Origin of the sequence: Mixta sp. (assembly GCF_024610815.1) — a bacterium.
Taxonomy (GTDB): domain Bacteria; phylum Pseudomonadota; class Gammaproteobacteria; order Enterobacterales; family Enterobacteriaceae; genus Mixta; species Mixta calida.
The window spans coordinates 1-56293 of record NZ_JANION010000203.1; the positions used below are offsets into that span (position 1 = coordinate 1).

54 protein-coding genes, 4 tRNA genes and 1 pseudogene (1 of these 59 cut by a window edge) are annotated in these 56293 nt (G+C 55.5%); 44 read left to right on the forward strand and 15 right to left on the reverse strand.

The annotated features are described in order from the left end of the window. Positions 1 to 400 precede the first annotated feature (400 nt). Together pyrG and eno are read left to right on the forward strand one after the other, a co-directional pair. Positions 401 to 2038 (forward strand): glutamine hydrolyzing CTP synthase, encoded by a 1638-nt coding sequence (gene pyrG, locus MYY08_RS15175; RefSeq protein ID WP_038624465.1) that lies wholly within the window; start codon positions 401 to 403, stop codon positions 2036 to 2038. Between the two features lie 78 nt (positions 2039 to 2116). Next, on the forward strand, positions 2117 to 3412 hold the full coding sequence (eno, locus tag MYY08_RS15180; RefSeq protein ID WP_038624466.1) for a phosphopyruvate hydratase: 1296 nt from the start codon (positions 2117 to 2119) through the stop codon (positions 3410 to 3412). 76 nt (positions 3413 to 3488) lie between these two features. Here the strand turns inward: eno and MYY08_RS15185 are convergent, their stop codons facing one another. Next, positions 3489 to 3665, reverse strand: a complete 177-nt coding sequence (locus tag MYY08_RS15185) for a hypothetical protein (protein ID WP_156462400.1) — start codon at positions 3663 to 3665, stop codon at positions 3489 to 3491. A gap of 36 nt (positions 3666 to 3701) precedes the next feature. On the opposite strand from MYY08_RS15185, the gene queE reads away from it, so the two are divergent. Then, a complete protein-coding gene (gene queE, locus MYY08_RS15190) occupies positions 3702 to 4373 on the forward strand; it encodes a 7-carboxy-7-deazaguanine synthase QueE (protein ID WP_038624467.1) in 672 nt (223 codons plus the stop codon). Between the two features lie 64 nt (positions 4374 to 4437). Then, positions 4438 to 5745 (forward strand): NAD(P)/FAD-dependent oxidoreductase, encoded by a 1308-nt coding sequence (locus MYY08_RS15195; RefSeq protein WP_288014792.1) that lies wholly within the window; start codon positions 4438 to 4440, stop codon positions 5743 to 5745. Positions 5746 to 5752: 7 nt separating this feature from the next. Here MYY08_RS15195 and queD read toward each other — a convergent pair whose 3' ends face one another. After that, positions 5753 to 6115, reverse strand: a complete 363-nt coding sequence (gene queD / locus MYY08_RS15200) for a 6-carboxytetrahydropterin synthase QueD (RefSeq protein ID WP_038624469.1) — start codon at positions 6113 to 6115, stop codon at positions 5753 to 5755. Positions 6116 to 6417: 302 nt separating this feature from the next. Between queD and cysJ the strand changes: the two genes are divergently transcribed. Genes cysJ through cysH form a run of 3 tightly spaced genes read left to right on the forward strand, consistent with a single transcriptional unit; the run spans position 6418 to position 10685 of the window. Next, on the forward strand, positions 6418 to 8229 hold the full coding sequence (gene cysJ / locus MYY08_RS15205) for an NADPH-dependent assimilatory sulfite reductase flavoprotein subunit (RefSeq protein WP_288014794.1): 1812 nt from the start codon (positions 6418 to 6420) through the stop codon (positions 8227 to 8229). Beyond that, a complete protein-coding gene (gene cysI / locus MYY08_RS15210; protein ID WP_038624472.1) occupies positions 8229 to 9941 on the forward strand; it encodes an assimilatory sulfite reductase (NADPH) hemoprotein subunit in 1713 nt (570 codons plus the stop codon). Before cysJ ends, cysI begins: the two co-directional genes overlap by 1 nt. A gap of 12 nt (positions 9942 to 9953) precedes the next feature. After that, the gene (cysH, locus tag MYY08_RS15215; RefSeq protein WP_038624474.1) at positions 9954 to 10685 is read left to right on the forward strand and encodes a phosphoadenosine phosphosulfate reductase; all 732 of its coding nucleotides are present in this window, start codon (positions 9954 to 9956) and stop codon (positions 10683 to 10685) included. Between the two features lie 111 nt (positions 10686 to 10796). On the opposite strand, the gene MYY08_RS15220 is transcribed toward cysH, so the two are convergent. Together MYY08_RS15220 and MYY08_RS15225 are read right to left on the reverse strand one after the other, a co-directional pair. Beyond that, positions 10797 to 11081, reverse strand: coding sequence for a YciI family protein (locus tag MYY08_RS15220; protein WP_038624476.1), 285 nt, complete (start codon positions 11079 to 11081; stop codon positions 10797 to 10799). After that, complete coding sequence (locus MYY08_RS15225; RefSeq protein ID WP_038624478.1) at positions 11081 to 12115, reverse strand: aminopeptidase; 1035 nt, start codon at positions 12113 to 12115, stop codon at positions 11081 to 11083. The genes MYY08_RS15220 and MYY08_RS15225 overlap by 1 nt, the downstream gene beginning before the upstream one ends. 255 nt (positions 12116 to 12370) lie before the next feature. Here MYY08_RS15225 and cysG point away from each other — a divergent pair, with 255 nt between their 5' ends. The 14 genes and pseudogenes from cysG (at position 12371) to MYY08_RS15295 (ending at position 25066) form a co-directional block, all read left to right on the forward strand. Beyond that, a complete protein-coding gene (gene cysG, locus MYY08_RS15230; RefSeq protein ID WP_288014798.1) occupies positions 12371 to 13786 on the forward strand; it encodes a siroheme synthase CysG in 1416 nt (471 codons plus the stop codon). 9 nt (positions 13787 to 13795) lie between these two features. Continuing rightward, a complete protein-coding gene (gene cysD, locus MYY08_RS15235; protein WP_038624482.1) occupies positions 13796 to 14704 on the forward strand; it encodes a sulfate adenylyltransferase subunit CysD in 909 nt (302 codons plus the stop codon). Between the two features lie 11 nt (positions 14705 to 14715). Further along, entirely contained in the window at positions 14716 to 16152 is a 1437-nt protein-coding gene (gene cysN / locus MYY08_RS15240; protein ID WP_084970337.1) for a sulfate adenylyltransferase subunit CysN, read from the forward strand. Position 16153: 1 nt separating this feature from the next. Further along, positions 16154 to 16759 (forward strand): adenylyl-sulfate kinase, encoded by a 606-nt coding sequence (gene cysC, locus MYY08_RS15245; RefSeq protein WP_038624486.1) that lies wholly within the window; start codon positions 16154 to 16156, stop codon positions 16757 to 16759. Positions 16760 to 16815: 56 nt separating this feature from the next. After that, positions 16816 to 17136: a DUF3561 family protein gene (locus MYY08_RS15250; protein ID WP_038624488.1), complete on the forward strand. Its 321-nt coding sequence runs from the start codon at positions 16816 to 16818 to the stop codon at positions 17134 to 17136. 223 nt (positions 17137 to 17359) lie between these two features. Beyond that, positions 17360 to 17677 (forward strand): cell division protein FtsB, encoded by a 318-nt coding sequence (gene ftsB / locus MYY08_RS15255; protein WP_038624490.1) that lies wholly within the window; start codon positions 17360 to 17362, stop codon positions 17675 to 17677. Between the two features lie 2 nt (positions 17678 to 17679). Continuing rightward, positions 17680 to 18399, forward strand: a complete 720-nt coding sequence (gene ispD, locus MYY08_RS15260) for a 2-C-methyl-D-erythritol 4-phosphate cytidylyltransferase (RefSeq protein WP_038624492.1) — start codon at positions 17680 to 17682, stop codon at positions 18397 to 18399. Next, positions 18399 to 18878, forward strand: coding sequence for a 2-C-methyl-D-erythritol 2,4-cyclodiphosphate synthase (ispF, locus tag MYY08_RS15265; protein ID WP_038629893.1), 480 nt, complete (start codon positions 18399 to 18401; stop codon positions 18876 to 18878). The genes ispD and ispF overlap by 1 nt, the downstream gene beginning before the upstream one ends. Beyond that, positions 18878 to 19927, forward strand: a complete 1050-nt coding sequence (gene truD / locus MYY08_RS15270) for a tRNA pseudouridine(13) synthase TruD (RefSeq protein WP_084970335.1) — start codon at positions 18878 to 18880, stop codon at positions 19925 to 19927. The genes ispF and truD overlap by 1 nt, the downstream gene beginning before the upstream one ends. Then, positions 19908 to 20669 carry a 5'/3'-nucleotidase SurE gene (gene surE / locus MYY08_RS15275; RefSeq protein WP_084970334.1) on the forward strand — a complete coding sequence of 254 codons (762 nt, stop codon included), beginning with the start codon at positions 19908 to 19910 and terminating at the stop codon, positions 20667 to 20669. The genes truD and surE overlap by 20 nt, the downstream gene beginning before the upstream one ends. Further along, a complete protein-coding gene (locus MYY08_RS15280) occupies positions 20663 to 21289 on the forward strand; it encodes a protein-L-isoaspartate(D-aspartate) O-methyltransferase (protein WP_038624497.1) in 627 nt (208 codons plus the stop codon). Before surE ends, MYY08_RS15280 begins: the two co-directional genes overlap by 7 nt. A gap of 165 nt (positions 21290 to 21454) precedes the next feature. Further along, on the forward strand, positions 21455 to 22534 hold the full coding sequence (nlpD, locus tag MYY08_RS15285; protein WP_174705320.1) for a murein hydrolase activator NlpD: 1080 nt from the start codon (positions 21455 to 21457) through the stop codon (positions 22532 to 22534). Positions 22535 to 22584: 50 nt separating this feature from the next. Next, positions 22585 to 23577: an RNA polymerase sigma factor RpoS gene (rpoS, locus tag MYY08_RS15290; RefSeq protein WP_288014804.1), complete on the forward strand. Its 993-nt coding sequence runs from the start codon at positions 22585 to 22587 to the stop codon at positions 23575 to 23577. A gap of 167 nt (positions 23578 to 23744) precedes the next feature. Beyond that, positions 23745 to 25066, forward strand: a pseudogene (locus MYY08_RS15295) (IS3 family transposase). A 313-nt stretch (positions 25067 to 25379) separates the two neighbouring features. On the opposite strand, the gene MYY08_RS15300 reads toward MYY08_RS15295, so the two are convergent. Then, positions 25380 to 25811 carry a carboxymuconolactone decarboxylase family protein gene (locus tag MYY08_RS15300; protein WP_288014806.1) on the reverse strand — a complete coding sequence of 144 codons (432 nt, stop codon included), beginning with the start codon at positions 25809 to 25811 and terminating at the stop codon, positions 25380 to 25382. A 359-nt stretch (positions 25812 to 26170) separates the two neighbouring features. On the opposite strand from MYY08_RS15300, the gene MYY08_RS15305 reads away from it, so the two are divergent. Then, complete coding sequence (locus MYY08_RS15305; RefSeq protein ID WP_288014808.1) at positions 26171 to 26632, forward strand: NUDIX hydrolase; 462 nt, start codon at positions 26171 to 26173, stop codon at positions 26630 to 26632. Positions 26633 to 26861: 229 nt separating this feature from the next. Here MYY08_RS15305 and MYY08_RS15310 read toward each other — a convergent pair whose 3' ends face one another. Then, positions 26862 to 28253 carry an MFS transporter gene (locus MYY08_RS15310; RefSeq protein WP_288014810.1) on the reverse strand — a complete coding sequence of 464 codons (1392 nt, stop codon included), beginning with the start codon at positions 28251 to 28253 and terminating at the stop codon, positions 26862 to 26864. Between the two features lie 123 nt (positions 28254 to 28376). On the opposite strand from MYY08_RS15310, the gene MYY08_RS15315 reads away from it, so the two are divergent. Then, a complete protein-coding gene (locus MYY08_RS15315) occupies positions 28377 to 29279 on the forward strand; it encodes a LysR family transcriptional regulator (protein WP_288014832.1) in 903 nt (300 codons plus the stop codon). 188 nt (positions 29280 to 29467) lie between these two features. On the opposite strand, the gene MYY08_RS15320 is transcribed toward MYY08_RS15315, so the two are convergent. The 3 genes from MYY08_RS15320 to mutS all read right to left on the reverse strand — a co-directional run bounded on the left by MYY08_RS15320 (position 29468) and on the right by mutS (position 33190). Then, positions 29468 to 29884 (reverse strand): type II toxin-antitoxin system VapC family toxin, encoded by a 417-nt coding sequence (locus MYY08_RS15320; RefSeq protein WP_288014812.1) that lies wholly within the window; start codon positions 29882 to 29884, stop codon positions 29468 to 29470. Next, positions 29881 to 30111, reverse strand: a complete 231-nt coding sequence (gene vapB, locus MYY08_RS15325) for a type II toxin-antitoxin system VapB family antitoxin (protein ID WP_288014814.1) — start codon at positions 30109 to 30111, stop codon at positions 29881 to 29883. Before vapB ends, MYY08_RS15320 begins: the two co-directional genes overlap by 4 nt. A gap of 535 nt (positions 30112 to 30646) precedes the next feature. Further along, positions 30647 to 33190 (reverse strand): DNA mismatch repair protein MutS, encoded by a 2544-nt coding sequence (gene mutS, locus MYY08_RS15330; protein WP_038624515.1) that lies wholly within the window; start codon positions 33188 to 33190, stop codon positions 30647 to 30649. Positions 33191 to 33502: 312 nt separating this feature from the next. Here mutS and MYY08_RS15335 point away from each other — a divergent pair, with 312 nt between their 5' ends. Further along, a complete protein-coding gene (locus MYY08_RS15335; RefSeq protein WP_038624517.1) occupies positions 33503 to 33844 on the forward strand; it encodes a zinc ribbon domain-containing protein YjdM in 342 nt (113 codons plus the stop codon). Positions 33845 to 33914: 70 nt separating this feature from the next. Here the strand turns inward: MYY08_RS15335 and MYY08_RS15340 are convergent, their stop codons facing one another. Beyond that, complete coding sequence (locus MYY08_RS15340; RefSeq protein ID WP_038624519.1) at positions 33915 to 34802, reverse strand: dihydrodipicolinate synthase family protein; 888 nt, start codon at positions 34800 to 34802, stop codon at positions 33915 to 33917. A gap of 352 nt (positions 34803 to 35154) precedes the next feature. Between MYY08_RS15340 and pncC the strand changes: the two genes are divergently transcribed. From pncC to luxS, 13 genes are all read left to right on the forward strand, one after another. Then, on the forward strand, positions 35155 to 35655 hold the full coding sequence (gene pncC / locus MYY08_RS15345) for a nicotinamide-nucleotide amidase (RefSeq protein ID WP_038624521.1): 501 nt from the start codon (positions 35155 to 35157) through the stop codon (positions 35653 to 35655). A 94-nt stretch (positions 35656 to 35749) separates the two neighbouring features. Next, entirely contained in the window at positions 35750 to 36820 is a 1071-nt protein-coding gene (gene recA / locus MYY08_RS15350) for a recombinase RecA (protein ID WP_038624523.1), read from the forward strand. A gap of 131 nt (positions 36821 to 36951) precedes the next feature. Continuing rightward, on the forward strand, positions 36952 to 37461 hold the full coding sequence (locus tag MYY08_RS15355; RefSeq protein ID WP_038624525.1) for a regulatory protein RecX: 510 nt from the start codon (positions 36952 to 36954) through the stop codon (positions 37459 to 37461). Positions 37462 to 37598: 137 nt separating this feature from the next. Next, positions 37599 to 40226, forward strand: coding sequence for an alanine--tRNA ligase (gene alaS / locus MYY08_RS15360; RefSeq protein ID WP_038624527.1), 2628 nt, complete (start codon positions 37599 to 37601; stop codon positions 40224 to 40226). A gap of 246 nt (positions 40227 to 40472) precedes the next feature. Continuing rightward, complete coding sequence (csrA, locus tag MYY08_RS15365) at positions 40473 to 40652, forward strand: carbon storage regulator CsrA (protein WP_038624529.1); 180 nt, start codon at positions 40473 to 40475, stop codon at positions 40650 to 40652. 289 nt (positions 40653 to 40941) lie between these two features. Further along, positions 40942 to 41034, forward strand: a tRNA-Ser gene (locus MYY08_RS15370). An 11-nt stretch (positions 41035 to 41045) separates the two neighbouring features. Beyond that, positions 41046 to 41122, forward strand: a tRNA-Arg gene (locus MYY08_RS15375). Positions 41123 to 41212: 90 nt separating this feature from the next. After that, a tRNA-Arg gene (locus MYY08_RS15380) sits at positions 41213 to 41289 on the forward strand. Positions 41290 to 41361: 72 nt separating this feature from the next. After that, positions 41362 to 41438, forward strand: a tRNA-Arg gene (locus MYY08_RS15385). A gap of 280 nt (positions 41439 to 41718) precedes the next feature. Further along, entirely contained in the window at positions 41719 to 42285 is a 567-nt protein-coding gene (yqaB, locus tag MYY08_RS15390; protein WP_288014819.1) for a fructose-1-phosphate/6-phosphogluconate phosphatase, read from the forward strand. Continuing rightward, positions 42282 to 42707 (forward strand): YqaA family protein, encoded by a 426-nt coding sequence (locus MYY08_RS15395; protein ID WP_038624534.1) that lies wholly within the window; start codon positions 42282 to 42284, stop codon positions 42705 to 42707. Before yqaB ends, MYY08_RS15395 begins: the two co-directional genes overlap by 4 nt. 31 nt (positions 42708 to 42738) lie before the next feature. Further along, the gene (gshA, locus tag MYY08_RS15400) at positions 42739 to 44343 is read left to right on the forward strand and encodes a glutamate--cysteine ligase (protein ID WP_038624535.1); all 1605 of its coding nucleotides are present in this window, start codon (positions 42739 to 42741) and stop codon (positions 44341 to 44343) included. Between the two features lie 148 nt (positions 44344 to 44491). Further along, entirely contained in the window at positions 44492 to 45010 is a 519-nt protein-coding gene (gene luxS, locus MYY08_RS15405) for an S-ribosylhomocysteine lyase (protein ID WP_038624536.1), read from the forward strand. Positions 45011 to 45060: 50 nt separating this feature from the next. Here the strand turns inward: luxS and MYY08_RS15410 are convergent, their stop codons facing one another. Both MYY08_RS15410 and MYY08_RS15415 read right to left on the reverse strand, forming a co-directional pair. Then, positions 45061 to 46347 (reverse strand): HlyC/CorC family transporter, encoded by a 1287-nt coding sequence (locus MYY08_RS15410; RefSeq protein WP_190296156.1) that lies wholly within the window; start codon positions 46345 to 46347, stop codon positions 45061 to 45063. Positions 46348 to 46370: 23 nt separating this feature from the next. After that, complete coding sequence (locus tag MYY08_RS15415) at positions 46371 to 47159, reverse strand: cytochrome C assembly family protein (protein ID WP_038624538.1); 789 nt, start codon at positions 47157 to 47159, stop codon at positions 46371 to 46373. A gap of 166 nt (positions 47160 to 47325) precedes the next feature. Between MYY08_RS15415 and ffh the strand changes: the two genes are divergently transcribed. From ffh to rplS, 5 genes are all read left to right on the forward strand, one after another. Next, positions 47326 to 48687, forward strand: coding sequence for a signal recognition particle protein (gene ffh, locus MYY08_RS15420; RefSeq protein WP_038624539.1), 1362 nt, complete (start codon positions 47326 to 47328; stop codon positions 48685 to 48687). A 144-nt stretch (positions 48688 to 48831) separates the two neighbouring features. Next, entirely contained in the window at positions 48832 to 49080 is a 249-nt protein-coding gene (rpsP, locus tag MYY08_RS15425) for a 30S ribosomal protein S16 (RefSeq protein WP_038624540.1), read from the forward strand. An 18-nt stretch (positions 49081 to 49098) separates the two neighbouring features. Beyond that, the gene (gene rimM / locus MYY08_RS15430) at positions 49099 to 49647 is read left to right on the forward strand and encodes a ribosome maturation factor RimM (protein WP_038624541.1); all 549 of its coding nucleotides are present in this window, start codon (positions 49099 to 49101) and stop codon (positions 49645 to 49647) included. A 35-nt stretch (positions 49648 to 49682) separates the two neighbouring features. Further along, a complete protein-coding gene (gene trmD, locus MYY08_RS15435) occupies positions 49683 to 50447 on the forward strand; it encodes a tRNA (guanosine(37)-N1)-methyltransferase TrmD (protein ID WP_174705319.1) in 765 nt (254 codons plus the stop codon). A gap of 42 nt (positions 50448 to 50489) precedes the next feature. Beyond that, entirely contained in the window at positions 50490 to 50837 is a 348-nt protein-coding gene (rplS, locus tag MYY08_RS15440; protein WP_104958349.1) for a 50S ribosomal protein L19, read from the forward strand. Positions 50838 to 51000: 163 nt separating this feature from the next. Here rplS and MYY08_RS15445 read toward each other — a convergent pair whose 3' ends face one another. After that, the gene (locus tag MYY08_RS15445; protein WP_084970900.1) at positions 51001 to 51543 is read right to left on the reverse strand and encodes a GNAT family N-acetyltransferase; all 543 of its coding nucleotides are present in this window, start codon (positions 51541 to 51543) and stop codon (positions 51001 to 51003) included. A 356-nt stretch (positions 51544 to 51899) separates the two neighbouring features. Here MYY08_RS15445 and MYY08_RS15450 point away from each other — a divergent pair, with 356 nt between their 5' ends. Both MYY08_RS15450 and tyrA read left to right on the forward strand, forming a co-directional pair. Then, positions 51900 to 52979 (forward strand): 3-deoxy-7-phosphoheptulonate synthase, encoded by a 1080-nt coding sequence (locus MYY08_RS15450; protein WP_288014827.1) that lies wholly within the window; start codon positions 51900 to 51902, stop codon positions 52977 to 52979. Between the two features lie 6 nt (positions 52980 to 52985). Beyond that, complete coding sequence (gene tyrA, locus MYY08_RS15455) at positions 52986 to 54107, forward strand: bifunctional chorismate mutase/prephenate dehydrogenase (protein ID WP_038624548.1); 1122 nt, start codon at positions 52986 to 52988, stop codon at positions 54105 to 54107. 46 nt (positions 54108 to 54153) lie between these two features. Here the strand turns inward: tyrA and budC are convergent, their stop codons facing one another. Both budC and pheA read right to left on the reverse strand, forming a co-directional pair. Next, a complete protein-coding gene (budC, locus tag MYY08_RS15460) occupies positions 54154 to 54918 on the reverse strand; it encodes a meso-2,3-butanediol dehydrogenase (protein WP_038624549.1) in 765 nt (254 codons plus the stop codon). 225 nt (positions 54919 to 55143) lie between these two features. Continuing rightward, on the reverse strand, positions 55144 to 56293 hold the 3' portion of the coding sequence (gene pheA / locus MYY08_RS15465; protein WP_038624551.1) for a bifunctional chorismate mutase/prephenate dehydratase. Its footprint extends 11 nt past the window's final position; the window shows 1150 of its 1161 coding nt (coding positions 12-1161); its start codon lies off the right edge, out of view; the stop codon is at positions 55144 to 55146.

Sequence of the window (56293 nt, forward strand, 5' to 3'; positions counted from 1 at the left end):
ATGCCGTTCCGCCGTTGGCCCGCCCCTCGGATGACCGGCGCCGTCAGGCTGTTAACAGCAGCAGGGGCTTAAAAGCCGCCCCGCTGCCGTCAGCAGGGCGAAGGCCGCTGCGTAAAGGCGTCGTCAATCCATCTCTGAACGAGTAAACGCCGAACAATGGGCTCTTAGCGCTCATATACTAAAAAGTGGATCGCCGCTTACTCGTTTCAGCTTTTAGTGAAAAAGTTCCGCTCCCTATGACGCAAATCAACCCTTCTTGCGTAAGGCTTCGCTAAGGTAGGCCGTCACGAGCAGTCGCGGCGGCGGAGAATGATCAATTGTGGCTAAGAGGTGAATCCGGTATACTGTTTTCCCGTCCTGGTTATTCCACCGTCTTTAAACCTCAACTCTCAGGTTCAGCATGACAACGAACTATATTTTTGTGACCGGCGGGGTCGTATCCTCTCTGGGTAAAGGCATTGCCGCAGCCTCCCTCGCAGCCATTCTTGAGGCGCGTGGCCTGAACGTGACCATCATGAAACTGGACCCGTATATCAACGTGGATCCCGGCACGATGAGCCCGACTCAGCACGGTGAAGTGTTCGTTACCGACGACGGCGCTGAAACCGACCTGGATTTAGGTCACTACGAGCGCTTTATCCGCACCCGGATGACGCGCCGCAATAACTTTACCACTGGCCGCATCTATTCTGAGGTGCTGCGCAAAGAGCGTCGCGGCGATTATCTCGGCGCCACCATTCAGGTTATTCCACATATCACCAACGCCATCAAAGAGCGCATCATCGAAGGCGGCGAAGGCCATGATGTGGTGCTGGTGGAAATCGGCGGCACCGTCGGTGATATCGAATCCCTGCCGTTCCTTGAAGCGATCCGCCAGATGGCGGTCGATGTGGGACGCGAACATACCCTCTATATGCACCTGACGCTTGTGCCGTATATGGCCGCGGCGGGTGAAGTCAAAACCAAACCGACTCAGCATTCCGTTAAAGAACTGCTTTCTATCGGCATCCAGCCGGACGTGCTGATCTGCCGTTCCGACCGCGCCGTGCCGGCTAACGAACGCGCAAAAATCGCGCTGTTCTGCAACGTGCCGGAAAAAGCGGTTATTTCGCTGAAAGATGTTGATTCCATTTATAAGATTCCTGGCCTGTTGAAATCTCAGGGGCTGGACGATTATATTTGTAAACGATTCAGCCTGAACGTGCCGGAAGCGAACCTCTCCGAATGGGAGCAGGTCATTTATGAAGAAGCGAATCCGGGCGGCGAAGTGACTATTGGCATGGTCGGCAAATATGTCGAACTGCCGGATGCTTACAAATCCGTGATTGAAGCGCTGAAGCATGGCGGCCTGAAAAACCGCGTGACGGTGAACATCAAGCTGATCGACTCGCAGGATGTGGAATCGCGCGGCGTTGAAGTGCTGAAAGATCTGGATGCGATCCTGGTGCCGGGCGGCTTCGGCCCGCGCGGTATCGAAGGCAAAATCCTGACCGCTCAGTATGCGCGCGAAAACAACATTCCTTACCTGGGCATCTGCTTAGGGATGCAGGTTGCGCTGATGGAGTTCGCCCGTAACGTTGCGGGCATGGCTGATGCCAACTCGACGGAATTTGTGCCAGACTGTAAATATCCGGTGGTGGCGTTAATCACCGAATGGCGTGATGAGAACGGCAATGTTGAAGTGCGTAGCGAACAGAGCGACCTGGGCGGCACCATGCGTCTCGGCAGCCAGCAGTGCCAGCTGACGGAAAACAGCCTGGTGCGCCAGATGTACGGCTCCGACACCATTGTTGAACGTCATCGCCATCGCTACGAAGTTAACAACATGCTGCTGAAGCCCATCGAAGCGGCGGGGCTGCGTGTTGCGGGTCGCTCAGGGGACAATCAGCTGGTTGAGATTATTGAAAACCCGAACCACCCGTGGTTTGTTGCGTGTCAATTCCACCCGGAATTCACCTCAACGCCCCGCGATGGTCACCCGCTCTTTGCCGGCTTTGTGAAAGCGGCAAGCGAGTACCAGAAGCATCAAGTGAAGTAAGCGTTTTTATAACAGCGCGCGAACTTTCCGCGCGCTGTTTGTCTGAGTTTTAGCTTAACTTGTACTGAGGAAAAACTAATGTCCAAAATCGTTAAAGTCATCGGTCGTGAAATCATCGACTCACGTGGTAACCCGACTGTTGAAGCTGAAGTTCATCTGGAAGGCGGTTTTGTAGGTATGGCTGCCGCGCCGTCAGGCGCTTCCACCGGTTCTCGCGAAGCGCTGGAACTGCGTGACGGCGACAAATCACGTTTCCTGGGCAAAGGCGTCACCAAAGCGGTAGCCGCAGTAAACGGCCCGATCGCTGAAGCTATTCTGGGTAAAGATGCAAAAGATCAGGCGAACATCGATAAAATCATGATCGACCTGGACGGCACCGAAAACAAATCCAACTTCGGCGCTAACGCGATTCTGGCGGTTTCTCTGGCCAACGCCAAAGCTGCAGCCGCAGCGAAAGGCATGCCGCTGTATGAGCACATTGCTGAACTGAACGGCACGCCGGGCAAATTCTCTATGCCGCTGCCGATGATGAACATCATCAACGGTGGTGAGCACGCCGATAACAACGTCGACATCCAGGAATTCATGATCCAGCCGGTTGGCGCGAAAACCGTGAAAGAAGCGATTCGCATGGGTTCTGAAGTTTTCCATCATCTGGCGAAAGTGCTGAAAGGCAAAGGCATGAACACCGCTGTTGGCGACGAAGGCGGCTACGCGCCGAACCTGGGCTCTAACGCCGAAGCGCTGGCTGTTATCGCTGAAGCGGTAAAAGCGGCAGGCTACGAGCTGGGCAAAGACATCACTCTGGCGATGGACTGCGCGGCTTCTGAGTTCTACAAAGACGGCAAATACGTTCTGGCTGGCGAAGGCAACAAAGCGTTCACCTCTGAAGAGTTCACCCACTTCCTGGAAGATCTGACCAAACAGTATCCGATCGTTTCCATCGAAGATGGCCTGGACGAATCTGACTGGGAAGGCTTCGCTTACCAGACCAAAGTGCTGGGCGACAAAATCCAGCTGGTTGGCGACGATCTGTTCGTAACCAACACCAAGATCCTGAAAGAAGGCATCGAGAAAGGCATCGCTAACTCCATCCTGATCAAATTCAACCAGATCGGTTCTCTGAGCGAAACGCTGGCTGCAATCAAAATGGCGAAAGATGCTGGCTACACTGCCGTTATCTCTCACCGTTCAGGCGAAACCGAAGACGCAACCATTGCTGACCTGGCGGTAGGTACCGCAGCGGGCCAGATCAAAACCGGTTCTATGAGCCGTTCTGACCGCGTAGCGAAATACAACCAGCTGATTCGTATTGAAGAAGCGCTGGGTGCTAAAGCGCCGTTCAACGGTCTGAAAGAAGTTAAAGGTCAGTAATTGACCGACTGGCGGTGAATAACTTCGCCGCTCAGCTAAAGGCCCCGTTTTGACGGGGCTTTTTTTTAACTGCGTTTCAGGCAGCAGATATTTCGCCACAGGCCGATAAGGGTAACGCTTTTTCTTTGTGCGCGCTGACCCCTACCAAATTACCTGACGCCGCGCCCTGTTCGGCGATAAGACCCTGATTTTTTATCTTCAGTTTGTGCCTTTTCTCCTGAGGAGATTTGGCGTCCTTTGTTTCATCTGCCATAATCTGCGCCCTTATTTCTCCTGACGTGAGTGCGTAATGCAGTACCCGATTAATGAAATGTTCCAGACGTTGCAGGGCGAAGGTTTTTATACCGGCGTTCCGGCAATTTTTATCCGCTTGCAGGGATGCCCGGTTGGCTGCAGCTGGTGCGATACCAAACATACATGGGATAAGCTGGCCGATCGGGAAACGTCGCTGGGCGATATTCTGATAAAAACCGTAGAGAGCGACGCCTGGGGCGCCGCCGATGCCGACGCGCTGCTGGCGACCATCAAGCGTCAGCAGTGGACCGCGCGTCACGTAGTGATTACCGGCGGCGAGCCCTGCATTCATGACTTAACGCCGCTGACCGCCGCGCTGCAACAGGCAGGCTTCAGCTGCCAGATTGAAACCAGCGGCACGCATGAGGTGCAATGCTCGCCGGAAACCTGGGTGACGGTATCGCCGAAGGTGAATATGCGCGGCGGCTATGACGTGCTGAATCAGGCGCTGGCGCGCGCCGATGAGATCAAACATCCGGTGGCACGTCAGCGCGATATCGATGCGCTGGATGAACTGCTGGCGCGGCTTGAAGATGAAAAAGCGCGTATCGTCGCGCTGCAACCGATCAGTCAGAAAGAGGATGCGACGCGTCTCTGCATCGCGACCTGCATCGCGCGCAACTGGCGTCTTTCCATGCAGACCCACAAATACCTTAATATTGCCTGATTAACGCCCTTACCTGCGGGTGGTACACTCCTGTTTTCGGAGTATCCATACCAAAGGAAGGGTTATGAATCGTCTGCCGCTTAATCAAAATGTCTCCGGCTGGCTTAGCCAGCGCGCTCAGCCTGCCATTTTCCCTGCGTTGACCTCCACGACGGAGGCTGACTGGGTGGTGATCGGCGCCGGTTATGCCGGCCTGGCCTTCGCCCGACGGCTGGCAATGCTGAAACCGGCATGGAAAATCGCAGTGCTGGAAGCCGGCACGGCTTATGACAGCGCATCCGGCAGAAACTCCGGTTTTATTATCGGCCTGCCGCACAATATCGGCAGTTCAACGGCGGAGCTAAAAAAAGCCCATGCGTATCGCCAGTTGTTGCAGGCGGGCATACAGTGGCTGAAGACGCTGGTGGATGAGCATCACATCAAGTGCGAATGGCAAGCCGCCGGAAAATACCATTGTCAGGTCGCGCCAGGACAGGACAAAATTTTGCGGGCTTACTGCGACAGTCTCGCGCAGATGGCGGAAGAGTATCAACAACTCGATACCGACGCTTTACAGGAAAAACTGGGTACGCGCTTTTATCACAAGGCCATTTTTACGCCGGATACGGTACTGGTGAATCCAGCGCTACTGATCGCCGGCCTGGCGGATACGCTGCCTGAGAATGTTAAGCTCTGGTATCACAGCCCGGCGCTCGCCATCGATTATCATCACGGCGTGACGGTGTATACCGCGACGGGCGCGGTACGGGCGAAAAAGGTGATGCTGGCGACCAATGCCCTGTCGGGCAACCTGCTGCCCGGCCTCCGTCGTCAGGCGGCGATGGGCACCTTTGCCAGCCTGACGCCGCCGCTTAACGAAGCGCAGTTGGCCCGGCTGCCGAAAATGGCGAGCTGGGGCTTAACGCCGGTGAATGCGATAGCAGGCGCCACGCTTCGTTTTACCCAGGAGCGTCGGTTCCTGATTCGCCAGCATGTCATTCCGGCGCTGAACGGCGTTATCAGCGCGCGTCATACGCGGCAGGCGGCCCGTCTGCATCAGCAGCTATTTCGCAAAATCTATCCGCAGCTTCACGATCTGTCCTTCAGTCATTGCTGGTCGGGCACCATTAGCGTCACGCGAAACGGTGCGCCGCAGTGGGGAAAAATCAATGATTTTCTCTACACCGCTGGCGGTTGTAACGGGGCGGGGATTTCAAAGCAGACGATCGCGGGCCTTCTGTTGGCGGATTACGTCGCAGGCGAAGATAATCCATTGCTCGCGCAGATGCAGGCGCTGGGCAAAGCCAACTGGCTTCCCCCGTCGCCTGTACTGGATATGGCGATCAACGGCGCGCTGCTGAAAGAACGCTGGACAGGAAGAAAAGAGCGTTAAGCGACGGCTATTCGCCGCGATAGACGCAGCCGGCGGTGCAGGTTTCTTTGATCATCACCGCGCTCAGCAGCGGCACGACCGGCTTCATCTGCTGCCAAATCCACTGCGCCAGCACTTCGCTGGTAGGATTCTCCAGGCCCGGAATATCGTTCAGGTAGTAGTGGTCCAGGCGATCGTAGAGCGGTTTGAACGCGGCCTTCAGCTCGGCGAAATCCATAATCCAGCCGGTATAGGGATCAACGTCGCCGGTGATTTCAAGACGCACCAGGAATGAGTGACCGTGTAAACGTCCACATTTGTGGCCCTCAGGTACGTGCGGCAGACGGTGTGCGGCTTCGAACTGGAAATCTTTAAAAAGCGTGGTTGCCATGTTTGATGTCTCAATTGTTGCAAAAACCGGCGAAGTCTACCGGAAAACGAGATTTTTCGCACCCGTTTCCCCGCTCTGGCCCCTTTTAGGTGCATTCAAAAATGCATCCAAGATTAAGCTTTTGATTGATAACGTTATTTTTAAACAGTTAAAACGTTAAGCATTACCGCTAAAAGTGTTTAGGCGTTTTGGTTATTTATTATTTCTAACCCTTATTTACCGGTTAATATGCGACTCGGTAACCTACCTCATCTCCCGTCTCTGAACGGTTTGGAACCATTGATACTGGAATTCTCAAGGCAATGACGACTCAGGCACCCCCAGGTTCTTTGCTCCCGCTTAACCCGGAGCAGCTCGCCCGCTTGCAGGCGGCGACCAATGATTTAACGATTACGCAGCTGGCATGGATCTCCGGCTATTTCTGGGGGCGGGTCAACCAGACCCCTGAAGTCGGCTCTGCCGCTCAGCTTATCGCCGCGCCCGCCGAGACGCCGACCATTACGCTGCTCTCCGCCTCGCAGACCGGCAACGCGCGCCGTGTAGCGGAACAGCTGCGCGATGATCTGCAGGCGGCGAAGCTGAACGTGAAGCTGGTAAATGCCGGCGACTATAAATTCAAGCAAATCGCGCAGGAGAAACTGCTGCTGATCGTCACCTCGACGCAGGGCGAAGGCGATCCGCCGGAAGAGGCGGTCGCGCTGCATAAATATCTGATGTCGAAAAAAGCGCCGAAGCTGACCGATACTGCATTTGCGGTCTTCGGTCTGGGCGATACCTCCTACGAATTTTTCAGCAAGGCCGGGAAAGATTTCGATAGCCGCCTGGCCGAGCTGGGCGGCGAGCGCCTGCTGGAGCGCGTTGACGCGGATGTGGAATTCGCCGCCGAGGCGGAGAAGTGGCGTAAAGCGGTCGTCGCGCTGCTGCAACAGCGCGTGCCGACGGAAACGCCTGCCCAGGCCGCCGCCACCGCGAGCGGCAGCGTCAACGAAGTTTTCACCACGCCTTATACGCGTGATGAGCCGCTGACGGCCACGCTGTCGGTGAATCAGAAAATCACCGGTCGTGGTTCGGATAAAGACGTGCGCCATATTGAAATCGATCTGGGCGACGCCGGGCTGCGCTATCAGCCGGGCGACGCGCTTGGCGTCTGGTATGAAAACGATCCGGCGTTGGTGAAAGAGCTGACCGAGCTGCTCTGGCTGCGCGGCGATGAGAGCGTCGAGGTAAAAGGCCAGACGCTGCCGCTGTCGCTGGCTTTACAGCAGCATTTTGAACTGACGGTGAACACGCCGCAGATCGTGGAACAGTATGCGAAGCTGGTGCGCAACGAGCGTCTGCTGGCGCTGGCGGCGGATAAAGCGCAGCTGCAACACTACGCGCAGACGATGCCGATTGTTGATATGGTACGTCAGGCGCCTGGCGAGCTGAACCCGGAGCAGCTGCTGTCGCTGTTGCGTCCGCTAACGCCGCGCCTTTACTCCATCGCCTCTTCACAGGCGGAGACGGAGAGCGAAGTCCACATTACCGTCGGCGCGGTGCGTTATGAGATCGATGGCCGTCAGCGCGCCGGCGGCGCCTCCAGCTATCTGGCCGATCGGCTGCAGGAAGAGGGCGAAGTGCGGGTGTTTATCGAACACAACGATAACTTCCGTCTGCCCGCCGATCCCGACGCGCCGGTGATCATGATCGGGCCGGGCACCGGCATCGCGCCGTTCCGCGCCTTTATGCAGCAACGTGAAAACGACGGCGCCGGCGGCAAAAACTGGCTGTTCTTCGGCAACCCGCACTTCACCGAGGATTTCCTCTATCAGGTGGAGTGGCAGAGATATGTCAAAGATGGCTTACTGACCAATATCGATTTAGCCTGGTCGCGCGACCAGCAGCATAAGATCTACGTACAGGACAAAATCCGCGAGAAAGGCGCGGAAGTGTGGCGCTGGTTACAGGAAGGCGCCCACATTTATGTCTGCGGCGACGCCAACCGTATGGCGAAAGATGTCGAGCAGGCATTACTGGAAGTGGTGGCTGAACAGGGCGGCATGGACCTTGAATCGGCCGATGAATTTTTAAGTGAGCTGCGCATTGAGCGCCGTTATCAGCGAGACGTTTACTGATGAGTGAAAAACACCCTGGACCGCTGGTCGTCGAAGGAAAGCTTTCCGATGCGGAGCGCATGAAAAAAGAGAGCAATTTTCTGCGCGGCACCATCGCGGAAGATTTGCAGAATGGCCTGACCGGCGGCTTTAGCGGCGACAACTTCCTGCTGATCCGCTTTCACGGCATGTATCAGCAGGATGATCGCGATATTCGCGCCGAACGCGCCGAGCAGAAGCTGGAGCCGCGTCACGCCATGATGCTCCGCTGTCGTCTGCCCGGCGGCATCATCACGCCGAAACAGTGGCTGGCGATTGAGAAATTCGCGGCGGAAAACACCCTGTACGGCAGCGTGCGTCTCACCAACCGTCAAACCTTCCAGTTTCACGGCATTCTGAAAAAGAACGTGAAGCCGGCGCACCAGATGCTGCACGAAGTTGGGCTGGACGCCATCGGCACTGCCAACGATATGAACCGCAATGTGCTGTGCAGTTCCAACCCGATTGAGTCTGCCCTGCATCAGGAAGCATACGAGTGGGCGAAGAAAATCTCCGAGCATCTGCTGCCGCGTACCCGCGCCTATGCGGAAATCTGGCTGGATGAGAAAAAGGCGGCGACCACCGACGAGGAGCCGATCCTCAGCTCTACCTATCTGCCGCGTAAGTTTAAAACCACCGTCGTAGTGCCGCCGCATAATGACGTCGACCTGCACGCCAACGATATGAACTTTATCGCTATCGCGGAAAACGGCAGGTTGATCGGCTTTAACCTGCTGGTGGGCGGCGGCCTTTCTATAGAACACGGCAACAAAGAGACTTACGCCCGCACCGCCAGCGAGTTTGGTTTCCTGCCGCTGGATAAAACCCTGGCGGTGGCGGAGGCGGTGGTGACGACCCAGCGCGACTGGGGCAATCGCACTAACCGTAAAAACGCCAAAACCAAATATACGCTTGAGCGCGTCGGCGTGGAGACCTTTAAAGCGGAAGTGGAAAAACGCGCCGGGATGACCTTCGGCCCGATCCGCCCGTATACATTCACTACCCGCGGCGATCGTTTCGGTTGGGTGAAAGGGATCGACAATAAGTGGCATTTGACGCTGTTTATTGAAAATGGCCGCCTGCTGGATTATCCGGGACGTCCGCTGAAAAGCGGCGTGGCGGAGATCGCGAAGGTGCATCAGGGCGACTTCCGCCTGACCGCCAACCAGAACCTGATCGTCGCTGGCGTGCCGGAAAGCGAAAAAGAGCGTATCGAAGCGATTGCCCGCGCGCACGGCCTGATGGAAAACGTCACTGCGCAGCGCGAAAACTCCATGGCCTGCGTAGCGTTCCCAACCTGCCCGCTGGCGATGGCCGAGGCGGAACGTTTTCTGCCTGCCTTTGTTACGCGCGTCGAAGAGATCATGACGAAGCACGGCGTCGGCGATGAGCATATCGTACTGCGCGTTACCGGCTGTCCGAACGGCTGCGGCCGCGCGATGCTGGCGGAACTGGGGCTGGTAGGCAAAGCGCCGGGCCGCTACAACCTGCATCTCGGCGGCAACCGCATCGGTACGCGCATTCCGCGCATGTACCGCGAAAACATTACCGAAGATGAGATCCTCGCCGTTATCGATGAACTGGTGGGACGCTGGGCGCAGGAGCGCGCACCGGGCGAAGAGTTTGGTGATTTCACTCTGCGCGCCGGCATTGTCAAACCGATCGTCGATCCGGCGCGGGATTTCTGGGAATAAACGGAGGAGAGCATGTCTGTACTCGATCTCGCAGCACTGAATGCGTTGCCCAAGATAGACCGCGTTATGGCGTTAGCCGACGTCAACACGCAGCTGGAAAAGCTGTCCGCCGAAGATCGCGTGATCTGGGCGCTGGAGAACCTGCCGGGCGAGTTTGTTCTCTCTTCCAGCTTCGGCATTCAGGCGGCGGTATCGCTGCATCTGGTCACGCGCCAGAAGCCGGACATGCCGGTGATCCTGACCGATACCGGCTACCTGTTCCCGGAAACCTATCGCTTTATCGACGAGCTGACGGAGAAGCTGAGCCTGAACCTGAAGGTATTCCGCGCCGAGCAGTCTCCGGCATGGCAGGAGGCGCGCTACGGCAAACTGTGGGAGCAGGGCGTCGAAGGGCTTGAGCGCTATAACGAAATCAATAAGGTCGAGCCGATGAACCGCGCGCTGGAAACGCTGCGCGCGCAGAGCTGGTTCGCGGGTTTACGGCGCGAACAGTCCGGCAGCCGCGCTAATCTGCCGGTGCTGGCGGTGCAGCGCGGCGTATTCAAGGTGCTGCCGATTATTGACTGGGACAACCGTCAGGTTTACCAGTACCTGCAGCAGCACGGCCTGCATTATCATCCGCTGTGGGACGAAGGCTACCTTTCGGTGGGAGATACCCACACCACGCGTAAGTGGGAGCCGGGCATGGCGGAAGAAGAAACGCGCTTCTTTGGTCTGAAGCGTGAATGCGGCCTGCATGAGTAGGCGGCGTACCCGCGCTTAAACGCAGCAGGCGGTCTTCGGACCGCCTGTTTTATTTTAACGCTTTGGGAATGACGTCATGCCTGCGCAAGCTTTTTCGCAGGTCTGCGCGCCTTACCCTTCCGCCAGCGCCTTCAGCGCTTCAGTGGTCATCGATACGTTGACCTTAATCACTTCGTACTGCGCCACCGCCACGAACGGATCTTCGCCGAGAATGGTATCCAGACGATTGCGATCGATATCTTTCGCCAGGATCATGCCGCCGTTACGCGGATCTTTACGGCCGGCGGCCAGAAACACGCCCGCTTCGAAATAGCGCTTTACCCAGTCGATATGCGCTGGCGTCAGCGCCTCGACCTCTTCCATCGGTCGGTGATAGCTCAGGTTGATAACGTACATTATGTCTCCTTTTTTACGCGGGGAGGATTAGCCAGTTCGCTAATCAGAGGAAGCAGGATGCGCACGCTGTCCCGCGTTCGGACGCTGATGCGGCCTGGCAGCCATTGGTCAAGATAGTTCAAATTATCCACCCCGGTTTGATGATGGCTGGTGCCCTGGGGGAAATGACGGGAAACGGCGCGCTGCTGGCCGCCGTCTTTCTTGCCTAACGCCCAGTTGGTGGCCCGCACCGTCAGCAGCGGAAAACCGGCCTGGTCGAACGCATTCGACTCAGGGGAGGCGACGCTGTGGGGCGGACGCTTATCGGCGCTGATGCCGTAGCGGTGGGCGATATCAAGCGCCCGATCGCGCGTCTGCTTGATCACCGCCGAAGCGGTATTCTTGCCGCTGTTAAAGTAGAGCTTGTCGCCGACGATCAGGCTATTCAGATCGATCACCAGCAGGGTATTTTTACGATCGGCGGCTTTCATGCGCGCGATATAGTCGTCGCGGCCGTGCAGCTCATCCTGCCAGGCGCTGAGCGCCACAAAGCGAATACCGTAGTGCAGCGGCGTATGGCTCAGCTGCTGCGCCAGCTCCAGCATGACGCCCAGACCCGATGCGTTATCATCCGCGCCCTGCAAACGTAACCCGCCGAGGTTTTTCTCCGCCTCGGCTTCACTGAGCGGACGCCAGGTATCGAGATGGGCGACCACCAGAATCTCCTGCGGCACCTCGCCGGCGCGGGCGGCGATAACCGAGGTGGCGGTCAGATTGCGCCAGTGCGTTTTGCCGTCGTTGCCGCGCCACGGCGCTTTGGTATTAAAATTGCGCTTGTCGCTTTGATAGCCCATCTCCGCAAACAGCTGCTGGAGATAGTCGGCAGTAAGCATTTCCGCCGGGCTGCCCGCCATGCGGCCGGGGAACCAGGTGGCGATATGACGTAATTGCTGTTCGGCAAACTGGCCGGCCACGGGCGCGGCGGCGCCGACCGGCAGACTGATACCGCAGCTGAGCAGCGCGGCCAGCGCAGTCAGGCGGAGGAAGGAAAACATACCTGAGTCCTTAAACGTCATCCCATGACGCTGAAGCGAAATAATTTTGCACCGATAGTATGAAATTGTGACGCGCATTGCACAATTTCAATCGTTCTTAAATGCCCGAAATATCACTTGTTAAGCACCTTTTGTTCGAAGCTCTGCCGTGGCGTTATTCCATTCGGTAACTACTCATTCCAATTCGTAATTTCATCTGCCTGAAGCAGCAGTCGTATAGTCGCGTTAACTTTTTGTTATTGAAGTAAGGCCGACGTGGATTATCTCCCTATATTTGCCGATCTGAAAGCAAAGCCGGTGCTGGTTGTTGGCGGCGGCGATGTGGCGGCGCGAAAAATTGAGCTGCTGCGTCGCGCGGGCGCGCGCGTGCAGATTGCCGCACGCGAACTCTGCGCCGAGCTGCGGGAGCTGGCGGACAAACAGCAGCTGGAATGGCTGGCGACATCGTTCGACGAGGCCCAGCTGGATAGCGTTTACCTGGTCATTGCCGCCACCGACGACGGCGCGCTTAACGCGCGCGTGTTCGAGGCGGCGAACCAGCGTCGCCTGCTGGCGAACGTGGTCGACGATCAGCCGAAATGCTCCTTTATCTTCCCGTCCATTGTCGATCGCTCGCCGCTGGTGGTGGCGATCTCCTCCAGCGGCACCGCGCCGGTGCTGGCGCGTATGCTGCGCGAAAAGCTGGAGGCGCTGCTGCCCGCCAACCTGGGGCAGATGGCGCAGGTGGCGGGGGAGTGGCGCGATAAGGTCAAACAGCGCTTCAGCAAAATGTCCGATCGTCGTCGCTTTTGGGAGCGCGCGTTCAACGGTCTGTTCGCCAGCCAGATGGCGGCGGGCAACGTGCAGGGCGCAAAGCAGACGCTGGACGCGCAGTTAACGGATGCGCCGCCGCAGCAGGGCGAAATTATTTTAGTCGGCGCCGGTCCGGGCGACGCGGGCCTGCTGACGCTGCGCGCGTTACAGGTCATGCAGCAGGCGGACGTGGTGCTGTATGACCATCTGGTCAGCGACGAGATCCTTGATTTAGTGCGCCGCGACGCCGACCGGCTCTGCGTCGGCAAACGCGCCGGCGCGCATTCGGTGGCGCAGGAAGAGACCAATCGCCTGCTGGTCCAGCTGGCGAGCAAAGGGAAACGCGTAGTGCGCCTGAAGGGCGGCGATCCCTTTATCTTCGGGCGCGGCGGCGAAGAGTTGCAGGCGGCGCAGGAAGCGGGCATTCCGTTCCAGGTCGTGCCGGGAGTGACGGCGGCGTCAGGCGCTACCGCCTATGCGGGCATTCCGCTGACCCATCGCGACTATGCGCAGAGCGTGCTGTTTATTACCGGACACTGCCGCGCAGACGGCGACGCTATCGACTGGCCGTCGCTGGCGCGTTCCCGCCAGACGCTGGCCATCTATATGGGCACGGTGAAAGCGGCGGAAATTTCGCAGCAGCTCATCGCCCATGGCCGCGCAGCGACGACGCCGGTCGCGGTGATCGGACGCGGCACGCGGCAGGATCAGCAGGTATTGACCGGCACGCTGGCCGAGCTGGAAACGCTGGCTCAGCAGGCGCCGACGCCTGCGCTGCTGGTGATCGGCGAAGTGGTGAATCTGCACGCGCAGCTGGCCTGGTTTCAACATTCAGCGCAGCAGGCGGGACGCGACTCCGCCGTTGTGAATTTGGCTTAAGGAAACATTATGGATCAAAAACGACTGACTCATCTGCGTCAACTGGAGGCGGAGAGTATCCATATTATCCGCGAAGTGGCGGCTGAATTTGGCAATCCGGTGATGCTTTACTCCATCGGCAAAGATTCATCGGTAATGCTGCACCTGGCGCGCAAAGCTTTCTGGCCCGGCACGCTGCCGTTCCCGCTGCTGCATGTTGATACCGGCTGGAAATTCCGCGATATGTACGCGTTCCGCGACCGCACGGTAAAAGAGATCGGCGCGGAGCTGATTGTGCATCGCAACCCGGAAGGAGTGGCGATGGGCATCAACCCGTTCGTGCACGGCAGCGCCAAGCATACCGACATCATGAAAACCGAAGGGTTGAAGCAGGCGCTGAACAAATATGGTTTCGACGCCGCGTTCGGCGGCGCGCGGCGCGATGAAGAGAAGTCGCGTGCCAAAGAGCGCATCTACTCTTTCCGCGACCGCTTTCATCGCTGGGACCCGAAAAACCAGCGCCCGGAGCTGTGGCACAACTACAACGGCCAGATCAACAAAGGCGAAAGCATTCGCGTGTTTCCGCTCTCTAACTGGACCGAGCTGGATATCTGGCAGTACATCTTCCTGGAAAATATCGACATCGTGCCGCTTTATCTGGCGGCCGAGCGTCCGGTACTGGAACGCGACGGCATGCTGATGGTGATTGATGACGATCGCATCGATCTTCAGCCGGGCGAAGAGATCAAACAGCGTATGGTGCGTTTCCGTACCCTGGGCTGCTGGCCGCTGACCGGCGCGGTAGAATCCTCTGCGCAGACGCTGCCCGAGATCATTGAAGAGATGCTGGTTTCCACCACCAGCGAGCGACAGGGCCGCGTGATTGACCGCGACCAGGCTGGCTCAATGGAGCTGAAGAAACGTCAGGGCTATTTCTGAGGAGACGCCAGATGAATACCGTTATTGCACAACAGATCGCCGAACAGGGCGGGGTAGAAGCCTGGCTGCATGCGCAACAGCATAAAAGCCTGCTGCGTTTTCTCACCTGCGGCAGCGTCGACGACGGCAAAAGCACGCTGATCGGGCGTCTGCTGCACGACACGCGCCAGATTTATGAAGATCAGCTCTCGTCGCTGCACAACGACAGCAAACGTCACGGCACCCAGGGCGAGAAGCTCGATCTGGCGCTGCTGGTGGATGGCCTGCAGGCGGAGCGCGAGCAGGGCATTACCATTGATGTCGCCTACCGCTATTTCTCCACAGAAAAGCGTAAGTTTATTATCGCCGACACGCCGGGACACGAGCAGTACACCCGCAACATGGCCACCGGTGCGTCCACCTGCGACCTGGCAATTCTGCTGATCGACGCCCGTAAAGGCGTGCTGGATCAGACGCGTCGCCACAGCTTTATCTCCACGCTGCTGGGCATTAAGCATCTGGTGGTGGCGATTAATAAGATGGATCTGGTGGAATACAGCCAGGATCGCTACGAGCAGATCAAACAGGACTACCTGGACTTCGCCGCACAGCTGCCGGGCTCTCTTGATATTCGCTTCGTGCCGATGTCTGCGCTGGAAGGCGATAATGTTGCGACGCAGAGTAGCACGATGAACTGGTACAGCGGCCCGACGCTGCTGGACGTGCTGGAAACTGTTGAGGTCAACCGCGTGGTGGAAAGCCAGCCGATGCGCTTCCCGGTGCAGTATGTCAGCCGTCCCAACCTCGATTTCCGCGGCTATGCCGGAACGCTGGCCTCCGGCATCCTGCGCGTCGGACAGCGCATTAAAGCGCTGCCGTCGGGCGTGGAATCCTCCGTCGCGCGCATCGTCACCTTTGACGGCGACCTGCCTGAAGCGGGGCCGGGCGAGGCGATCACTATCGTGCTGAGCGATGAAATCGATATCAGCCGCGGCGATCTGCTGGTAGCGGCGGATGAGACGCTGAAGGCGGTGCAGGGCGCGGCGGTCGACGTGGTGTGGATGGCGGAGCAGGCGCTGACGCCGGGACAGAGCTTCGACGTCAAAATCGCCGGCAAGAAAACCCGCGCGCGCATCGAAAGCATCGACTATCAGGTCAATATCAATAACCTGACCCACAACAGCGATGTCGACGCGCTGCCGCTGAACGGCATCGGTCTGGTTAACGTGACTTTTGACGAACCGATGGTGATCGATCCCTATCAGCAGAATCCGGTGACCGGCGGGATGATCTTTATCGATCGCCTCTCCAATGTCACCGTCGGCGCGGGCATGATCCGTCAGCCGCAGCAGAACGCCAGCCTCAGCCGCGGCGATTTCTCCGCCTTCGAGCTGGAGCTGAACGCGCTGATCCGTCGTCACTTCCCACACTGGGAAGCGCGTGACTTACGCGATCTGGGTGCGAAATAAGATGGCCGCGCACGATGAGAATGTGGTCTGGCACGCGCATGCGGTGACGCGTGCCGATCGCGAGCGGCAGCACGGTCATCAGGGCGTCGTGCTCTGGTTTACCGGGCTTTCCGGCTCAGGTAAGTCCACGGTGGCGGGCGCGCTGGAACAGGCGCTGCATCAGCTGGGCGTCAGCACCTATCTGCTTGACGGCGACAACGTGCGCCACGGACTTTGCCGCGATTTAGGCTTCAGCGACGCGGATCGCAAGGAGAATATCCGCCGCGTCGGCGAAGTCGCCAGGCTGATGGTAGACGCCGGGCTGGTGGTGCTGACCGCCTTTATCTCTCCGCATCGCGCAGAGCGTCAGATGGTGCGGGAAATGCTGGGCGACGGGCAGTTTATCGAGGTGTTTGTCGATACGCCGCTGGCGATCTGCGAGGCGCGCGATCCGAAAGGATTATATAAAAAAGCGCGCGCGGGCGAGCTGCGTAATTTCACCGGTATCGACGCGGTTTATGAGGCGCCTTCGCTACCGGAAATCCATCTTGATGGCGAACAATTGGTAACAAAATTAACGGCGCAACTGTTAGATCTGCTGCGCGGGCGCGATATTATCAAAGCCTGAGATTGCAGCGGCAAACTGCCTGAGAGCAGGCCGCTACGCGCAACAACAGGATACCTATGCATAATGTTACACCCCTGCTGGCCCGTAAAAACGATCATGACCAGGACGAACGCGCCTGGTCGTTTCCTGGCGGCGTTATCGGTTTCATCTCTTACTGGTGCGCGCTAGCGATCCCCTTTCTGCTGTATGGCTCCAACACGCTGTTTTTTCTGCTCTATACCTGGCCTTTTTTCCTTGCGCTGCTGCCGGTTGCGGTGCTGACAGGCATCGTCTTCGGCCTGCTGCTGCGCGGTCAGCTTATCTGGACGCTGCTGCTCACCCTTGCCACCGTCGTCTGCCTCTTCTGGCTGCTCTTCTCCTGGCTTACCGGCTGGTAAGCCCTCTGCGCTCTGTTTAAGACGCGACGAGCGGCTGCTCAGCGAAGCGGCTGACGGATGCCGAGCCCCGTTCAGGGCATGATCAAACGCGACCGCAGGTTACAAAACTTTACCCGCAGCACTATTTTCAGGCGTCTCGCTGAGAATGCGGCGCAATTTCGCCTGTAGAGTGGAGTCCGGCGAAAAGTTGTGGGATGATTGAGCCGTTTTTCAGGGGGCGGGGATGGGAAAACTGACGCTGCTGTTACTTGCATTGCTGGCCTGGCTGCAATATTCGCTGTGGCTGGGCAAGAATGGGATTCATGATTACACCCGCGTCAGCGATGACGTCGTGGTACAACAGGCGAACAATGCCAAATTAAAAGCGCGCAACGATCAGTTGTTTGCCGAAATCGACGATCTCAACGGCGGTTCGGAGGCGATTGAGGAGCGCGCACGTAATGAGCTGGGGATGATTAGACCCGGCGAGACCTTCTATCGCCTGGTGTCGGATCAAAATAAACGTAACGGGCAGCAGGCCTTGCCGAACCAACAACGATAGCAATGACCACATTAACTGACTCCTGGCCGGATATTATCGCCGTGGTGCCCGCTGCCGGTATCGGCAGCCGTATGCAATCCGGGCGCCCCAAGCAGTACCTGACTATTGGTCACTCCACCATTCTGGAACACAGCATCGCCAGTCTGCTGGCGCATCCGGCGATTAACCGGGTGATTGTTGCGCTCAGTCCAGAAGACAACTATTTTCAACAGCTGCCGCTGGCTAACGATAGCCGCATTCTCCCGGTCATTGGGGGAAAACAGCGCGCCGATTCCGTACTGGCGGGACTGAGCTCAGCCGAACGCGCTGACTGGGTCCTGGTGCATGACGCAGCGCGTCCCTGCCTGGCGGCGGAAGATTTACAGCGTTTGTTAGCCATCAGCCGCCATAGCCGCGTAGGCGGCATTTTGGCCGCGCCGGTGCGCGATACGATGAAGCGCAGCGAGCCAGGCAAAGACGCGATTGCCCATACGGTAGAGCGCGAAGCGCTGTGGCACGCGCTGACGCCGCAGCTGTTTCCGCTTGCGCTGTTGCGCCAGTGCCTGACGCGCGCGCTGAACGAAGGCGCCACCATCACCGATGAAGCATCTGCGCTGGAATATTGCGGCTATCATCCTGAGCTGGTGGCTGGCCGCAGCGATAACATTAAGGTCACGCGTCCTGAAGACCTGGCGCTGGCGGCGTTTTACCTTACTCAATTACATAACAAGGAGTGCGCATGATGCGTATTGGTCACGGTTTTGACGTCCATGCTTTCGGTGGCGAAGGCCCGTTGATTATTGGCGGCGTGCGGATTCCGTTCGACCATGGATTTATCGCGCATTCAGACGGCGACGTCGCGCTGCATGCGCTGACGGATGCGCTGCTGGGCGCCGCCGCGCTGGGCGATATCGGCAAGCTTTTTCCCGATACCGATCCGGCATTTAAAGGCGCCGACAGTCGCGGCCTGCTGCGCGAAGCGTGGCGCCGCATTCAGGCGAAGGGCTACCGTATAGGCAACGTCGACGTGACGATCATCGCCCAGGCGCCGAAAATGCTGCCGCATGTGCCGCAAATGCGCATCAATATCGCCGAAGATCTCGGCTGCCATATGGACGACGTCAACGTGAAGGCCACCACGACCGAAAAACTGGGCTTTACCGGCCGCGGCGAAGGCATCGCCTGCGAAGCGGTGGCGCTATTGATAAGGGCGGAGGCGTAATGGCGTTACCAGAATGGCAGTGGCTGTACGGCAAGCCCGGCGTTCAGGGGCAGCTTAAGGCCAGCCCGGACGATTTCGAGGTTATCGAGGATCTCGGCTACGAGGCGGACGGCGAAGGCGAGCATCTTCTGGTGCGCATCCGCAAAACCGGATGCAATACCCGCTTTGTTGCCGACGCGCTGGCGAAGTTCGCCAAAATCCATCCGCGCGACGTCAGCTTCGCCGGGATGAAAGACCGCTATGCGGTCACGGAGCAGACGCTCTGCCTGCGTCTGCCTGGTAAAGATACGCCCGATTTTTCCGCCTTTTCGTTGGAAGGCTGCGAAATTCTGCAGGTGGCGCGTCATAAGCGCAAGCTACGCACCGGCGCGCTGGCGGGCAACGCCTTTAAACTGGTGCTGCGCCAGATCAGCGATCGCGCCAGGGTGGAAGAGCGCCTGCAACGCATCTGCGTCAGCGGCGCGCCGAACTATTTTGGTCAGCAACGCTTCGGCATTCAGGGCAATAACCTCGATCAGGCGAAGCGCTGGGCCAGCAATGAAATCCGCGTGCGCGAGCGTAATAAACGCAGCTTTCTGCTTTCCGCCGCGCGCAGCGCGCTGTTCAATCAGGTTGTCAGCGACCGGCTGGCGGAACAGGGCGGTCTGACGCGGGCGCTGCCCGGTGACGCGCTACAGCTCACCGGACGCGGCAGCTGGTTTGTGGCGACGCAGGAAGAGCTGCCGCAGCTGCAACAGCGTATCGATAATAATGAGCTGCGCATTACCGCGCCGCTGCCCGGCAGCGGCGAGTGGGGCAGCCGCGACGCCGCGCTGGCGTTTGAACAGCAGAGTCTGGCGGGCGAAGAGACGCTGATTGCGCTGCTTGAGCGCGAGCGCGTCGACGCTGCCCGCCGCGCCATGTTAGTTATCCCGCGCGATATGCGCTGGAGCTGGAGCGACGATGCTACGCTGACGCTCAGTTTCTGGTTGCCGGCAGGTAGCTTCGCCACCAGCATAGTCAGGGAACTTTTCGAACAGGAAGGTAACGATGCGGATATTGCTGAGTAACGATGACGGCATTCAGGCGCCAGGGATTCAGGTGCTGGCGAAAGCGTTACGCGAGTTTGCGGAGGTGCAGATTGTCGCGCCCGATCGCAACCGCAGCGGCGCCTCCAACTCGCTGACGCTGGAAACGCCGCTGCGTACCTTTAGCTGGCCTAACGGCGATATTGCTGTGCAGATGGGCACGCCTACCGATTGCGTTTACCTCGGTGTGAACGCGCTAATGCATCCGCGACCGGATATTGTCGTTTCTGGCATTAATGCCGGACCTAACCTCGGCGACGACGTCATCTATTCCGGCACGGTGGCCGCGGCGATGGAAGGGCGCCATCTGGGACTGCCGGCGCTCGCGGTCTCGCTGGATGGTCATCAGCATTACGCTACCGCCGCCGCCGTCACCTGCGCGATTTTGCAGGGGCTGCAACGCGAACCGCTGCGCACCGGCCGCATCCTCAATATCAACGTGCCTGACCTGCCGCTTGAACAGATCAAAGGCATCCGCGTCACCCGCTGCGGTAGTCGTCATCCCGCCGATAAGGTTATTCCGCAGCAGGATCCGCGCGGCAATACGCTTTACTGGATCGGTCCGCCGGGCGACAAGCATGACGCCGGGCCAGACACCGATTTCGCCGCGGTCGATGAAGGCTATGTTTCCGTTACCGCGCTGCATGTCGATCTCACCGCCCATCAGGCGCAAGAGGTGGTTGGCAGTTGGTTAACCAAAGCCGGAGTCGAGGCGCTATGGTAAGCAGACGCATCGAGGCTTTACTGGATCAACTACGTCAGCAGGGCATTGATGATGAGCTGTTGCTGAAAGCGATCGGCGATGTGCCGCGCGAACGTTTTGTCGATGAGGCGTTGGCGCACAAGGCCTGGGAAAATATGTCGTTGCCCATCGGCTCCGGGCAGACCATCTCGCAGCCCTATATGGTAGCCAGGATGACCTCGTTGCTGGAGCTGAAGCCGGCGTCGCGCGTGCTGGAAATCGGCACCGGCTCCGGCTACCAGACGGCTATACTTGCGCATCTGGTGGATCACGTCTGCTCCGTCGAACGCATCAAAGGGTTACAGTGGCAGGCAAAACGACGCCTGAAGCAGCTTGATTTACATAACGTTTCTACGCGTCACGGCGATGGCTGGGAAGGATGGGCGGCACGCGCCCCTTTTGACGCCATCATCGTTACTGCGGCGCCGCCGGAAATTCCGGTCGCTCTGATGTCGCAGCTGGATGACGGCGGCATTATGGTTTTGCCGGTAGGCGAGGAATTGCAGCAGCTGAAGCGCATCCGTCGCCGGGGCGACGAGTTTGTCGTGGATACGATTGAGCCGGTGCGCTTTGTTCCGCTGGTGAAAGGCGATCTGGCCTGATCCGGCGTTGAGGCACTACGCATTTCTTCACAACTGATTAATGGCACCGGGATTAGGTTGTTGTTAGTATCAGCCTTTTCATCTGCCAGCAGCAGATAGCCGGGCGTAACAAATGACGCCCACAGTTTTAAAAGCTCGTCACAGGTTTGTTATCACGGGGGATAAATGAGCATGGGAAGCCCACTTTTTACGTTGAGCCGCGTTGCGGCTGTTTCACTGATTGGATTTTGGCTGGCGGGCTGTACTTCTGATGATAACACACAGGCCCCGATTAGCACTGTTGGCAGCCAGTCACAGTCTGGGGGCGGTGGGATGCTCACTTCAGGCGGCGGCATGACGAACGGTTCAGTGCCATCCAGACCTGTATTTTCTTCTTCAGCTAACAGCAGCAATGCTAATGTAACTACGCAAAATGGTCGGATTGTTTACAACCGCAGTTATGAGAATATTCCGAAAGGTAGTTACAGCGGTGATACATATACAGTAAAACGAGGCGACACGTTGTTCTATATTGCCTGGATTACCGGCAATGATTTTCGTGATTTAGCCCAACGAAATAATATCGCTGCGCCTTACAACCTCAATGTAGGTCAGGCTTTGCAGGTTGGTAATGGCTCAGGATCGCCGATTACCGGCGGCAATGCGATCACCGTAGCTGATGCAACGCAGGGTGGCGTTCCGAATTCTCCTGGTTCTGCACAAATCAAAACTTCTACAGTTGCGCAGCAACCTGTTATTACGTATTCTGATGATTCAGGAAAATCAGGCGGAGGCAAAATGCTGCCTTCAACGGGGACAACAACTGTTGCAACGACGACAGCCCCGGTTACCGCACCGCCGACGGTAAGCAGTACAACGTCCAGTTCAACCCCTGTGGCTGGTTGGCGTTGGCCTACCGACGGTAAGATTATCGATAACTTCTCTGCTGCTGAAGGCGGTAATAAAGGCATCGATATCGCCGGTTCACGAGGACAACCTGTGGTTGCCACCGCGTCCGGGCGTGTAGTGTATGCAGGTAATGCGCTGCGCGGTTACGGTAACCTGATTATCATCAAACATAATGATGACTACCTGAGTGCCTACGCCCATAACGACACAATGCTGGTCCGGGAACAACAAGAAGTGAAGGCGGGGCAGAAGATAGCTACCATGGGTAGCACCGGAACCAGTTCAGTTAGATTGCATTTTGAAATTCGTTACAAGGGGAAATCCGTCAACCCGTTGCGTTATTTACCGCAGCGATAAACGGGCAGAGCCTTGAAGTTCTGCCCAGGGATCACGGGTAGGAGCCGCTTATGAGCCAGAATACGCTGAAAGTTAACGAGTTACACGAAGATGCGGAATTCGACGAGAACGGAGCTGAGATTTTCGACGAGAAGGCTCTTGTTGAAAATGACCCTGGTGATAATGAACTGGCAGAAGAAGAGTTGTTGTCACAGGGTGCGACGCAACGTGTTTTAGATGCGACGCAGCTTTACCTCGGCGAAATTGGTTATTCTCCGCTGTTGACGGCAGAGGAAGAAGTTTTCTTCGCTCGCCGCGCACTGAAAGGAGATATCTCATCTCGTCGTCGCATGATCGAAAGTAACTTACGACTGGTGGTGAAGATTGCTCGCCGTTACAGCAATCGTGGTCTGGCACTGTTGGACCTGATTGAAGAGGGTAACCTTGGCTTGATTCGTGCTGTTGAAAAATTCGACCCAGAGCGTGGGTTCCGTTTCTCAACGTACGCCACCTGGTGGATTCGTCAGACGATTGAACGGGCGATTATGAATCAAACCCGTACCATCCGCCTGCCGATTCACATCGTCAAGGAGTTGAATGTTTATCTGCGCACCGCGCGTGAACTGTCGCACAAGCTTGATCATGAGCCGAGCGCGGAAGAGATCGCCGAACAGCTGGATAAACCGGTTGATGACGTAAGCCGTATGTTGCGTCTCAACGAACGCATTACCTCAGTTGATACGCCGCTGGGCGGAGATTCTGAGAAAGCGCTGTTGGATATCCTGGCCGATGAAAAGGATAACGGCCCGGAAGACACCACGCAGGACGATGATATGAAGCAGAGCATCGTTAAGTGGTTGTTTGAACTGAATGCCAAACAGCGTGAAGTACTGGCTCGTCGTTTCGGCCTGTTAGGTTACGAAGCGGCAACGCTTGAGGATGTGGGCCGCGAAATCGGTCTGACCCGTGAGCGTGTGCGTCAGATTCAGGTTGAAGGTCTGCGTCGTCTGCGTGAAATTCTGCAGGCGCAGGGCCTGAGTATCGAAGCGCTGTTCCGCGAGTAATAGCGTTTGAAGAACAGGTAATGCGAAAAGCGGTGGTCCGTGACCACCGCTTTTTTATTGCCTGCGATAAAGCCTCAGTATGTAATGCACCCATTTAGTTGGACTTTCAAACTGGAAAGTCCTATGCCCGGACGTAAATATACCCTCAAGAACGCCTTGAAGTCGTTATGCACTATCTTGTTAGCGATGAAGGCTATCGATTAACTTCAGCCCGTTTCAACATACTCAGAATCCAGGTGAGAATCTGGGTTGCAGCCTATGATGCTTATGGAGAAGAGGGATTAAGGCTCAGAGATAAGGGCGTATCAATTGATCCTGAGATCAGAATTGAAGCTGTAAAAGCCGTGCTTTCCGGTCAGATATCCCAGACTCAGGCCGCGACTAAATTCAATGTTGCAGGTGCATCATCTATGGCCAAATGGCTAAAAGTGTACAAAGAGCATGGTGAAGAAGGGCTTCGCTCACTCAAGGTAGGCACAAAAAGGGTATCTTACATGGCTGAACACCCTGAACTTATTGAAGCCGCAGAGGAAAGATCGAAAGAACAACGGATTCATGAACTTGAAAGGAAAGTCAAACGTCTTGAATTACGGATAGTTTATCTATAAAAGCTGAAAGCCTTAGTTCGGTAAGAGATAAGGTTTGCGTTGTCGACGAATTAAGCAGCATTATTCCCCTGACCAGCTGCTGAGTATTGCCCGGATACCCAGGAGCACGTTTACTATCACCTCAGGGCGCTCCGGTCTCCGGGTAAATACGATGAAATAAATTGTCGAATCAGCGAGATATATGATGAAAACCAGGGCCGCTATGGCTATCGACGGGTAACGCTGGCGCTCAGAAGAGAGGGGGAGTAATCAACCATAAGGTGGTTCAACGCCTGATGAACGGCCTTGACCTAAAAGCAGCTATCAAAGTAAAGCGCTACACCTCCTGGCGTGGCGAACGTGGATGTACTGCTGACAACCTCCTGCAACGAAACTTCAAAGCCAGCCGGCCCAATGAAAAATGGGTAACAGACGTCACGGAGTTCGCTGTCAACGGCCGCAAACTCTATCTTTCTCCCATCATCAATCTCTTCAATAACGAAGTGATTTCCTACAGTATTTCAGAACGCCCGACAATGCCGATGATTGATGACATGTTGATTAAGGCATTCGCCAGAATGGACGCAAACAGCACGCCAGTTCTTCACTCAGATCAGGGCTGGCAATACCGGCATCGATGGTATCAGTATCAGTTACGGAAGTTTGGGGTTCTGCAAAGTATGTCCCGCAAAGGAAACTGTATGGATAATGCCTGTGCGGAATGCTTTTTCGGGACGTTAAAATCAGAATGCTTTTACACCCGTAAATTCAACGATGTCGACGAACTGAAGGTCGTTCTTGAGGATTATATTCATTACTACAACGCCCGCCGAATCAGTCTTAAATTTAACGGACTCAGCCCGGTTGAATATCGCCTGAAAACCTACCCGCTACGGATTTGATGTGGTGATTTTCATCAAAGAAGCACCATAAAGAAAATGATGATAAGGCTTAATCAGCTTGCGCAGGATTTTTACATTTTTGATGATAGTGTTAAGAATGTCATCCAGTTCTCAAGCCTGAACAACGTCTGAAATGAATGGGGAATATGTCCGCTATGAGCGAAAAGTTGACGTTATGACGTGTATTAATGATAACAGGCGAGGCCTGCAATTAAGCTGCATAGCACTGAGGCCAGAAATTTGAAGGCTGGCCCTCGGCGACCTGAAACAGCCTGTGCCTGTTGTCATTCTGGCTGAGCTCGGGCTCAGCCAGCTACTGGCGCATTCCAATAGCCAGGCGGTTGAAGGCACTCATCAGGGATATAGCAAAAGTTAAATCAGAGATCTCCCGATCGCTGAAAAACGAACTGAGCGCTTCATAGACATCATCCGGCGCGTGCGTCTGATCTACCCGAGCCAATGTTTCGGCCCAGGCAAGCGCAGCTCTTTCTTTTTCACTGAAGTGTGGGCTGACATGCCAGCCTGAAAGCGCATCAAGCCTGGTGAGACTTTCACCACCCTCCCTCAGCGACTTAGCGTGCATTTCCAGGCAAAAGGCGCAGCCGTTTATTTGTGAAATTCGAAGATAAACAAGCTCAATGAGTTTTTTACCAAGGGTGCTGTTATCCAGCGCTTTTTTGGCTGCCAGCATTCCTTGATAAGCGTCGGGAGACAGCATCGAATAATTAAGGCGAAGCGTTTTCAAAAAGTAGTCCTTCACGGGTTCGTTATCTGAAGTCAATGACCTCTAGACAAGCTTGCAGAGGTAATTGATTTTAACCTTTTTCAACCCTATCGCATGGCTTGTAGTGCTACAGGGCATGACCAGAACCCAGTGTTTATATATTAATCCGAATGCTTTTCAGCAATTTGCCGCAGGATGTTCCCCATTCTATTCCGGTACAAAGCAGTCTGACACAAGCTCACTGTCTGCTACGAGCGAGGAGCGGACGTTGATTGAGATTAAAGCTGTAAGAAAATGGAGACCTATAGGGCGATTCAGGCTGCAATTTATGTTTACATAAATATTGAGAATCAGTAATTAAGCCTTTTTAAGGGGGGGACGTGCGCATTCGACCATCATCTCGACTGATCATTCTTTCGCCTGAAAATCATGTCTTGCTCTTTAGGTTCTGTCATAAAGATGATGCTCTGAGGGGAAAAACATACTGGGCAACTCCGGGAGGAGGGTTTGAAAAAAATGAATCTTTCGAGCAGGCCGTTATACGCGAATTATTTGAAGAAACGGGTTTGACAAGAACATTAACAGGACCACAAATAGCGTCCCGAACCTTCACAATGATGCTACCAAGTGGAGAGACAGTACTTGCTGATGAGCGTTTCTTTATGATTAATGCAAATACAGTAGATTTTGACCGCTCAGGATGGAGTAGCAATGAAAAGGAAGTCATTCGCGATCATCATTGGTGGACCATAGAAGAGCTCATACACACCAATGAGACAATTTTTCCACGCGATTTAATCATTAACATACTTGAAAGCAAGTCAGCGGATCTTCGACGTTAACTGAGTCAAAATATTTTCAATGTCCGCTTCTGACACAAAGCGGACCGAAATCAGGTTAATGTCCTTTACGGGAATTTACTTCCTCATTAACTTCGTGCAAGAAGAAAAAGCCTTTGATACAGGCTGCTTTACGATCAGCATAACTAAATCAATATAATTAGCTTCAAATGCCTTAGCTGAGTGCCATCCATTCGCAATCGCAGCTACAAGACAGAATGAGCACGCGAGTTCAGGTTGCCGCCAGGCCTGTTTTACGTAACCGGCTCACGCTCAATACCACTGATGCCGCAGAAGCGACGACAGCAATCCACAGAGCATAATGGACAGCCTGTAGTTCATTTATTGCCAGCAGTGCCCCCATGACAGCAGCACCGAGGCATTGACCGAACGTCCGGACGATAGACAATACGCCTGATGCGTAGCTGGCATAGTCGCGGGATACGTTAGAGAGCATCTCCCGGTTGTTAGGGCTTTGGAAACAACCAAATCCGATGCCGCACCACAGGCTACGTAAACAGATATCCCATGCCGTAGGGCTGGCGGGTAGCGTGGCCAGCAAAATCAAACCCACAACAAAAAGAGCTAACCCAACGGTAGAAATCAGAGGCGCTGAAAATATGTCGGCCCAACGGCCTGCATGAGGAGCTATCAACACAATGCCGATCGGCCATGGCGTAAAGAGTAACGCCGAAACTACAGGGCTGTAGCCATACACGCTCTGAAACAGAAATGGCAGCGCAATAAAGGTAATTCCTTGGCTCACAAAACAGGCTAGCGAAGTTAAAGCGGCCAAGGTAAAGCGTCCATTTTTGAAAATTACGGGTGGTAATAAAGGATGTGTTACCCGGCGTATCTGCCAGATAAATGTTATGGCGCTGAGCATCGCGAGCAGACTCCAGTTGATAGCCTCGACACTGATGTGATGGTCTGAGGAGAAGCTGTTTGCCGCCATCACCATTGAGCCTAAAAGTATTGCAGAAAGCACAGCTCCTGACGTATCGAACGGCGTTCTATCGGACGCCGGTTTTCGTGGCAGCGACCTGAATACCAGCAACAGGGAAACGGTGCCAGGGAGCACGTTTATGGCGAACAACCATTTCCAGCTCATTATGTCCAGCACTGTGCCGCCAAGCACAGGCGCTATGGCCGAGCTTGAAGCAATAAGCAGGGCATGTAGTCCAAGAATACGGCCAAGCAATCGGCCGGGGAAAACAGAACGCAGTATCGCCGGGGCAATGCTCAGGGTAGCTGCGCCGCCGATCCCTTGCATAATGCGCATTCCGATGAGCATCGCTGGGGTACTGGCCAGCGCACAACCCAGTGAAGTGAGCGTAAAGACGGTAAGGCCTGAAAGAAACACTGGCCGGTAACCGACGCGTACTGCCAGCGCAGCGAAGATAGCCAACGTCATGGCGGCGGAGAGCAGGTAACCGTTGGCGAACCAGACCGAGACATTCGCCGGTACCTGCATCGCTTTTGCCATGGATGGCAGGGCGATGTTGATCATCGTGCCGTCAAACACGCCCATCAGCGTCGTGGTCATCACGGCGGCCATGACGCGTGCACGCTCTTGTCCCGGCAGGCCTTCATCGCCCGGTTGATTTGAAAATAACGTTGTCATCTTTATGCCTGTGAAAGGAGGGATACGAAAACTATAATCAGCAGCGAGTCAAGGCGGAAGATGCAGTATTTGCACTGTATAATTGCATTCGACGTCATATCTGAATTCTTAGTAGGAACCAATATGTCCGACCCTGATTTTAACTTGCTTGTCGCGCTCGACTTTTTGCTGGCAGAAGCCAGCGTTGCGGGGGCAGCTCGACGCTTAAACCTGAGTACCTCAGCGATGAGCCGCACACTCAGCAGGCTACGTGAAGTGACGGGGGATCCAATTCTGGTGCGAGCAGGACGTAACATGGTGCTCACCCCTTGGGCTGAAGCAACCCGGGATCGTGCCAGAAGCGCGGTCTATGAGGCGAGGGCAGTACTTCAGCCCTCATCCGGGATGCTCAAGGTGGAAAACCTCGAACGGCTGTTCACCATCAGGGCCAATGATGGTTTTGTCGTGGCATTTGGCCCACTGCTCATTGCCGCCGTAGCCGAAGCGGCCCCAGGTATTTGCATACGCTTTGCACCGAAACCTGAAAAAACGTCTCGTTATCTTCGAGAGGGTTTAGTTGACCTAGATATTGGCGTCCAGAGCAATATGGGGCCAGAAATTCGGGTGCAGAGACTCTTTCAGGATCGCTTTATTGGAGCGGTGCGCAAGGAGCATCCGCTGGCATCACAGCCGGGAATAAGCGTTGAAGATTATATTGCCTGGGGACATGTGGTGGCGTCACCCGACGGGGTGTTACATGGTTTTGTCGATGATGCCCTGGCGGCATTAGGCGTCACGCGCAAAGTGGTGAGTGTGGTTCCAGGCTTTCCGACTGCGTTATCCGTCGCACTGGCCTCCGACCTTATCGCCATGGTTCCCGCGCTGTACTTGCGCAACCAACGAATGACAGAAAATTTACATGCCTTTGAATTGCCATTCAAAACCCGGAACATTGTGGTGTCGCAGATGTGGCACCCAAGAATGGAAAAGGATCCCGGGCACCGCTGGCTTAGAGAGAAAATTTTAGAGGTGTGTCGGGTACGGTAACGTATTACGTCCCATATCAACTAAGTAAATTGCACTGTTATCACGGGAGTTTTAAGGCACACGGGACTGTCTTCGGCACGCGTTGTTGAGACTATGCGGCTGGAGTTTGCCAGAAGTAAAATTGAAAGTTATCAATGTCCGCCTCTGGCACAAAGCGGATATTACTGTTTTCAAGATTCTTTCTGCCGTCAGTTAGCCCAGTCTTCCAGAACCAGCCCAGGCACACGCTCAAACTCTCGCACGTTGTTCGTCACCAGTACGGCGCCGGCGGCGATGGCATGCCCGGCAATCGCCGTGTCGTTCGGACCGATTGGCGTCCCGGCCGCAGTCAGCGCGGCCTTAATCTCTGTGGTTGCGTCCACCGCGGCGCGGTCCCAGGAGAGGATTGCATCGAGACGGGCGCAGAAAGCTTCGACGAGCAAGCCGTGGCGGGGAGATACCTTCTTTCCGATCGTACCGAAACGCATCTCGGCATAGGTGATGGCCGAAACCACGATACGATGATTGCGCAGTACTGCCTGCTCCAGCCGTTTAATGACAGCTTCCGGCTGCTCACGCATGATGAAGGAGCAAATGTTGGTGTCCAGCATATAGGTCTTGATCACAGGTCAAACCGTCCTTCATCGCTGACGATGTCCCCACGCTCGGCCATAAAGTCTGACTCGGCTTTTTCGAGCTGAGTAAACGAACCCCATGTTGGGCGAACGGGACGAAGGATAATGCTGTCACCTTCCCGGATGATCTCCAGTTCGCTCACTCCCTCAAAATCCAGGTCTCGGGGCAGACGGATAGCGCGATTATTACCGTTTTTGAATATTGATACGGTTCTCATGGTATTTCTCCTGACCAACTGGTTTTAGCATATTCCAAGTATATGCAGATGTTTGGCATATGTATAGATGCGACTTCTTCGGAGTGATAAAAGTGCACATGCGATACCTGCAAAAATGCTCTACATACCTCAATTAATCTTTTCTTCACCTAAGATCTGAATAACCAGAACCGGATCTTACTCAATTGACTGGTGCATTACAGGTTGTTGTAGAAACAGGGAAGCGCATGGAGTAAGAGCAGCAGAATGGATAATTTGGCTGTGGAAGAGTTTATTTAGCTTTTGCAGGAAACAAAAAAGAGTCCATGGAATACATGGACTCTTTCTCTAATGCCTCGATTATTCTGTCCAGCTTTTGGGGGGCAGTACAGTAGCAGCGCCGCCGCTGGGTGAGGACTCTCACTGGACAGATTCTCGTTAACGCGCAATTAAAAGCGCCGTATGTAAACGGCGCTTCGTCAACTCCGCTTTAAACGCGTTGCCACAACCGCAGGGTTTCCCTCCGCAGGGAAGACGCCGCCTCTCCGACCCAACGTTACAGCAGCGATTTCAGTCGATAGATCCACTCTAGCGCCTGACGCGGCGAAAGCGTATCAGGGTCCAGCGCCTCCAGCGCTTCGACAGCCGGCGAGGTTTCTTCCACCAGCAGCGGCAGTTGCGGGCCATCGGCGTTGCTTGCCGCTGCCGAGCCTGACAGCGCTTCCAGCTCTTTCAATTTCTGACGCGCCCGCTTGATCACCTCTTTCGGCACGCCGGCCAGCGCGGCCACCGCCAGGCCGTAGCTTTTGCTGGCCGCGCCTTCCTGCACGCTGTGCATAAAGGCGATGGTATCGCCATGCTCTACCGCGTCCAGATGCACATTGGCGACGCCTTCCATTTTTTCCGCCAGCGTGGTCAGTTCAAAATAGTGCGTGGCGAACAGCGTCATCGCTTTAATACGGCTGGCGAGACTTTCCGCGCAGGCCCAGGCGAGCGAAAGGCCGTCATAGGTGGAGGTGCCGCGCCCGATTTCATCCATCAACACCAGGCTATGCTCTGTAGCGTTGTGCAGGATATTAGCGGTTTCGGTCATCTCCACCATAAAGGTCGAACGGCCGGAGGCGAGATCGTCCGCCGCGCCGACGCGGGTGAAAATGCGATCGACCGGACCAATGGTCGCCTGCTCCGCGGGCACGAAGCTGCCGATACAGGCCAGCAGCACAATCAGCGCCGTCTGTCGCATATAGGTGCTTTTACCGCCCATGTTCGGGCCGGTAATCACCAGCATGCGGCGCTGCGGGGAAAGCGCCAGCGGGTTAGCGATAAACGGCTCTTTCAACACCTGCTCCACCACCGGGTGACGCCCGCCGGTGAGCTTAATGCCCGGTTTGTCGCTTAAGGTCGGGCGCGTATAGTTTAAGGTCCAGGCGCGCTCCGCCAGGTTGGTCAATACGTCCAGCTCGGCCAGTGCCGCGGCGCTTTGCAGCAGCGCATCCAGATGCGGCAGCAGCAGATCGAACAGCTCGTCATAAAGCGCCTTTTCCAGCGCCAGCGCCTTGCCTTTCGAGGTGAGAACTTTGTCCTCATACTCTTTAAGTTCCGGGATGATGTAGCGTTCAGCGTTTTTCAGCGTCTGACGACGCACGTAATGCATTGGCACCAGATGACTTTGTCCACGGCTGACCTGAATGTAATAGCCGTGAACCGCGTTGAAGCCAACCTTCAAGGTATCCAGCCCCAGCTTTTCACGCTCACGTATTTCCAGCCGGTCAAGATAGTCGGTCGCGCCGTCCGCCAGCGCGCGCCACTCGTCAAGTTCAGCGTTATAGCCGGGAGCGATAACGCCGCCATCGCGCACCAGCACCGGCGGCGCTTCGATAATCGCCCGTTCCAGCAGCTCGCGCAGTTCGTCAAATTGTCCCATCTGCTGACGCAGCGCGGGCAGATGGCCGGCCTCGACGCCTTCCAGCTGCGCATTCAGTTCCGGCAGCTGCTGAAAAGCATGACGCATACGCGCCAGATCGCGCGGACGTGCGGTGCGCAGCGCCAGACGCGCAAGAATACGCTCCAGATCGCCCACCTGACGCAGCACCGGCTGCAGCTCGCCGCTCAGATCCTGTAGCGCGGCGATGCTTTCCTGCCGCTGAACGATTACGCGGCTGTCACGAACCGGCGTATGCAGCCAGCGTTTCAGCATACGGCTGCCCATCGGCGTGACGGTTTTATCCAGCACCGCCGCCAGGGTATTGTCCACGCCGCCCGCCAGGTTTTGCGTAATCTCCAGATTACGTCGGGTGGCGGCGTCCATAATGATGCTGTCCTGCTGACGTTCCATGGTCAGGGAGCGGATATGGGGCAGGGAGGTGCGCTGCGTATCTTTTACATACTGCAACAGGCAGCCTGCCGCGCGCAGCGCCAGATGCGCATTTTCGACACCGAAGCCGGTTAAATCACGCGTGCCGAACTGGAGGTTAAGCTGCTGACGCGCGGTATCCAGCTCATATTCCCACAGCGGGCGGCGGCGCATGCCGCGACGGTTTTCAATCAGATCCATCGCGGCGAAATCTTCAGGATAGAGCAGCTCTGCGGGATTGGTGCGTTGCAGTTCAGCGGCCATCGCCTCGCGGTCGGCAGGCTCTGTAATGCGGAAGCGGCCGGAGCTGATATCCAGCGTGGCGTAGCCGAAGCCGCGCGAATCCTGCCAGATAGCCGCCAGCAGGTTATCCTGACGCTCGTTCAGCAACGCTTCATCGCTGATGGTGCCAGGCGTCACGATGCGTACGACTTTGCGCTCGACCGGACCTTTACTCAGGGCCGGATCGCCGATCTGTTCGCAAATCGCTACCGACTCGCCCAGCTGTACCAGCCTGGCCAGATAGTTTTCTACGGCATGATAAGGCACGCCCGCCATCGGTATGGGTTCACCGGCGGAGGCGCCGCGTTTTGTCAGGGAGATATCGAGCAGCTGCGAGGCGCGTTTCGCGTCATCATAAAACAGCTCGTAGAAATCCCCCATGCGGTAGAACAGCAGGATGTCAGGATGCTGCGCCTTCAGCCGAAGGTATTGCTGCATCATTGGCGTGTGGTTACCAATATCCATATCTGTTGATCCTTTTGCGGTCATGTCACTCAACTTGCGTGTTCCTGTTGATATCAGCGGCGGTCTGGGTATTAAGGCGGATCCTATCGTTAATGCATCTAAAGCGCTACCCGACCTTAACAGGCGCAGCGCTGGAGAGGGAGCGTTACCCCATTTCCGCTCATGCTTTTTCGGCGCGGCTCGCAAAACATCGCGGGCGGCAACGCTTCAATAACGTATCGTGCATAAGAAAGGCTATCCACATCAAAATTAAGGTTATAGAATGGCCGCCTTTTTTGTTTACCCGCCAGGGTACTTATTGATGAGGTTGTAATGCAGACTTTACCTTCTTGCCCCGAATGCCATTCCGAATATACCTGGCAGGATGGCGACGCGCTGAACTGCCCTGAGTGCGGCCATATCTGGTCTCAACAAGCGATGGATGCTGCGCAGGATGAAGGATTGGTGGTGCGCGACGTCAACGGCACCCAACTCGCGGATGGCGATAGCGTCACGGTGGTTAAGGATCTTAAAGTAAAAGGCAGCTCTTCCGCGTTGAAGATCGGCACTAAAGTGAAAGGGATCCGCCTGGTGGAAGGCGATCACAATATCGATTGCAAGATCGACGGCTTTGGCCCAATGAAGCTGAAATCCGAATTCGTGAAAAAGAGCTAAGCCTCAGCGGACGATAACGCATCCGCGCATAAAGCGGCGCAGCGTTAGCCGCTTCGCCGCTTTACGGATGTTAGCTGAACAGCATATCAATGGCGTCGCACTGCGCTTCATTCAAGGCGCCGCCGCTATTGCGCGACAGCGGCGTCATATAGCCAAATTTACGTGACACCGCCGTTTTGATGGCGCTAACGAAATCATCGCCAACGCTGTAAATCGCCATCAGTTTGCCGATGCGCTGCTGAAACTGGCTAAGCGCGGCAAGATCGCCTGCGTGCCAGGCGTGCATCGCTTCGGCAAACATGGCAGGCACCAGATTATTCAGTCCGCAGATGACGCCAGCCCCGCCCGCCAGCAGATTGGGCAGCAGATATTCATCGTAGCCGGAGAGCACAGCGAAGTCGTCACGCACTTTTTTCGTCTCTTCGATTAATGAACGGTTATGGGAAAGACAGTCCGTCGTATCCTTTATGCCGATGAAGCGAGGCAGTTCCGCAGCCAGCTCCGCCACCAGCGCGGCATCCAAATCGCAGCCGGTGCGCGCCGGGAAATTATAGGCGAACCACTTGCCGCCCAGCTCGCTGTCCAGCTGGCGGTAATAACTTAACAGCTGCCGGCGGGTTTGCCCGTAATACCATGGCGGTAATACCATCACGGCGTCATAGCCGCTTTCCCACGCCAGATGCGCCAGCTCCACCATATCGGCGCGGCAGGTGCTGGAGACATTCGCCACCATACTTAAACGCGACATCCGGCGCGCTTCACGCAGCAGCAGCTTGCGCTCCTCCTGTGACAGGGACGCGAATTCGCCAATGCTGCCCATTAACAACAACGTATCGATTCCAGAGGCGTCCAGACGAGCGAAATGCTGCCCCAGCGCGTCAAAATCGATGCGGTTATCCTGCGTAAAAGGCGTAACCGAAGGGCACCAGACGCCGGAAAATTCAGGTTGCGATCCCATACTCATTCTCCCAATGAAAATGAAACATTGTTTTAACTTAATCGCCTTTACGGGCTGATGTCACAGCGAGCAGCACAATAATCCAACCGCGATCGCAATTTTCATCTTTAATTATTACGCGCCTGAGCGATCCGTAGCGACAGCACGCGCATTACCCTGTTTCGTCGGGAACCTGTTTTCCGGCAGTAAGAATAAATAGTCTGACCGCCTTGCTAAACTGCCCGCAGCCCTCATATATCGCAGGAACCCGCCTCGCAAAAGCACAATTTCATCTGCGGTAAAACGTGAAAACGGTACGCTTTGCGCCAGGTTTATTGCTAACGTTACTGATATCGCTAACAAGGATGGAATGATGACTGACGATCGGCTTAATGAATTAAGCATCCTTACCGGGCAGCTATTGCTGCGGCATCACGCGACGGTAACGACCGCTGAATCCTGTACCGGCGGCTGGATTGCCAAAGTGTTGACCGACGTGCCCGGCAGCTCCGCCTGGTTTGAACGCGCGTTTATCACCTACAGTAATGAGGCGAAGCAGCAGATGGTGGGCGTCGCCGAAACCAGCCTGCAACAGTGGGGCGCGGTCAGCGAACAGGTGGTAAAAGAGATGGCCGCCGGCGCGTTAAAAGAGGCTAACGCCGACTTCGCCATTGCGGTCAGTGGCATCGCCGGACCGGATGGTGGCAGCGCCGACAAACCGGTGGGCACAGTCTGGTTCGGCTTCGCCACAAGCGCCGGTCAGCGGGTGGCGAAACGCCATATTTTTCAGGGAGATCGCGATGCAGTGCGGCGGCAAACCGTGGCGCTGGCGCTGCAAACGCTGCATGATGATTTTCTCAAAAATTTGACTTGATACTGTATGATTATACAGTATAATTACTCTCCAACGAACGAGAGCATTGTCCACTCCGGTGGCGTGCTTTACCCCTGCATGATTAGGAGTAAAAATGGCTATTGACGAAAACAAGCAAAAGGCTCTGGCTGCAGCGCTGGGCCAAATTGAGAAGCAATTTGGTAAAGGCTCCATCATGCGCCTGGGTGAAGACCGCTCAATGGATGTGGAAACCATCTCGACCGGTTCACTTTCGCTTGATATCGCCCTTGGCGCTGGCGGCCTGCCGATGGGCCGTATTGTTGAGATTTACGGGCCAGAGTCTTCGGGTAAAACTACGCTGACTCTGCAGGTGATCGCCGCAGCGCAGCGTAAAGGCAAAACCTGTGCCTTTATCGACGCTGAACATGCGCTCGATCCGGTTTACGCCAAGAAACTGGGCGTTGATATCGATAACCTGCTCTGTTCTCAGCCGGATACCGGTGAGCAGGCGCTGGAAATCTGTGACGCGCTGGCGCGCTCGGGCGCGGTTGACGTGATCATCGTCGACTCCGTTGCGGCGTTGACGCCGAAAGCGGAAATCGAAGGTGAGATCGGTGACTCCCATATGGGTCTGGCCGCGCGTATGATGAGCCAGGCGATGCGTAAACTGGCGGGTAACCTGAAGCAGTCCAATACGCTGCTGATCTTTATCAACCAGATTCGTATGAAGATTGGTGTGATGTTCGGTAACCCGGAAACCACTACCGGTGGTAACGCGTTGAAGTTCTACGCATCTGTGCGTCTTGATATCCGCCGCATTGGCGCGATTAAAGAGGGCGACAACGTCGTCGGCAGCGAAACCCGCGTTAAAGTGGTGAAAAACAAAATCGCCGCGCCGTTTAAACAGGCGGAATTCCAGATCATGTATGGTGAAGGGATTAACGTCTATGGCGAACTGGTCGATCTGGGCGTGAAGCACAAGCTGATCGAAAAAGCAGGTGCCTGGTATAGCTACAATGGCGATAAAATCGGCCAGGGTAAAGCGAACGCCAGCAACTACCTGAAAGAGAACAGCGCCATCGCTAACGAGATTGAACAGAAGCTGCGCGATATGCTGCTGAACAACCCGACAGAAGAAGGCAAAGCGAATGTTTCGGCGGAAGATTATGAAGACGCCGCCAGCGAAACGAACGAAGACTTCTGATTAATACCCCGGTCAGCCCAGCTGGCCGGGGTTTTTTACGCTAAACACGCTAATTCTTTGTATCCTCCATCAATTCTCGTTACCCTCGCGTTTTATCCCAAATCTTATCTTTCAACCCTGACGGAAACGTAATGACTGACAAGCCCGCAAAACCGGTTACTTTTGCTCGCCTGCTGGATCGTGCCACGCGTATTCTGGCGATGCGCGATCACAGCGAAGCGGAGTTTCGTCGCAAAATCATGCAGACAGCCGCGCGCGCGGCGCTGCGCAATGAAGAGCAGGCTGAAGAGATCCCTGCGGAGCTGCTGGAGCAACTCGTCGCCTGGTGTTATGAACATCAGTGGCTGGACGATGTGCGTTTCGCCCAGCGTTTTGTCGTCAGCCGCAGCCGTAAAGGGTATGGCCCGCAGCGCATCCGCATGGAACTGACGCAAAAAGGCATTGGCCGCGAGCTGGCGGAAACCGCGCTGGCCGAAGCTGAGATTGACTGGTCTGCGCAGGCTTTCGACGTGGCGGAGCGTAAATTTGGCCTGCCGTTGCCGACAGAATGGAAAGAAAAGGCCAGGGTGCAACGCTATTTACAGGCGAAAGGCTTTTTTATGGAAGATATCCAGTCGATTTTCCGAAATTATAGTGATTGAATCGCGATGGGATTTTACTTCGCACTGAAGAAAATTTATCTTATTCCCACTTTTTGTTGGTAACTCTTCACGCAGCCGTGTGGAACGCCCGCCCGGTGCAAAGGGAAGAACCTTCGTTAGCGTATTCCAGGATATTTATGAGCAAGAGTACTGCTGAGATCCGTCAAACGTTTCTCGATTTTTTCCATAGCAAGGGACATCAGGTTGTTGCCAGCAGCTCCCTCGTACCTAATAACGACCCGACGTTACTGTTTACCAACGCCGGGATGAACCAGTTTAAAGATGTTTTTCTGGGGCAGGACAAGCGCAGCTACTCGCGTGCCACCACTTCCCAGCGCTGCGTACGCGCCGGCGGTAAACATAATGACCTGGAAAACGTCGGCTATACCGCGCGCCACCACACCTTCTTTGAGATGCTGGGCAATTTCAGCTTCGGCGACTATTTCAAAAAAGAGGCTATCGCCTTCGCATGGGAACTGCTGACCTCGGCGGCATGGTTTAACCTGCCGAAAGAGCGTTTGTGGGTGACCGTCTATGCGACCGATGACGAGGCGTATGATATCTGGGCCAACGATATCGGCGTGCCGCACGAACGCATTATTCGCATCGGCGACAATAAAGGCAGCGCTTACGCGTCAGATAACTTCTGGCAGATGGGCGATACCGGCCCCTGTGGTCCGTGCAGCGAAATTTTCTACGATCACGGCGACCATATTTACGGCGGCCCGCCGGGCAGCCCGGAAGAAGACGGCGATCGCTACATTGAAATCTGGAATATCGTTTTCATGCAGTTCAACCGCCAGCCTGACGGCACCATGCTGCCGCTGCCGAAGCCGTCGGTGGATACTGGCATGGGTCTGGAGCGTATCTCCGCCGTGCTGCAGCATGTGAACTCCAACTATGAAATCGACCTGTTCCAGAAGCTTATTAAAGCCGTGGCGGACGTGACCGGCGCGACCGACTTAAGCAACAAATCGCTGCGCGTGATCGCTGACCATATCCGCTCCTGCGCCTTCCTGATCGCAGACGGCGTGATCCCTTCCAATGAAAATCGGGGTTACGTGCTGCGTCGCATTATTCGTCGCGCGGTGCGTCACGGCAACATGCTGGGCGCGAAAGGCAGCTTCTTCTATAAGCTGGTCGGCCCGCTCATTGAAGTCATGGGCAGCGCCGGTGAAGATCTGCAACGTCAACAGGCACAGGTTGAGCAGATTCTGAAAAGCGAAGAGGAGCAGTTCGCCAAAACGCTGGAACGCGGGCTGGCGCTGTTGGATGAAGAGCTGGCTAACCTGCAGGGCGATACGCTGGATGGCGAAACGGTTTTCCGGCTGTATGACACCTTCGGCTTCCCGGCAGATCTGACGGCGGACGTTTGCCGTGAGCGTAATCTGAAAATCGACGAGCAGGGCTTTGAAAAGGCGATGGAGCAGCAGCGTCAGCGCGCTCGCGAAGCCAGCGGCTTCGGCGCCGACTACAGCAATGTTATTAGCATCGATTCCGCTTCGGCGTTTAAAGGTTATGACAACCTGGCGCTGAAGGCGGCGATCGCCGCCATTTACGTCAACGGTCAGCCCGCCGAAGAGATCACCGCCGGTCAGGAAGGGGTGATTGTACTGGATGAAACGCCGTTCTATGGCGAATCGGGCGGCCAGGTCGGCGATACCGGCGTGCTGAAAGGCATGAATGCCGAGTTCAGCGTCAGCGACACGCAGAAATATGGTCAGGCTATCGGACATATCGGCAAGCTCACGGCCGGTCATCTGCGCGTTGGCGATCGTCTGGATGCGCAGGTTGATGAAGCGCGCCGCGCACGCATTCGCCTGAATCACTCCGCCACGCACCTGCTGCATGCGGCGCTGCGTCAGGTATTGGGCGATCATGTCGCGCAAAAAGGCTCGCTGGTTAACGATAAATACCTGCGTTTCGATTTCTCCCATGCGGAAGCAATGAAGCCGCAGGAGATCCGCCAGGTCGAGGATATCGTCAACGCGCAAATTCGCCGCAACCTGCCTGTCGAGACCAATATCATGGATCTCGAAGAGGCGAGGGCGAAGGGCGCGATGGCGCTGTTCGGCGAGAAATATGACGCGCGCGTGCGCGTGCTGAGCATGGGCGATTTCTCTACCGAGCTCTGCGGCGGCACGCACGCCAGCCGTACCGGCGATATCGGCCTGTTCCGCATCACCTCTGAATCCGGCACCGCCGCAGGCGTGCGTCGCATCGAAGCGATTACCGGCGAAGCGGCGCTGGCGCAGGTGAATGCGCAAGCTGAACAGCTGCAGGATCTCGCGCAGCTGGTGAAAGCCAACAGCAGCAACCTGAATGAAAAAGTGCGCGCCGTGCTGGAACATACGCGCGCGCTGGAAAAAGAGCTGCAGCAGTTGAAAGATCAGCAGGCGGCTCAGGAGAGCGCCTCGTTGAGCAGCAAAGCCGTTGAAATCGGCGGCGTTAAACTGCTGGTCAGCGAGCTGAGCAATGTCGAACCGAAGCTGTTGCGCACCATGGTTGATGATTTGAAAAATCAGCTGGGTTCAGCGGTTATCGTGCTGGCTACCGTGGCGGATGGGAAGGTCTCCCTGATCGCCGGCGTAACCAAAGATCTTACCGATCGCGTGAAAGCAGGCGAACTGGTTGGCGCGGTCGCGCAGCAGGTCGGCGGCAAGGGCGGCGGTCGCCCGGATATGGCCCAGGCGGGCGGCACCGACGCTCAGGCGCTGCCTGCGGCGTTGGCCAGCGTCGAATCCTGGGTTGTCTCCAGACTGTAAGAAATAAAAAAGCAGTGCGGAAAGCGCCGCGGATTACCTCCGCTGGCGCTTTTTAATGCAATCCGTACTCTGTAATAACAAAGTCAGGTTGCGGGTAATGATTTCGGCTAAACTAACTATCAGCAGAATGTATTGGCGTGACAAGATGCTTTGATGTATTTGTCATCATCTACGTTTAGCGCTATATGATGGATAATGCCGGGGACCCGACAGGCCCGACTCTTTTAATCTTTCAAGGAGCAAAGAATGCTTATTCTAACTCGTCGAGTTGGTGAAACCCTCATGATTGGCGATGAGGTGACGGTAACGGTACTGGGCGTCAAAGGTAACCAGGTACGTATCGGCGTGAACGCGCCGAAAGAAGTCTCAGTACACCGTGAAGAAATCTATCAGCGCATTCAGGCTGAAAAGAGCCAGCCTCAGTAAGAAAGCTATACAGAATCGCGCGCCTCGCTTCTTTGCAGTGAGGCGCAATGCTTTTTCCCGCCCGATCTTTTCTCTCCCTTTTTACGTCAGTTTGTGAACTCTCCCCGGTTTCTCTGTTGATTAATCACTCTTTTTGTCGGCAAAACATGCAAATTGCGTGGCTTTTGTGCAAACGAAAATTTGTTGGGAAAAATTGTTTGACTTATAAGTCCGGGAAAGTAATATGTGCGCCACGCAGTGCCGATGAGCGGAAACAAAGTTCAGCAGCACAGTTCGCAAGAACGCGTAAGGTGAGGTGGCCGAGAGGCTGAAGGCGCTCCCCTGCTAAGGGAGTATGCGGTCAAAAGCTGCATCGAGGGTTCGAATCCCTCCCTCACCGCCATTTATTGAGATGCATCCGTAGCTCAGCTGGATAGAGTACTCGGCTACGAACCGAGCGGTCGGAGGTTCGAATCCTCCCGGATGCACCATCTCAGAGAGTGTGAAGTAAATCGATACAGTGTTAGCAGTCTGTGTCACGGTGAGTTGTTAGCACCCTGCGTTATACAAGAATTTGTAATGCATCCGTAGCTCAGCTGGATAGAGTACTCGGCTACGAACCGAGCGGTCGGAGGTTCGAATCCTCCCGGATGCACCATCTTCTCAGAAGGATTGATGTTCTTCCCCGGTATATCTTCAGGCAGTTGCAGTTCCCCCTTGTTTTTCCGATGCATCCGTAGCTCAGCTGGATAGAGTACTCGGCTACGAACCGAGCGGTCGGAGGTTCGAATCCTCCCGGATGCACCATCTTCTCTACCCACCTGTTTTTTTATCTTCCTGATTATTTCTCTTTGTTCTCCGGTTTAGTTTTCTCCGTTATCCCGTTTATTGCCCCGTTTATATCTTTGTCGTTATCGCCTGTTTTGATCGCCCGCCAGCATTCCCTGTGTGCCGCTAACTCTCTGACCTTTTTCTGATTCCTGAATTCTTCAATAGATTCAAAGCATTTGCTGTTCATTGCTACCGGCGACAATCCGCACACTTTACGTTAAAGTAAAGGTGCGTTTATTCATTGCCGGGAGAAGGTATGTACGATCGTTATGACGGACTGATTTTCGATATGGACGGTACTATTCTGGATACCGAACAGACGCATCGTCAGGCGTGGGCGCACGTGCTGGGGCGCTATGGCCTGTTGTTTGACGAGCAGGCGATGATCGGCCTCAACGGTTCGCCAACCTGGCGCGTGGCGCAGTTTATCATTGATGGCCATCAGGCCGATCTCGATCCCCACCAGCTGGCGGCGGAGAAAACCGCAGCGGTTAAAACCATGCTGTTCGACAGCGTGCGCCCGCTGCCGCTGATTGAGGTGGTCAAAGCGTATCATGGCCGCACGCCTATGGCGGTCGGCACCGGCAGTGAACGCGCCATGGCCGAGGCGTTATTACAGCATTTACAGCTGCGTCACTATTTCGACGCGATCGTCGGCGCAGATGATGTGAAACGCCATAAGCCCGAACCTGATACTTTTCTGCAGTGCGCCGCGCTGATGGGCGTGCCGCCGCAAAAATGCGTGGTGTTTGAAGATGCCGATTTCGGCCTTCTGGCCGCGCGCGCCGCCGGCATGGATGCGGTGGATGTCCGTTTATTGTGAATGACCTCCTGGGATACGGCTCGTTATTCACCAGCAGTTTTTTGAGCGCTACGCTGCTTCCGGGCAGCTCTGAATTATTGTTGGTTACGCTGTTACTGGCCGGGAAGATGCCGGCATTAGGGTTGGTTTTTGTCGCAGCCGTGGGGAATACGCTCGGCGGATTAACAAACGTGGTTATTGGTCGCCTGCTGCCGCAAAAGCAGGGGCGATGGCATGACACAGCAATGGCGTGGTTGCGTCGGTTGGGTCCTGCAGCACTGCTGTTCAGCTGGCTACCGCTGATTGGCGATGTGTTGTGCGTTCTGGCCGGTTGGTTGCGTTTCTCATGGCTACCGGTAGTGCTGTTTCTGACTATCGGGAAAACCCTGCGTTACGTGGTGGTCGCGACTGCAACTTTACAGGGCATGGCGTGGTGGCATTGATTCACATGGAATCGGGGCTACGGTTAACATTATGCTGAACAAAAATAAATTATTCTCTGAGCGGGAGGTCACTTTGATCCCGGACGTATCACAGGCGCTTTCCTGGCTGGAAGCTCACCCTGACGCCCTGAAAGGTATTGGTCGCGGCATTGAGCGTGAAACACTGCGCGTCAGGCCCGACGGCAAGCTGGCTACTACCGGCCATCCATCGCATTTTGGCGCGGCGCTGACCCATAAATGGATCACCACTGACTTTGCTGAATCGCTGCTGGAATTCATCACGCCCGTCGATCGGGATATCGATCATTTACTCGCTTTTCTGCGCGATATTCATCGTCACGTAGCGCGCGAATTGGGCGAGGAGCGTATGTGGCCCTTCAGTATGCCCTGCGTGATTGAAAACAGCGATGATATCCAGCTGGCGCAGTATGGCAGCTCGAATATCGGCCGCATGAAGACGCTCTACCGCGAAGGATTGAAAAACCGCTACGGCGCGCTGATGCAGACCATCTCCGGCGTGCATTACAACTTCTCGCTGCCGCTCTCTTTCTGGCAGGCCTGGGCGGGCGTGAAAGATGCGGAAAGCGGCAAAGAGGCGATTTCTGCCGGCTATTTGCGTCTGATCCGCAACTACTATCGCTTCGGCTGGGTGATCCCTTATCTGTTCGGCGCTTCGCCGGCGGTCTGTTCGACCTTCCTGCAAGGCAATGAGAGCAGTCTGCCCTTCGAGCGCAGCGAGCGCGGCATGCTCTGGCTGCCGTACGCAACCTCGCTGCGCCTGAGCGATTTAGGCTACACCAATAAATCGCAAAGCAGTCTGGGCATCACCTTCAACACGCTGGACGGCTATGTCCAGGCGCTGAAAAACGCCATCAAAACGCCATCTGAAGAGTACGCGCGTTTGGGCGTGAAGGATGAAGAGGGCCGCTGGCTGCAGCTGAATACCAACGTGCTGCAAATCGAAAACGAGCTGTACGCGCCGATTCGTCCTAAACGCGTGACCCGCTCCGGCGAAGCGCCCTCTGATGCGCTGGCGCGCGGCGGCATTGAATATATTGAAGTTCGTTCGCTTGATATCAATCCTTTCTCGCCGATAGGCGTCGATGAGACGCAGGTGCGCTTCCTCGATCTCTTCCTGATTTGGTGTACCCTTGCGGATGCGCCGGAGATGAGCAGCGCTGAGCTGCAGTGCGCGCGCAAGAACTGGAACCGCGTTATTCTTGAAGGACGTAAGCCCGATCAGACGATCGCTATGGGCTGTGAAGATGCGCATCTGCCGCTGACGGAAGTGGGCAAAGCGCTGTTCGCCGACCTCAGCCGCGTGGCGGAGGTGCTCGATCGACAGTCTGACGGCACGGAATATCAGGAAGTGTGCGATCGTCTGGTCGCCTGTTTTGACGATCCTGCGCTAACCTATTCCGCACGTATTCTGCAGGCGATGCTGGATAACGGCATCAGCGGCACCGGCCTGGCGCTTTCAGAGCAGTATCGTCAGATGCTGACGGAAGAACCGTTAGAAGTGCTGAAGCCGGAAGATTTTACTCAGGAAGCGCTACGCTCGCGCAATGCGCAACAGGCGCTGGAAGCGGCGGATACGCTCAGCTTCGAAGCGTTTCTGGCGGGTAAAAAGGGCTAGAAAAGAAAAAGGCCACATCAATGTGGCCAAATTAACATCTCTGTTGTCAGGGATGATGATAACAAATGCGCGTCTTTCATATATTCAGACGCACGGCGAAGACAAAAGTTTCATCGTTCACAAAAAAATTTTTAGCTGAGGTAACAATATGCCATTGCTGGACAGTTTTACCGTCGACCATACGCGTATGGCCGCACCGGCGGTACGCGTAGCAAAAACTATGAATACGCCCCATGGCGATACCATCACTGTATTCGATCTGCGCTTCTGCGTGCCGAATAAAGAAGTGATGCCTGAGCGCGGCATCCATACGCTGGAACATCTGTTCGCAGGCTTTATGCGTAACCACCTGAACGGCGACGGCGTGGAAATTATCGATATCTCTCCGATGGGCTGCCGCACCGGTTTCTACATGAGTTTGATCGGCACGCCGGCGGAACAGCGCGTGGCGGACGCCTGGAAAGCGGCGATGAATGATGTGCTGAAAGTGCAGGAACAGAACCAGATCCCGGAACTGAACGAATATCAGTGCGGCACTTACCAGATGCATTCGCTGGACGAGGCGAAAGATATCGCTCGTCACATCATCGAGCATGATGTGCGCGTCAATCACAACGACGAGCTGGCGCTGCCGAAAGATAAGTTGAAAGAGCTGGAAATTCACTGAGTGTGAAGCTAAAAAAGGCCGCGAGAGCGGCCTTTTTTATTGGGCGGGCATCAGGAATTGACGGTGGATTTCAGCGGTTGCTGCGGCGTAATCCGCACCTGTTTCACCATATTGTCCTGCACATCGAGAATGTCGACATCGTAGTTTTCTACCTGAATGCGCGTGCCGGCCTGCGGAATCTCTTCCAGTTCCTCCAGCAGCATGCCGTTAATGGTGCGCGCCTCTTCCTGCGGCAGATGCCAGTTAAAGGCTTTATTAATTTCGCGCACGTTGGCGCTGCCTTCAATCAGCACCGAGCCGTCGCTCTGCGGCATGACCTCTTCCGCCAGAGAAGGGGACATCGAGGTGGTAAAGTCGCCGACGATCTCTTCCAGAATATCCTCGATGGTGACCAGACCTTTGATATCGCCATACTCATCCACCACCAGGCCGACTTTCTTCTTGTTGCGCTGAAACTTCACCAGCTGCACGTTGAGCGGCGTGCCTTCCGGCACAAAGTAGATTTCATCCGCGGCGCGCAGCAGGTTCTCTTTAGTGAACTCTTTCTTCTCGGTCATCATGCGCCAGGCTTCGCGCACGCGTAGCATCGCCACCGCGTCGTCCAGCGAATCGCGGAACAGCACGATCCGGCCGTGAGGCGAATGAGAGACCTGACGCTCGATAGATTTCCAGTCATCGTTGATGTTGATGCCAACGATCTCATTGCGCGGCACCATGATGTCATCAACGTTGACCTTCTCTAAATCAAGCACCGAGAGCAACATATCCTGATGGCGACGCGACATCAGTGAACGCGACTCGTAGACGATGGTGCGCAGCTCATCCTTGCTTAGCGCGGCGCTGATCGCCCCGTCGGACTTAATGCCGACCATGCGCATCAGCAGGCGCGTAATGGTGTTCAGCAGCCACACCAGCGGCATCATCACGATCTGCAGCGGGCCCAGCAGCAGACTGCTGGGATAGGCGACCTTCTCCGGGTAGAGCGCAGCCACGGTTTTCGGCAATACTTCGGCGAAAATCAGCACGGCGAAAGTCAATATGCCGGTGGCGATAGCGACGCCCGCATCGCCATACATACGCATGCCGACGATAGTGGCCAGCGCGGAGGCGAGAATGTTGACCAGGTTGTTGCCGATTAGCACCAGACTTATCAGCCGGTCAGGACGACGCAGCAGTTTTTCAACGCGGCGCGCGGAGCGATTGCCGCTGCGCGCTTTATGGCGCAGCCGGTAGCGGTTGAGGGTCATCATGCCGGTCTCGGAGCCGGAAAAGTAGGCCGAGACCAGAATCATTACAACCAGCGTAATAATCAGTGTGGTGGTTGAAACGTGTTCCAACGCGAAATCCTTGTAATTGCCAGTCAGTGGGTAAGCAGGTGTTGTAAAACACGGCTGCCGAAGTAGGACATGGTTAAGAGCAACGCGCCGCCGCAGTTAAACCAGACAACGCGGCGACCGCGCCAGCCTTCATGATAGTGTCCCCAGAGCAGAACGACATACACAAACCACGCCAGAATCGACAGCACGGCTTTATCGACATTCTCAGGCGAGAAAAGGTTTTGCATATAAAACAGGCCGGTGCAGAGCACCAGCGTCAGCAGAACGACGCCGACCTGCGTGATATGAAACATTTTTCGCTCGATGGTCATCAGCGGCGGCATCTCGCTGCTGAACGCCAGCCGTTTGTTTTTCAGCTGGTAGTCGATCCACGCCAGCTGCAACGCATACAGCGCGGCGATAATCAGCGTGGCGTAGGCGAACAGCGCCAGGCCGATATGGATCATCATACCGGGCGTCGCTTCCAGATGCGTGATAAACGCGTTCGGCACAAAGGTGGCGAAGGCGAGATTGATCAGCGCAAAGCTGTAGACGATCGGCAGTAGCAGCCAACCGCGATTTCGCGAAGCGACGATAGTCATAATGATGCAGATCAGCAGGCTGACCAGCGAACCGATATTCAGCAGGCTGAGGTTCTGACCGCCATTGACAAAGATGCGTTGCTGCAGCGCCACCGCGTGAGCGGCCAGCGCCAGCGTCGCGGAAAGCACGGCCATGCGTCGCCAGGCGCCGTTATTCCGCAGCAGGCTGGGAACGATTAACGCAAGGCTAAATGAGTAGGCAAAGAGCGCCAGAATCGCAAAAGCAGACATAGAATGTGGTCAAGTATCGGGAAGATGAAGAAAAACGCAGTATAGCGCCAGCCTGAGTTTGCTCCAAACGTTCTCACTGTCGATTGCAGAGATCGCCAATGCTTCGTGTTATAATCCGCCCCATTGTGTCGCCCAGGCGGCTCTGTTTTATCGTGAGCGAGAGACAATGTTTGATAATTTAACCGATCGATTGTCGCAAACCCTGCGCAATATCAGCGGCCGCGGAAGGCTGACAGAAGAGAACATTAAAGAAACTCTGCGTGAAGTGCGCATGGCGCTGCTTGAGGCGGACGTCGCGCTGCCGGTGGTGCGCGAGTTCATTAACCGCGTCAAAGAGCGCGCGGTAGGGCATGAAGTCAACAAGAGCCTGACGCCGGGTCAGGAATTTGTCAAAATCGTGCGCAACGAGCTGGTGGAAGCGATGGGGTCGGAAAACCACGCGCTCAATCTGGCCGCACAGCCGCCGGCCGTAGTGCTGATGGCTGGTTTGCAGGGCGCCGGTAAAACCACCAGCGTCGGCAAGCTCGGCAAGTTCCTGCGCGAAAAGCACAAGAAAAAGGTGCTGGTGGTTTCCGCAGACGTCTATCGCCCGGCGGCGATCAAACAGCTGGAGACGCTGGCGCAGCAGGTGGGTGTCGATTTTTGTCCCTCCGACCTCAGCCAGAAACCGGTCGATATCGTTAACCACGCGCTGAAAGAAGCGAAGCTGAAATTCTACGATGTGCTGCTGGTGGATACCGCCGGTCGTTTGCACGTCGATGAAGCGATGATGGACGAGATCAAACAGGTTCACGCCGCGATCAATCCGGTGGAAACCCTGTTCGTCGTCGACGCCATGACCGGTCAGGATGCGGCGAACACCGCGAAAGCCTTTAATGAAGCGCTGCCGTTAACCGGCGTGATCCTGACGAAAGTCGACGGCGACGCCCGAGGCGGCGCGGCGCTTTCTATTCGCCATATCACCGGCAAGCCGATCAAGTTTATGGGCGTCGGCGAGAAAACCGAGGCGCTGGAGCCGTTTTATCCCGATCGTCTCGCGTCGCGTATCCTCGGCATGGGCGACGTGCTGTCGCTGATCGAAGATATCGAAAGCAAAGTCGACCGCGCGCAGGCTGAGAAGCTGGCGAACAAGCTGAAGAAAGGCGACGGCTTCGATCTGAACGACTTCCTGGAGCAGCTGAAGCAGATGCGCAACATGGGCGGCATGGCGAGCCTGATGGGCAAGCTGCCCGGCATGGGCCAGCTGCCGGACAACGTGAAGTCGCAAATGGATGACAAAGTGCTGGTGCGCATGGAGGCGATGATCAACTCCATGACGCGCAAAGAGCGTGAAAAGCCTGAGATTATCAAGGGTTCGCGCAAGCGTCGCATCGCCGCAGGCTCCGGCATGCAGGTGCAGGATGTGAACCGCATGCTGAAGCAATTTGACGATATGCAGCGCATGATGAAGAAGATGAAGAAGGGCGGCATGGCGAAAATGCTGCGTGGAATGAAGGGCATGATGCCGCCGGGCTTCCCGGGGCGTTAAGCCGTTGCATTGAAAAGTCTGAAGGGTTGCTCAGTTTCGATTGCTTTTTGCGCCAAAATGAGTAAAATTTTCGGGCTTTTTATACGACACCCGGGCCCCGTTCCTCGATGGGGCCCGGTTGTTTTATTAACTGAAGAGGATGTTATGGTAACAATTCGTTTGGCACGTCACGGCGCGAAAAAGCGTCCGTTCTATCAGGTTGTCGTTACTGACAGCCGCAACGCACGCAATGGTCGTTTCATTGAGCGCGTAGGCTTCTTCAACCCGATCGCATCTGGTCAGGCTGAAACTCTGCGTCTGGACCTGGACCGCATTGAACACTGGGTTGGCCAGGGTGCAACGCTGTCAGATCGCGTTAACGCGCTGATCAAAGAAGCTAAAAAAGCAGCTTAATCTGTCACGGTGGTTAGCATGAGCAAACAACTCGCCACACAGCCTCCCGTCAATCCAGTTACGCTGGGCAAAATGGGAGCCGCCTACGGCATTCGGGGTTGGCTCAAAGTGTTTTCATCCACCGAAGACGCCGACAGCATTTTTGACTATCAGCCCTGGTTCATTCAGCGCGCCGGCAAATGGCAGCAGATTGAGCTGGAAGGCTGGAAGCACCACAATCAGGACATGATCATCAAAGTCAAAGGCATTGACGATCGTGATGCGGCGGCGCAGTTGACCAACTGTGAAATTTTGGTCGACGCCACGCAGTTGCCAGCGCTGGAAGAGGGTGATTACTACTGGAAAGACCTGATGGGTTGCAAGGTAGTTACCGTCGACGGCTATGAGATGGGCAAAGTCATTGATTTGATGGAAACCGGCTCAAACGACGTACTGGTCGTGAAGGCAAACCTGAAAGATGCGTTCGGTGTGAAAGAGCGGTTAATTCCGTTTCTTGATGAACAGGTTATCAAGAAAGTCGATCTCACTACCGGCACCATTGAAGTAGATTGGGATCCTGGTTTTTGACCTCCGAACAAAACGGTAATACAACGGCGCGCGCTATGTGGATTGGTGTTATTAGCCTGTTTCCAGAGATGTTTCGCGCAATTACCGATTACGGGGTAACTGGCCGGGCAGTAAAAAATGGCCTGCTCAGCGTTCAGAGCTGGAGTCCACGTGACTTCACTCATGACCGGCATCGCACCGTAGACGATCGTCCATACGGCGGCGGTCCGGGAATGCTGATGATGGTGCAACCCTTACGGGACGCCATCCACGCAGCGAAAGCGGCGGCGGGAGAGGGCGCTAAGGTGATTTATTTGTCACCTCAGGGACGCAAACTCGATCAGAACGGGGTTTGCGAACTGGCGACGCAGCAGAAGTTAATTCTGGTTTGCGGACGCTATGAAGGGATCGACGAGCGCGTGATTCAGACCGAAATCGATGAAGAATGGTCGATCGGCGATTACGTTCTCAGCGGTGGCGAACTGCCAGCAATGACCTTGATTGATTCAGTGGCCCGGTTTATACCTGGCGTGCTGGGCAAACAGGCGTCGGCCGACGAAGATTCGTTTTCGGAAGGTTTGCTGGATTGTCCGCATTATACCCGACCTGAAGTGTTAGAAGGCCTGGAGGTTCCGTCAGTATTGCTGTCGGGCAACCATGCTGAAATTCGCCGCTGGCGCCTGAAACAGTCGCTTGGCCGTACCTGGCTTAGAAGACCTGAACTTCTGGAAAACCTGGCTCTGACTGAAGAGCAAGCAAAGTTGCTCAGCGAATTCCAGCGTGAATTCAATGCGCAACAAAACGATGATGCGGAAGGTTAATCTTCCGGTACGATCAGTTTACCCAGGATAAGAGATTTAATTATGAGCAACATTATCAAGCAACTTGAACAAGAGCAGATGAAGCAGGACGTACCTTCTTTCCGTCCGGGTGACTCCGTGGAAGTGAAAGTATGGGTCGTTGAAGGTTCTAAAAAGCGTCTGCAGGCATTCGAGGGCGTGGTTATCGCTATTCGTAACCGCGGTCTGCACTCTGCATTCACTGTTCGCAAAATTTCCAACGGCGAAGGCGTTGAGCGTGTATTCCAGACTCACTCTCCGGTCGTTGACAGCATCACTGTGAAACGTCGTGGTGCCGTGCGTAAAGCGAAACTGTACTACCTGCGTGAGCGTACTGGTAAAGCAGCTCGTATCAAAGAGCGTCTTGGCTAAGTATTCGCGCAAGCGACATCTTAAAGTTAATAGCAATAAAGGGGTTGGCATTTGCCAGCCCCTTTTTTATATCCGCAGCGCGCCATTTCTGTTAAGGCGACCGGCTCTGCTCCTGCTGGCGAACGTCAGAGCGCCCGGCAACATCTGAGATTGCTGCCCGCCTTCATCTTCCCGGTTTATTCGCAATAAAGTCTTCCCGGCGCAGATGATATATCGCCGCCATCACTGGCCCATCCGCCAGAACAATCAGGCCATAGCGCAGATCGATAAAGTGCGCGCCGCAGCTCAGGGCCACGGCGCGGCTGGCATAGTTGTTTTCCGCCGCGAGAATTTCAATCGTCTCAACGTTGTGACATAGAAATCCTTCCTGCGCCAGCTGTAACACCGCCTGACGCGCCACGCCTTTACGCTGCTCTTTTTTACGTACCCAGTAGCCAATGGCGCTGAGCTCCGCCTGATTTTGCGCATAGCGAATACCCGCGGCGCCCAGAAAACGATGGTCGTCGGCGGCAAAAATGCCCATCTCATTGGCCTCGCCTTTTTCCCGCTGCCGGTCGAGCCAGCTGAACCACTCCGCCGCTTCTTGCGGCTGGTAGTCTTTATGCGCCCAAACCATCCAGGGCTGTAGCTGGGCAAGCGATTCATTTACCGCCTCAGCGTAATCAGCCGCATCGGAAGCCTGCATCGGACGTAGATAAATTTCCATGTCATCTCCATAACGGATCGTCTGCGCCAGGATTGATCGCGCAGGGAGCGTTATAAGGTTCTGTTGTACAGGGTATTGTTGCTTACTTTTGACGCGCTCGCTGCAATCAAGCATCATTTTTGCGATGTAGAGGAAGTTGTTGGTGTAAATAAATAATTACATATAAATCCTGTAGATTCGAATGCTGCTTTAATATTTTAGTGATTTAAAACAGTTTGTTATGCAGAATTTATGTGCGAGAGAGTTTTTTGATGGTAAAAATTATGTACACACTGGTGCTCATCTGTATTTCCTGTGTTACATTACCGACCTCACCGCAATGACGAAAAAACTCTGGACGAGACGAGGATCGCAAAATGCAGAAAGACGTGTTGAACAATGTTCATATCACAGAAGAACAGGTTTTGATCACGCCGGCGCAGCTGAAACAAAAGTTTCCGCTGAACGAGCAGCTGGAGGCGCAGGTTAGCGCCTCGCGTCAAACCATCGCCGATATCATTGCCGGACGGGATCATCGACTGCTGGTCGTCTGCGGTCCTTGCTCTGTTCACGATCCTGAAGCGGCCCTCGTCTATGCGCGCCGCCTGAAAAATCTTTCCGAGCAGCTGAAGGATCGGCTCTATATCGTCATGCGCGTCTATTTTGAAAAGCCTCGTACCACGGTGGGTTGGAAGGGATTGATCAACGATCCTTTTATGGATAACTCGTTTGACGTCGAGGCGGGCCTGCACATTGCGCGTCAGCTGCTGGTGAACCTGGTGGAAATGGGGCTGCCGTTGGCGACGGAAGCGCTCGATCCTAACTCGCCGCAGTATCTGGGCGATCTGTTCAGCTGGTCCGCCATCGGCGCGCGTACGACAGAGTCGCAAACCCACCGTGAAATGGCTTCCGGTCTTTCAATGCCGGTAGGCTTTAAAAACGGCACTGACGGCAGCCTGGGCACCGCGATTAACGCAATGCGCGCCGCGGCGATGCCGCACCGCTTTGTCGGCATTAATCAGACCGGCCAGGTCTGCCTGTTGCAGACGCAGGGCAATCCTGACGGCCATGTCATTTTGCGCGGCGGCAAGGCACCAAACTACAGCCCGGCTGACGTGGAACAGTGCGAAAAAGAGATGGTGAAAGCGGGACTCCGTCCGGCGCTGATGATAGATTGCAGCCATGGCAACTCAAACAAAGATTACCGTCGCCAGCCTGGGGTCGCTGAATCCGCCGTCGCGCAGATCAGAGACGGTAACCGTTCTATTATCGGCCTGATGCTGGAAAGCAACCTCAACGAGGGCAACCAGTCTTCAGAACAGCCGCGCAGCGCTATGCAGTATGGCGTGTCGGTTACCGACGCCTGCATTAGCTGGGAAAGCACCGAACAGCTGCTGCGCACTGTTCATCAGGATTTAAACGGCGTGCTGGCGGCGCGCGTGTCACAGGAGCAATAAGAGAAGATGGTGGCTGAACTGACCGCGCTGCGCGATAAGATTGATGAAGTGGATAAAGGGCTATTGGAGCTGCTGGCGAAAAGGCTGGAATTGGTAGCCGAAGTCGGCGAAGTCAAAAGCCGCTATGGCCTGCCGATCTATGTGCCGGAACGCGAGGCCTCTATGCTGGCTTCCCGTCGTAAAGAGGCCGAAGCGCTCGGCGTTCCGCCCGATCTGATCGAAGACGTGTTGCGCCGCGTGATGCGTGAATCCTACTCCAGCGAGAACGATAAAGGCTTTAAAACACTCTGTCCTGACCTGCGTCCGATTGTTATCGTCGGCGGGAAAGGGCGTATGGGCCAGCTGTTTGAAAAGATGCTTACGCTCTCCGGCTATCAGGTGAAAGTGCTGGATAAAGAGGAGTGGTCGCAAGCGCCTGCGCTGCTGGCGGATGCGGGCATGGTTATCGTCAGCGTGCCGATTCATTTGACGGAGCAGGTGATCGCTCAGCTGCCGCCTCTGCCGCATGATTGTATTCTGGTGGATATCGCCTCGGTGAAAAACCGTCCGCTGCAGGCGATGCTGGCAGCGCACGCCGGTCCGGTGCTGGGACTGCATCCGATGTTCGGCCCGGACAGCGGCAGCCTGGCAAAGCAGGTGGTGGTCTGGTGCGACGGTCGGCAGCCGGAAGCTTATCAATGGTTCCTGGAACAAATTCAGGTCTGGGGCGCGCGCCTTCATCGCATCAGCGCGGTAGAGCACGATCAAAACATGGCGTTTATTCAGGCGCTGCGTCATTTCGCCACGTTCGCTTATGGCCTGCATCTGGCTGAAGAAAATGTGCAGCTGGAGCAGCTGCTGGCGCTATCGTCACCGATCTATCGTCTGGAGCTGGCGATGGTGGGGAGATTATTTGCGCAGGATCCGCAGCTTTACGCTGACATTATTATGTCTTCGGAAAGCAATCTGGCGCTGATTAAGCGCTATTACCAGCGTTTCGGCGAGGCGATTTCCCTGCTGGAGCAGAGCGATAAACAAGGCTTTATCGACAGCTTCCGTAAAGTTGAGCAGTGGTTCGGCGATTATGCGCCGCGCTTTATGCGCGAGAGCGGTACGCTGTTGCGCTCGGCGAACGATAATCGGGTATAAGCGCGCCAGAAATAAGAGAGCCCGTCTCAGGACGGGCTTTTACGTATCATGCCTGCGGCGGCTGACCGTTCGACGCGGTGATGCCGCCGTCTACCGGCAGATTGACGCCGGTAATGTAACGGGCGTCGTCGCTGGCGATAAAGGCGATGGCGGCGGCAAGCTCTTCCGCCTGGCCCGGTCGGCCCAGCGCGATGCGCTCATTGAATTTCGCCATCAGCTGCGCGTTATCCATCATTTCCGCCGTCATATCGGTGATGGTCAACCCAGGGCAAATCGCGTTGACGCGTACGCCATCCTTACCGTAATCCATCGCCAGCGAGCGGGTAAAGTTCGTAATGGCGCCCTTGGCGGCATTATAAATGCTCATGCCCCAGTCGCCGCCCAGCCCTGAAACCGAGGAGATATTCACAATGTTGCCGCCGCTTTTCAACAGCGCGGGCATAAACGCGCGAGTGCAGTAGAAAACACCATCCAGATCGGTCGACATTACCTTACGCCAGTCTTCATCGCTGGCCTGATGAATTTTTCCTGATGTATTCACGCCGGCATTATTAATCAGAACATCCGCACGGCCGTAATGTTGCAACACCTGCTCGGCCAGCGCTTCCACTTCTTCTTTTTGTGATACATCCGCGACGACCACCAGATGGTCACCAGCTTTCAACCGGGCAAATGTGCTGTTCAGCTTTTCCCGGGTACGGCCAACCAGCACCACGTTTGCGCCTTCTTCGGCGAAGCGCTGCGCGCTTGCCGCGCCGATACCTGAGCCTGCGCCAGTCACAACCACAACCTTATTACTGAAACGTTCCATTATGCCTCCTTGTAGATGCCGACTCGCTAACCCCAATGATTAGCAGCTTATTAAGCCTGGCATACCGGCGGCGTGGATCGGCAGTAAAGGGTGAATGTTACGATAATCCTATGTTTATTCAGGATTATTAAATTTTAAGAAATATTAATAGCGGCGAGTGGGCCGCCAGCGTGGAAGTATCTCAGCGTAATTTTAACGCCAGCCCTGACGGGCTGACGTTTCGTTTTACTGCGGATCGACAGGGACGACGTTTTCGCCCGGATAGCAGCCCAGCACCTTTAACGAACGGGTGATGGCGCGCAGCTCCTGCAGAGCCTGCTGCATCTGCGACGTGCGCAGGTTGCCCTGCACGTCCAGATAAAACATCTCTTCCCAGGGGTTGCCGTTAATCGGACGCGACTCGAGTTTACTCATAATCAGGTTGTGCTGACGCAATACCAACAAGGCTTCAACCAGCGCGCCGGATTGCTGACCGGTAGCCATAATCAACGTGGTTTTAGCCGGAACCTGCTCTGATACGTCGACAGGCTTACGCGCCAGGATAATAAAGCGGGTAATGTTCTGCTGCTGATTTGCCAGATTACGTTCCAGCACCTGCAGATGATAGAGCGCGCCGCCCGCCTCGCTGCCCAGCGCGGCGGCCTTCGGCGACTTAAGCGCCGCTACTTTTTCCATCGCCGCCGCGGTGCTTTCGGTATATTCAATCTTCCAGTGCGGGAAGCGATTAATGAACTGGCTGCACTGCTGGAAAGGCTGGGGATGACTGTAAACCGTTTCGATCTGTCCGAGGTCGGTAGAACCGGTCACCAGCACGCAGTGATCGATAGGCACCGTCATTTCGCCAACAATAGAAAGGCTGGTCTGTTGCAGCAAATCGTAAACTTCGTTGATCGAACCGGAGCTGGTGTTCTCGATAGGCAGTACCGCGTAATCCGCCTGGCCGCTCTCGACTTCCAGAATAATATCGTGAAACTTCTGGCAGCCGCTTTCAATCACATGGGTAAAATGACGAGCGCCATATTTGCGCGCCGCCAGATGCGAATAGGAGCCTTTCGGGCCAAGGAACGCGATGCGCGCCGACTGCTGATTGGTTTGGTTAAGATGTTTTTGCAGTAGGGCCTGTTGGGTAAGTACGGAATCTTCAATAATCAGCTGGAACAGGCGGGTGATGAAATGCGCGTCGAGCTGGTGGGACTGGCCGAGGATGATCAGACGCTCCAGAAGATCGCGTTCACGGTCGATATCGCGTATGGGCCGATGAGTGGCCATTTTCGCTTTTGCGACTTCAATAGCCAGCGTCCGCCGCTCAGAGAGCAGCCCCAGCAATTTTTCATCAATGGCGCTGATCTTATCGCGCAGGGCCAGTAACGGATTT

Coding starts and splice junctions, on each gene's coding strand:
- pyrG (WP_038624465.1), top strand. CDS start 401: ATGACAACGAACTATATTTTTGTGACCGGCGGGGTCGTATCCTCTCTG.
- cysH (WP_038624474.1), top strand. CDS start 9,954: ATGTCTGTACTCGATCTCGCAGCACTGAATGCGTTGCCCAAGATAGAC.
- rpoS (WP_288014804.1), top strand. CDS start 22,585: ATGAGCCAGAATACGCTGAAAGTTAACGAGTTACACGAAGATGCGGAA.
- nlpD (WP_174705320.1), top strand. CDS start 21,455: ATGAGCATGGGAAGCCCACTTTTTACGTTGAGCCGCGTTGCGGCTGTT.
- rpsP (WP_038624540.1), top strand. CDS start 48,832: ATGGTAACAATTCGTTTGGCACGTCACGGCGCGAAAAAGCGTCCGTTC.
- rimM (WP_038624541.1), top strand. CDS start 49,099: ATGAGCAAACAACTCGCCACACAGCCTCCCGTCAATCCAGTTACGCTG.
- pncC (WP_038624521.1), top strand. CDS start 35,155: ATGACTGACGATCGGCTTAATGAATTAAGCATCCTTACCGGGCAGCTA.
- MYY08_RS15195 (WP_288014792.1), top strand. CDS start 4,438: ATGAATCGTCTGCCGCTTAATCAAAATGTCTCCGGCTGGCTTAGCCAG.
- luxS (WP_038624536.1), top strand. CDS start 44,492: ATGCCATTGCTGGACAGTTTTACCGTCGACCATACGCGTATGGCCGCA.
- MYY08_RS15335 (WP_038624517.1), top strand. CDS start 33,503: ATGCAGACTTTACCTTCTTGCCCCGAATGCCATTCCGAATATACCTGG.
- MYY08_RS15220 (WP_038624476.1), bottom strand. CDS start 11,081: ATGTACGTTATCAACCTGAGCTATCACCGACCGATGGAAGAGGTCGAG.
- eno (WP_038624466.1), top strand. CDS start 2,117: ATGTCCAAAATCGTTAAAGTCATCGGTCGTGAAATCATCGACTCACGT.
- MYY08_RS15185 (WP_156462400.1), bottom strand. CDS start 3,665: ATGGCAGATGAAACAAAGGACGCCAAATCTCCTCAGGAGAAAAGGCAC.
- cysC (WP_038624486.1), top strand. CDS start 16,154: ATGGCCGCGCACGATGAGAATGTGGTCTGGCACGCGCATGCGGTGACG.
- queD (WP_038624469.1), bottom strand. CDS start 6,115: ATGGCAACCACGCTTTTTAAAGATTTCCAGTTCGAAGCCGCACACCGT.
- ffh (WP_038624539.1), top strand. CDS start 47,326: ATGTTTGATAATTTAACCGATCGATTGTCGCAAACCCTGCGCAATATC.
- MYY08_RS15415 (WP_038624538.1), bottom strand. CDS start 47,159: ATGTCTGCTTTTGCGATTCTGGCGCTCTTTGCCTACTCATTTAGCCTT.
- trmD (WP_174705319.1), top strand. CDS start 49,683: ATGTGGATTGGTGTTATTAGCCTGTTTCCAGAGATGTTTCGCGCAATT.
- MYY08_RS15310 (WP_288014810.1), bottom strand. CDS start 28,253: ATGACAACGTTATTTTCAAATCAACCGGGCGATGAAGGCCTGCCGGGA.
- tyrA (WP_038624548.1), top strand. CDS start 52,986: ATGGTGGCTGAACTGACCGCGCTGCGCGATAAGATTGATGAAGTGGAT.
- MYY08_RS15355 (WP_038624525.1), top strand. CDS start 36,952: ATGACTGACAAGCCCGCAAAACCGGTTACTTTTGCTCGCCTGCTGGAT.
- csrA (WP_038624529.1), top strand. CDS start 40,473: ATGCTTATTCTAACTCGTCGAGTTGGTGAAACCCTCATGATTGGCGAT.
- truD (WP_084970335.1), top strand. CDS start 18,878: ATGGCGTTACCAGAATGGCAGTGGCTGTACGGCAAGCCCGGCGTTCAG.
- vapB (WP_288014814.1), bottom strand. CDS start 30,111: ATGAGAACCGTATCAATATTCAAAAACGGTAATAATCGCGCTATCCGT.
- gshA (WP_038624535.1), top strand. CDS start 42,739: ATGCTGAACAAAAATAAATTATTCTCTGAGCGGGAGGTCACTTTGATC.
- MYY08_RS15450 (WP_288014827.1), top strand. CDS start 51,900: ATGCAGAAAGACGTGTTGAACAATGTTCATATCACAGAAGAACAGGTT.
- ispF (WP_038629893.1), top strand. CDS start 18,399: ATGCGTATTGGTCACGGTTTTGACGTCCATGCTTTCGGTGGCGAAGGC.
- cysJ (WP_288014794.1), top strand. CDS start 6,418: ATGACGACTCAGGCACCCCCAGGTTCTTTGCTCCCGCTTAACCCGGAG.
- mutS (WP_038624515.1), bottom strand. CDS start 33,190: ATGGATATTGGTAACCACACGCCAATGATGCAGCAATACCTTCGGCTG.
- yqaB (WP_288014819.1), top strand. CDS start 41,719: ATGTACGATCGTTATGACGGACTGATTTTCGATATGGACGGTACTATT.
- budC (WP_038624549.1), bottom strand. CDS start 54,918: ATGGAACGTTTCAGTAATAAGGTTGTGGTTGTGACTGGCGCAGGCTCA.
- ftsB (WP_038624490.1), top strand. CDS start 17,360: ATGGGAAAACTGACGCTGCTGTTACTTGCATTGCTGGCCTGGCTGCAA.
- rplS (WP_104958349.1), top strand. CDS start 50,490: ATGAGCAACATTATCAAGCAACTTGAACAAGAGCAGATGAAGCAGGAC.
- MYY08_RS15340 (WP_038624519.1), bottom strand. CDS start 34,802: ATGGGATCGCAACCTGAATTTTCCGGCGTCTGGTGCCCTTCGGTTACG.
- MYY08_RS15280 (WP_038624497.1), top strand. CDS start 20,663: ATGGTAAGCAGACGCATCGAGGCTTTACTGGATCAACTACGTCAGCAG.
- cysN (WP_084970337.1), top strand. CDS start 14,716: ATGAATACCGTTATTGCACAACAGATCGCCGAACAGGGCGGGGTAGAA.
- recA (WP_038624523.1), top strand. CDS start 35,750: ATGGCTATTGACGAAAACAAGCAAAAGGCTCTGGCTGCAGCGCTGGGC.
- MYY08_RS15225 (WP_038624478.1), bottom strand. CDS start 12,115: ATGTTTTCCTTCCTCCGCCTGACTGCGCTGGCCGCGCTGCTCAGCTGC.
- MYY08_RS15250 (WP_038624488.1), top strand. CDS start 16,816: ATGCATAATGTTACACCCCTGCTGGCCCGTAAAAACGATCATGACCAG.
- MYY08_RS15445 (WP_084970900.1), bottom strand. CDS start 51,543: ATGGAAATTTATCTACGTCCGATGCAGGCTTCCGATGCGGCTGATTAC.
- queE (WP_038624467.1), top strand. CDS start 3,702: ATGCAGTACCCGATTAATGAAATGTTCCAGACGTTGCAGGGCGAAGGT.
- alaS (WP_038624527.1), top strand. CDS start 37,599: ATGAGCAAGAGTACTGCTGAGATCCGTCAAACGTTTCTCGATTTTTTC.
- cysI (WP_038624472.1), top strand. CDS start 8,229: ATGAGTGAAAAACACCCTGGACCGCTGGTCGTCGAAGGAAAGCTTTCC.
- MYY08_RS15315 (WP_288014832.1), top strand. CDS start 28,377: ATGTCCGACCCTGATTTTAACTTGCTTGTCGCGCTCGACTTTTTGCTG.
- ispD (WP_038624492.1), top strand. CDS start 17,680: ATGACCACATTAACTGACTCCTGGCCGGATATTATCGCCGTGGTGCCC.
- cysD (WP_038624482.1), top strand. CDS start 13,796: ATGGATCAAAAACGACTGACTCATCTGCGTCAACTGGAGGCGGAGAGT.
- surE (WP_084970334.1), top strand. CDS start 19,908: ATGCGGATATTGCTGAGTAACGATGACGGCATTCAGGCGCCAGGGATT.